The organism is Tissierella praeacuta (assembly GCF_040396155.1).
Taxonomy (GTDB): domain Bacteria; phylum Bacillota; class Clostridia; order Tissierellales; family Tissierellaceae; genus Tissierella; species Tissierella praeacuta_A.
Genome location: NZ_JBEBOY010000003.1, coordinates 1 through 57,671, shown reverse-complemented (window position 1 = coordinate 57,671; position 57,671 = coordinate 1). Strand labels below are relative to the sequence as shown.

The 57,671-nt window shown below is 28.9% G+C and carries 62 protein-coding genes, 1 riboswitch and 2 other annotated features (1 of these 65 running past the window's edge); of the genes, 14 read left to right on the top strand and 48 right to left on the bottom strand.

Going from position 1 to position 57,671, the window contains the following annotated elements:
- From pyrF to ABWP20_RS02395, 6 genes are all read right to left on the bottom strand, one after another.
- Positions 1 to 71, bottom strand: the start of a protein-coding gene (gene pyrF, locus ABWP20_RS02420; RefSeq protein WP_353093374.1) for an orotidine-5'-phosphate decarboxylase. The gene continues 787 nt to the left of window position 1, outside the view; 71 of the gene's 858 nt are visible here — the first part of the coding sequence; the start codon lies at positions 69 to 71; its stop codon lies beyond the left edge, outside the window.
- Between the two features lie 16 nt (positions 72 to 87).
- Positions 88 to 1,284, bottom strand: a complete 1,197-nt coding sequence (locus tag ABWP20_RS02415) for a dihydroorotase (RefSeq protein ID WP_353093372.1) — start codon at positions 1,282 to 1,284, stop codon at positions 88 to 90.
- A 1-nt stretch (position 1,285) separates the two neighbouring features.
- Positions 1,286 to 1,714, bottom strand: a complete 429-nt coding sequence (locus ABWP20_RS02410; RefSeq protein ID WP_353093370.1) for an aspartate carbamoyltransferase regulatory subunit — start codon at positions 1,712 to 1,714, stop codon at positions 1,286 to 1,288.
- Positions 1,714 to 2,637, bottom strand: coding sequence for an aspartate carbamoyltransferase (gene pyrB / locus ABWP20_RS02405; protein ID WP_353093368.1), 924 nt, complete (start codon positions 2,635 to 2,637; stop codon positions 1,714 to 1,716). Before pyrB ends, ABWP20_RS02410 begins: the two co-directional genes overlap by 1 nt.
- Positions 2,638 to 2,882: 245 nt before the next feature.
- Positions 2,883 to 3,182 carry a spore coat protein gene (locus tag ABWP20_RS02400; protein ID WP_353093366.1) on the bottom strand — a complete coding sequence of 100 codons (300 nt, stop codon included), beginning with the start codon at positions 3,180 to 3,182 and terminating at the stop codon, positions 2,883 to 2,885.
- Between the two features lie 15 nt (positions 3,183 to 3,197).
- Positions 3,198 to 3,404: a hypothetical protein gene (locus tag ABWP20_RS02395; protein ID WP_353093364.1), complete on the bottom strand. Its 207-nt coding sequence runs from the start codon at positions 3,402 to 3,404 to the stop codon at positions 3,198 to 3,200.
- A 126-nt stretch (positions 3,405 to 3,530) separates the two neighbouring features.
- On the opposite strand from ABWP20_RS02395, the gene ABWP20_RS02390 reads away from it, so the two are divergent.
- The 4 genes from ABWP20_RS02390 (at position 3,531) to ABWP20_RS02375 (ending at position 6,467) form a co-directional block, all read left to right on the top strand.
- The gene (locus ABWP20_RS02390) at positions 3,531 to 3,737 is read left to right on the top strand and encodes a hypothetical protein (RefSeq protein WP_353093362.1); all 207 of its coding nucleotides are present in this window, start codon (positions 3,531 to 3,533) and stop codon (positions 3,735 to 3,737) included.
- 71 nt (positions 3,738 to 3,808) lie between these two features.
- A riboswitch (SAM riboswitch) is annotated at positions 3,809 to 3,908 on the top strand.
- A 95-nt stretch (positions 3,909 to 4,003) separates the two neighbouring features.
- Positions 4,004 to 5,008, top strand: coding sequence for a methionine ABC transporter ATP-binding protein (locus tag ABWP20_RS02385; protein ID WP_353093360.1), 1,005 nt, complete (start codon positions 4,004 to 4,006; stop codon positions 5,006 to 5,008).
- The gene (locus ABWP20_RS02380) at positions 5,008 to 5,649 is read left to right on the top strand and encodes a methionine ABC transporter permease (RefSeq protein WP_353093358.1); all 642 of its coding nucleotides are present in this window, start codon (positions 5,008 to 5,010) and stop codon (positions 5,647 to 5,649) included. Before ABWP20_RS02385 ends, ABWP20_RS02380 begins: the two co-directional genes overlap by 1 nt.
- A gap of 14 nt (positions 5,650 to 5,663) precedes the next feature.
- Positions 5,664 to 6,467 (top strand): MetQ/NlpA family ABC transporter substrate-binding protein, encoded by an 804-nt coding sequence (locus tag ABWP20_RS02375; RefSeq protein WP_353093356.1) that lies wholly within the window; start codon positions 5,664 to 5,666, stop codon positions 6,465 to 6,467.
- 59 nt (positions 6,468 to 6,526) lie between these two features.
- On the opposite strand, the gene ABWP20_RS02370 is transcribed toward ABWP20_RS02375, so the two are convergent.
- The 12 genes from ABWP20_RS02370 to ABWP20_RS02315 all read right to left on the bottom strand — a co-directional run bounded on the left by ABWP20_RS02370 (position 6,527) and on the right by ABWP20_RS02315 (position 17,068).
- Entirely contained in the window at positions 6,527 to 7,036 is a 510-nt protein-coding gene (locus tag ABWP20_RS02370) for a GNAT family N-acetyltransferase (RefSeq protein ID WP_353093354.1), read from the bottom strand.
- A 135-nt stretch (positions 7,037 to 7,171) separates the two neighbouring features.
- The gene (locus tag ABWP20_RS02365) at positions 7,172 to 8,089 is read right to left on the bottom strand and encodes a hypothetical protein (RefSeq protein WP_353093352.1); all 918 of its coding nucleotides are present in this window, start codon (positions 8,087 to 8,089) and stop codon (positions 7,172 to 7,174) included.
- Positions 8,090 to 8,261: 172 nt separating this feature from the next.
- Entirely contained in the window at positions 8,262 to 8,594 is a 333-nt protein-coding gene (gene cutA / locus ABWP20_RS02360) for a divalent cation tolerance protein CutA (protein WP_353093350.1), read from the bottom strand.
- A 262-nt stretch (positions 8,595 to 8,856) separates the two neighbouring features.
- The gene (locus ABWP20_RS02355; protein WP_353093349.1) at positions 8,857 to 9,780 is read right to left on the bottom strand and encodes a radical SAM protein; all 924 of its coding nucleotides are present in this window, start codon (positions 9,778 to 9,780) and stop codon (positions 8,857 to 8,859) included.
- A 124-nt stretch (positions 9,781 to 9,904) separates the two neighbouring features.
- A complete protein-coding gene (locus tag ABWP20_RS02350; RefSeq protein WP_353093347.1) occupies positions 9,905 to 10,174 on the bottom strand; it encodes a putative signal transducing protein in 270 nt (89 codons plus the stop codon).
- A gap of 73 nt (positions 10,175 to 10,247) precedes the next feature.
- The gene (locus ABWP20_RS02345; RefSeq protein WP_353093345.1) at positions 10,248 to 10,439 is read right to left on the bottom strand and encodes a hypothetical protein; all 192 of its coding nucleotides are present in this window, start codon (positions 10,437 to 10,439) and stop codon (positions 10,248 to 10,250) included.
- A 488-nt stretch (positions 10,440 to 10,927) separates the two neighbouring features.
- Entirely contained in the window at positions 10,928 to 11,425 is a 498-nt protein-coding gene (queF, locus tag ABWP20_RS02340) for a preQ(1) synthase (protein ID WP_353093343.1), read from the bottom strand.
- Between the two features lie 25 nt (positions 11,426 to 11,450).
- The gene (locus ABWP20_RS02335) at positions 11,451 to 11,942 is read right to left on the bottom strand and encodes a QueT transporter family protein (RefSeq protein WP_353093341.1); all 492 of its coding nucleotides are present in this window, start codon (positions 11,940 to 11,942) and stop codon (positions 11,451 to 11,453) included.
- Positions 11,943 to 12,636: 694 nt separating this feature from the next.
- On the bottom strand, positions 12,637 to 14,292 hold the full coding sequence (locus ABWP20_RS02330; protein ID WP_353093339.1) for a putative manganese-dependent inorganic diphosphatase: 1,656 nt from the start codon (positions 14,290 to 14,292) through the stop codon (positions 12,637 to 12,639).
- A gap of 74 nt (positions 14,293 to 14,366) precedes the next feature.
- Positions 14,367 to 14,624: a glutaredoxin domain-containing protein gene (locus ABWP20_RS02325; protein ID WP_353093337.1), complete on the bottom strand. Its 258-nt coding sequence runs from the start codon at positions 14,622 to 14,624 to the stop codon at positions 14,367 to 14,369.
- Positions 14,625 to 14,965: 341 nt separating this feature from the next.
- On the bottom strand, positions 14,966 to 15,151 hold the full coding sequence (locus ABWP20_RS02320) for a hypothetical protein (RefSeq protein ID WP_353093336.1): 186 nt from the start codon (positions 15,149 to 15,151) through the stop codon (positions 14,966 to 14,968).
- Positions 15,152 to 15,283: 132 nt separating this feature from the next.
- Positions 15,284 to 17,068 carry a flavocytochrome c gene (locus tag ABWP20_RS02315; protein ID WP_353093334.1) on the bottom strand — a complete coding sequence of 595 codons (1,785 nt, stop codon included), beginning with the start codon at positions 17,066 to 17,068 and terminating at the stop codon, positions 15,284 to 15,286.
- Positions 17,069 to 17,354: 286 nt separating this feature from the next.
- Here ABWP20_RS02315 and ABWP20_RS02310 point away from each other — a divergent pair, with 286 nt between their 5' ends.
- Both ABWP20_RS02310 and ABWP20_RS02305 read left to right on the top strand, forming a co-directional pair.
- Positions 17,355 to 18,977: a sensor histidine kinase gene (locus tag ABWP20_RS02310; RefSeq protein WP_353093332.1), complete on the top strand. Its 1,623-nt coding sequence runs from the start codon at positions 17,355 to 17,357 to the stop codon at positions 18,975 to 18,977.
- Positions 18,965 to 19,723: a response regulator transcription factor gene (locus ABWP20_RS02305; protein WP_353093330.1), complete on the top strand. Its 759-nt coding sequence runs from the start codon at positions 18,965 to 18,967 to the stop codon at positions 19,721 to 19,723. Before ABWP20_RS02310 ends, ABWP20_RS02305 begins: the two co-directional genes overlap by 13 nt.
- Positions 19,724 to 19,792: 69 nt before the next feature.
- Here ABWP20_RS02305 and ABWP20_RS02300 read toward each other — a convergent pair whose 3' ends face one another.
- Positions 19,793 to 20,332 (bottom strand): DUF5698 domain-containing protein, encoded by a 540-nt coding sequence (locus tag ABWP20_RS02300; RefSeq protein ID WP_353093328.1) that lies wholly within the window; start codon positions 20,330 to 20,332, stop codon positions 19,793 to 19,795.
- A gap of 407 nt (positions 20,333 to 20,739) precedes the next feature.
- Positions 20,740 to 20,978 (top strand) — a binding site (T-box leader).
- A 126-nt stretch (positions 20,979 to 21,104) separates the two neighbouring features.
- Between ABWP20_RS02300 and ABWP20_RS02295 the strand changes: the two genes are divergently transcribed.
- The 4 genes from ABWP20_RS02295 (at position 21,105) to ABWP20_RS02280 (ending at position 25,437) form a co-directional block, all read left to right on the top strand.
- Positions 21,105 to 22,097, top strand: coding sequence for an ABC transporter substrate-binding protein (locus ABWP20_RS02295; protein ID WP_353093326.1), 993 nt, complete (start codon positions 21,105 to 21,107; stop codon positions 22,095 to 22,097).
- Between the two features lie 154 nt (positions 22,098 to 22,251).
- Positions 22,252 to 22,489 (top strand) — a binding site (T-box leader).
- A gap of 310 nt (positions 22,490 to 22,799) precedes the next feature.
- The gene (locus ABWP20_RS02290; protein WP_353093324.1) at positions 22,800 to 23,789 is read left to right on the top strand and encodes an ABC transporter substrate-binding protein; all 990 of its coding nucleotides are present in this window, start codon (positions 22,800 to 22,802) and stop codon (positions 23,787 to 23,789) included.
- Between the two features lie 18 nt (positions 23,790 to 23,807).
- Complete coding sequence (locus ABWP20_RS02285) at positions 23,808 to 24,707, top strand: ABC transporter permease (protein ID WP_353093322.1); 900 nt, start codon at positions 23,808 to 23,810, stop codon at positions 24,705 to 24,707.
- Positions 24,673 to 25,437, top strand: coding sequence for an ABC transporter ATP-binding protein (locus ABWP20_RS02280; protein WP_353093320.1), 765 nt, complete (start codon positions 24,673 to 24,675; stop codon positions 25,435 to 25,437). Before ABWP20_RS02285 ends, ABWP20_RS02280 begins: the two co-directional genes overlap by 35 nt.
- A 171-nt stretch (positions 25,438 to 25,608) precedes the next feature.
- Here ABWP20_RS02280 and ABWP20_RS02275 read toward each other — a convergent pair whose 3' ends face one another.
- The 18 genes from ABWP20_RS02275 to ABWP20_RS02190 form a co-directional block, all read right to left on the bottom strand.
- Positions 25,609 to 25,983 (bottom strand): hypothetical protein, encoded by a 375-nt coding sequence (locus tag ABWP20_RS02275; RefSeq protein WP_353093318.1) that lies wholly within the window; start codon positions 25,981 to 25,983, stop codon positions 25,609 to 25,611.
- A gap of 775 nt (positions 25,984 to 26,758) precedes the next feature.
- Positions 26,759 to 27,280: a GNAT family N-acetyltransferase gene (locus ABWP20_RS02270; protein WP_353093316.1), complete on the bottom strand. Its 522-nt coding sequence runs from the start codon at positions 27,278 to 27,280 to the stop codon at positions 26,759 to 26,761.
- A gap of 73 nt (positions 27,281 to 27,353) precedes the next feature.
- On the bottom strand, positions 27,354 to 27,965 hold the full coding sequence (locus tag ABWP20_RS02265) for an AAA family ATPase (RefSeq protein WP_353093314.1): 612 nt from the start codon (positions 27,963 to 27,965) through the stop codon (positions 27,354 to 27,356).
- Between the two features lie 306 nt (positions 27,966 to 28,271).
- Positions 28,272 to 29,882 (bottom strand): ABC transporter substrate-binding protein, encoded by a 1,611-nt coding sequence (locus ABWP20_RS02260; protein WP_353093312.1) that lies wholly within the window; start codon positions 29,880 to 29,882, stop codon positions 28,272 to 28,274.
- 18 nt (positions 29,883 to 29,900) lie between these two features.
- A complete protein-coding gene (locus tag ABWP20_RS02255) occupies positions 29,901 to 30,716 on the bottom strand; it encodes an ABC transporter ATP-binding protein (protein ID WP_353093310.1) in 816 nt (271 codons plus the stop codon).
- Positions 30,709 to 31,680: an ABC transporter ATP-binding protein gene (locus tag ABWP20_RS02250; RefSeq protein ID WP_353093308.1), complete on the bottom strand. Its 972-nt coding sequence runs from the start codon at positions 31,678 to 31,680 to the stop codon at positions 30,709 to 30,711. Before ABWP20_RS02250 ends, ABWP20_RS02255 begins: the two co-directional genes overlap by 8 nt.
- A gap of 8 nt (positions 31,681 to 31,688) precedes the next feature.
- The gene (locus ABWP20_RS02245; RefSeq protein WP_353093306.1) at positions 31,689 to 32,531 is read right to left on the bottom strand and encodes an ABC transporter permease; all 843 of its coding nucleotides are present in this window, start codon (positions 32,529 to 32,531) and stop codon (positions 31,689 to 31,691) included.
- A 14-nt stretch (positions 32,532 to 32,545) separates the two neighbouring features.
- A complete protein-coding gene (locus tag ABWP20_RS02240; RefSeq protein WP_353093304.1) occupies positions 32,546 to 33,511 on the bottom strand; it encodes an ABC transporter permease in 966 nt (321 codons plus the stop codon).
- Between the two features lie 300 nt (positions 33,512 to 33,811).
- Positions 33,812 to 34,864: a hypothetical protein gene (locus ABWP20_RS02235; protein WP_353093302.1), complete on the bottom strand. Its 1,053-nt coding sequence runs from the start codon at positions 34,862 to 34,864 to the stop codon at positions 33,812 to 33,814.
- On the bottom strand, positions 34,861 to 35,295 hold the full coding sequence (locus ABWP20_RS02230) for an N-acetyltransferase (RefSeq protein ID WP_353093300.1): 435 nt from the start codon (positions 35,293 to 35,295) through the stop codon (positions 34,861 to 34,863). The genes ABWP20_RS02235 and ABWP20_RS02230 overlap by 4 nt, the downstream gene beginning before the upstream one ends.
- A gap of 76 nt (positions 35,296 to 35,371) precedes the next feature.
- Positions 35,372 to 35,608, bottom strand: a complete 237-nt coding sequence (locus tag ABWP20_RS02225) for a DUF2164 domain-containing protein (protein ID WP_353093298.1) — start codon at positions 35,606 to 35,608, stop codon at positions 35,372 to 35,374.
- Between the two features lie 175 nt (positions 35,609 to 35,783).
- Positions 35,784 to 35,888, bottom strand: a complete 105-nt coding sequence (locus tag ABWP20_RS02220; protein ID WP_353093296.1) for a hypothetical protein — start codon at positions 35,886 to 35,888, stop codon at positions 35,784 to 35,786.
- Positions 35,889 to 35,892: 4 nt separating this feature from the next.
- Positions 35,893 to 36,471: a GNAT family N-acetyltransferase gene (locus ABWP20_RS02215; RefSeq protein WP_353093294.1), complete on the bottom strand. Its 579-nt coding sequence runs from the start codon at positions 36,469 to 36,471 to the stop codon at positions 35,893 to 35,895.
- 258 nt (positions 36,472 to 36,729) lie between these two features.
- The gene (locus ABWP20_RS02210; RefSeq protein ID WP_353093292.1) at positions 36,730 to 37,347 is read right to left on the bottom strand and encodes a non-canonical purine NTP pyrophosphatase; all 618 of its coding nucleotides are present in this window, start codon (positions 37,345 to 37,347) and stop codon (positions 36,730 to 36,732) included.
- Positions 37,348 to 37,398: 51 nt separating this feature from the next.
- Positions 37,399 to 38,187 carry a glutamate racemase gene (gene murI / locus ABWP20_RS02205; protein WP_353093290.1) on the bottom strand — a complete coding sequence of 263 codons (789 nt, stop codon included), beginning with the start codon at positions 38,185 to 38,187 and terminating at the stop codon, positions 37,399 to 37,401.
- Positions 38,188 to 38,511: 324 nt separating this feature from the next.
- On the bottom strand, positions 38,512 to 39,426 hold the full coding sequence (locus ABWP20_RS02200; RefSeq protein ID WP_353093288.1) for a diguanylate cyclase: 915 nt from the start codon (positions 39,424 to 39,426) through the stop codon (positions 38,512 to 38,514).
- A 79-nt stretch (positions 39,427 to 39,505) separates the two neighbouring features.
- Positions 39,506 to 40,099 (bottom strand): HD domain-containing protein, encoded by a 594-nt coding sequence (locus ABWP20_RS02195; protein WP_353093286.1) that lies wholly within the window; start codon positions 40,097 to 40,099, stop codon positions 39,506 to 39,508.
- Between the two features lie 4 nt (positions 40,100 to 40,103).
- Entirely contained in the window at positions 40,104 to 40,586 is a 483-nt protein-coding gene (locus ABWP20_RS02190; RefSeq protein ID WP_353093284.1) for an AI-2E family transporter, read from the bottom strand.
- A gap of 474 nt (positions 40,587 to 41,060) precedes the next feature.
- Between ABWP20_RS02190 and ABWP20_RS02185 the strand changes: the two genes are divergently transcribed.
- The 3 genes from ABWP20_RS02185 to ABWP20_RS02175 all read left to right on the top strand — a co-directional run bounded on the left by ABWP20_RS02185 (position 41,061) and on the right by ABWP20_RS02175 (position 42,537).
- Entirely contained in the window at positions 41,061 to 41,993 is a 933-nt protein-coding gene (locus ABWP20_RS02185; protein WP_353093283.1) for a VanW family protein, read from the top strand.
- 18 nt (positions 41,994 to 42,011) lie between these two features.
- The gene (locus tag ABWP20_RS02180; protein ID WP_353093281.1) at positions 42,012 to 42,224 is read left to right on the top strand and encodes a CDIF630_02480 family spore surface protein; all 213 of its coding nucleotides are present in this window, start codon (positions 42,012 to 42,014) and stop codon (positions 42,222 to 42,224) included.
- 76 nt (positions 42,225 to 42,300) lie between these two features.
- Positions 42,301 to 42,537: a hypothetical protein gene (locus ABWP20_RS02175; protein ID WP_353093279.1), complete on the top strand. Its 237-nt coding sequence runs from the start codon at positions 42,301 to 42,303 to the stop codon at positions 42,535 to 42,537.
- Between the two features lie 31 nt (positions 42,538 to 42,568).
- Here ABWP20_RS02175 and ABWP20_RS02170 read toward each other — a convergent pair whose 3' ends face one another.
- Positions 42,569 to 43,795, bottom strand: coding sequence for a M48 family metallopeptidase (locus tag ABWP20_RS02170; RefSeq protein WP_353093277.1), 1,227 nt, complete (start codon positions 43,793 to 43,795; stop codon positions 42,569 to 42,571).
- A 547-nt stretch (positions 43,796 to 44,342) separates the two neighbouring features.
- Between ABWP20_RS02170 and ABWP20_RS02165 the strand changes: the two genes are divergently transcribed.
- Positions 44,343 to 46,523, top strand: coding sequence for a hypothetical protein (locus tag ABWP20_RS02165; protein WP_353093275.1), 2,181 nt, complete (start codon positions 44,343 to 44,345; stop codon positions 46,521 to 46,523).
- Positions 46,524 to 46,554: 31 nt separating this feature from the next.
- On the opposite strand, the gene ABWP20_RS02160 is transcribed toward ABWP20_RS02165, so the two are convergent.
- The 10 genes from ABWP20_RS02160 to ABWP20_RS02115 all read right to left on the bottom strand — a co-directional run bounded on the left by ABWP20_RS02160 (position 46,555) and on the right by ABWP20_RS02115 (position 57,013).
- Positions 46,555 to 47,385, bottom strand: a complete 831-nt coding sequence (locus ABWP20_RS02160; protein WP_353093274.1) for a hypothetical protein — start codon at positions 47,383 to 47,385, stop codon at positions 46,555 to 46,557.
- Between the two features lie 10 nt (positions 47,386 to 47,395).
- Positions 47,396 to 48,094, bottom strand: a complete 699-nt coding sequence (locus tag ABWP20_RS02155) for an ABC transporter ATP-binding protein (RefSeq protein WP_353093272.1) — start codon at positions 48,092 to 48,094, stop codon at positions 47,396 to 47,398.
- Positions 48,094 to 48,417, bottom strand: coding sequence for a GntR family transcriptional regulator (locus tag ABWP20_RS02150; protein WP_353093601.1), 324 nt, complete (start codon positions 48,415 to 48,417; stop codon positions 48,094 to 48,096). The genes ABWP20_RS02155 and ABWP20_RS02150 overlap by 1 nt, the downstream gene beginning before the upstream one ends.
- A 147-nt stretch (positions 48,418 to 48,564) precedes the next feature.
- The gene (locus tag ABWP20_RS02145; protein ID WP_353093270.1) at positions 48,565 to 49,269 is read right to left on the bottom strand and encodes a PrsW family intramembrane metalloprotease; all 705 of its coding nucleotides are present in this window, start codon (positions 49,267 to 49,269) and stop codon (positions 48,565 to 48,567) included.
- A 66-nt stretch (positions 49,270 to 49,335) separates the two neighbouring features.
- Positions 49,336 to 49,932: a DUF5317 domain-containing protein gene (locus tag ABWP20_RS02140; protein ID WP_353093268.1), complete on the bottom strand. Its 597-nt coding sequence runs from the start codon at positions 49,930 to 49,932 to the stop codon at positions 49,336 to 49,338.
- Between the two features lie 175 nt (positions 49,933 to 50,107).
- On the bottom strand, positions 50,108 to 50,653 hold the full coding sequence (locus tag ABWP20_RS02135; protein WP_353093266.1) for a rubrerythrin family protein: 546 nt from the start codon (positions 50,651 to 50,653) through the stop codon (positions 50,108 to 50,110).
- Positions 50,654 to 50,787: 134 nt separating this feature from the next.
- On the bottom strand, positions 50,788 to 52,812 hold the full coding sequence (locus ABWP20_RS02130; protein ID WP_353093264.1) for a M28 family metallopeptidase: 2,025 nt from the start codon (positions 52,810 to 52,812) through the stop codon (positions 50,788 to 50,790).
- A 345-nt stretch (positions 52,813 to 53,157) separates the two neighbouring features.
- On the bottom strand, positions 53,158 to 54,519 hold the full coding sequence (locus tag ABWP20_RS02125; RefSeq protein WP_353093262.1) for a copper amine oxidase N-terminal domain-containing protein: 1,362 nt from the start codon (positions 54,517 to 54,519) through the stop codon (positions 53,158 to 53,160).
- A 97-nt stretch (positions 54,520 to 54,616) separates the two neighbouring features.
- Positions 54,617 to 55,774 carry a DUF819 family protein gene (locus ABWP20_RS02120; RefSeq protein WP_353093260.1) on the bottom strand — a complete coding sequence of 386 codons (1,158 nt, stop codon included), beginning with the start codon at positions 55,772 to 55,774 and terminating at the stop codon, positions 54,617 to 54,619.
- 147 nt (positions 55,775 to 55,921) lie between these two features.
- On the bottom strand, positions 55,922 to 57,013 hold the full coding sequence (locus ABWP20_RS02115; RefSeq protein ID WP_353093258.1) for a dipeptide epimerase: 1,092 nt from the start codon (positions 57,011 to 57,013) through the stop codon (positions 55,922 to 55,924).
- Positions 57,014 to 57,671: the final 658 nt, after the last annotated feature.

The following is a 57,671-nucleotide window of genomic DNA, read 5'->3' as shown; positions in this document are numbered from 1 at the left end:
AAATGAGTGTCTAGTCCGACACATACATTACCTTTTTTCTCCACCTCATCATATAATCTATCAATTATCACGTATTCGCCCCCTAACTTATATTAAAAAATCCTCATTTATATATTTAATATCTCCATTCTTAAATGTTATAACTACTTCTCCATAAAATTTCATTCCATTAAATGGAGTATTCTTTCCCTTAGATATAAATTTATCTCCATCTATTATGACCTCCTTATTTAAATCCAATAAGACCATATCTCCATCATATCCTTTTTCTATTTTACCTTTTCTTACTCCAATTATTCTGCCTGGATTTGCTGACATGATTTTAGATAGTTTCATTAAATCTATTCTATCAGACTTAACTAAGGTAGTATAAGAAACGGAAAAAGCTGTTTCTATACCTGATAGTCCTGGAGCTCCCTTTTCTTTATCTTCTTTACTATGCGGCGCATGATCTGTAGATATGGTATCTACGGTGCCAGCTATTATTCCTTGAATAATTGCCTCCACATCAAGTTTTGTTCTTATGGGAGGATTGACTTTAAAACTATTATCCCAAAGAGATATATGATGGGGTGTTACTTCACAGGTTACATTTACCCCATCAGATTTAGCCCTTCTTATTTCTTCTATGGCTTCCATTGTACTTACATGACATAAATGAAGTCTTGCTCCTGTTACCTTTGATAAATAAATATCCCTAATTGTAATAATATTTTCTGAAATTCTATAGTTAATTGGAGTTAAATCATCATCTTCTGCATGGGTCATTATAGTCAATTTTCTTTCTTTAGCCTTCACCATAGCATTATACATAACTATATTTGATTTTATTCCCTTACCATCATCAGATATAAATTTTACTCTATTATCCAATGTATCTAAATGCTCAAGGGTATGTCCATCGAAGTCTTTTGTAATGGAAACTGTTTGATGAACATCTACTAAGTCCAATTCTTTAGCTCTATTTAACACATACTCTACTATCTCCATGGAGGAACAAACTGGATTAGTATTTCCCATTAAATTGACTAATGTATATCCCCCTTTTAATGCTGCTAATCCTCCAGTCAATAAATCTTCTTTATAAGTAAATCCTGGCTCTCTAAAATGAACATGTAAATCGATGAAGGAAGGCATAAGAACTAAGCCTTCTCCATCTATTTTTTTACAATTATAATTTAAATTTGTTCCAAAATTCTCTATTCTTCCATCTTTAATATATAAATCTCCGAAGAAATCCTTGGACTCATCTACTATTCTTGCTCCTTTTATAAGAATATCCATTTTATCCCTCCCAAGAATATATTTGGTCACAATATTCACATTTGTATCTTCCTTTATTCTCATCTATTAATACAAACTTATGAACTATTCCCCTTTCATTTGAGGTTATACACCTTGGATTTTTACATTCAATAATCCCCTCTATTTTATCTGGCAATGATAAAGTGATTTTTTCTGTAATTCGTTCACTCTCAATAATATTTACTGTAATATTAGGATCTATAAATCCTAACATTGTTAAATCTATATCTATGACATTTTCAATCTTAATCATATCTTTACATCCATGCTTTTTACTGGTAGCATTCATTATAAGAGCCACAGTGAAATCAGCCTCATCTAGTTTTAAATGTTTAAATATAAAAAATCCATATCCTGGTTTAATATGATCTATTACAATGCCTTTTGTAATACTATTGATATTTAACATTATTTCACCCCCAATAATTTTGCGATTAATGCCATTCTAACAAACATACCGTATTTAGCCTGCCTAAAATACCAAGCTCTAGAGTCATTATCAACTTCCATACTTATTTCGTTTACTCTTGGAAGTGGATGAAGAATAGTTAAATCTGACTTAGCAAATTTTAATTTCTCGTTATCTAAAATATAACTGTCTTTTAATCTTATATAGTCTGCCTCGTTGAAGAAACGTTCTTTTTGTACTCTAGTCATATATAGTATATCTAGTTTATCTATAACTTCTTCTAGTCTTTCCACTTCTATATAATCAATAGCTTTCTTATCTAAGATTTCAGTTTTAATATATTCAGGTACTTTTAATTCATTAGGGGATATAAGTATAAATCTAATATTTATATATCTTGACATTGCCTTTATTAAAGAATGGACTGTACGACCAAATTTTAAGTCGCCACATAATCCTATGGTCAAATTTGAAAAGCTGCCTTTTGCAATTCTAATAGTCAAAAGGTCTGTAAGTGTTTGAGTTGGATGCTGATGACCACCATCACCTGCATTAATTAAAGGAATACTAGAAAACTGCGAACCATATTTTGGTGCACCTTCTTTAGGATGACGCATAGCAATAATATCTGTATATGCTGCAACTGTTCTTATTGTATCAGCCAAATTTTCTCCTTTAGTTACGGAACTTGAACCTGGCTCTGAGAATCCTACTACCTGGCCTCCTAGTCTAAGCATTGCTGATTCAAAACTCAGTCTAGTTCTAGTACTAGGTTCGAAAAATAAAGTTCCCAATAGCTTTCCTTCACATAGATGAGTGAAATCCCCTGGGCTTTTAACAATTTCTTCTGCCAATTGGAATATTTCCTCTAGTTCCTCCACTGTAAAATCCTGTGGATCAATTAAATGTCTTCCTTTTAACATTTTAAAACCTCCTTTAGTCATGTAGACCTTTAAAGGATTAGCGCTCGAAAAATGCCTTCCCAACAGGAAGGCATAAGTATACTGCAAATATTTATCTACGCTCTCCTTCCTAACCTCACGGGATTAGATTAAAGGTATTTATATTTATAATAGGATACCACATTATAAATATAATGTCTATAATTTTTTTATAATAAATATTAAAAATAAATAACAAAAACGGTGAAGAACACCGTTTTTGTTATTTATTGCATCTGTTGGTTTTGATTGTTACTTGCTGTAGTTGTACTATTTACTGCTGATGTTAAAGTCGTTTTTATTTGATTTATATCATTTTGATTAGCCGCTGGTGCTGCAGTATAGTATCCTTTTTGCTCAGCCATTTGGTATAGTTGATATTGCATTTGTTCTGCTTCATTTCTTAATGTCTGTAAAGTTGTTCTTAATTGTTGATTCGAACATTCCATTATAGCTGTTGTATAACTGTTTATACTAGCTTTAGTTCCTGCTAAAATATCGTTTACTATATCTCTTTCTTGCATCATTTACTTTACCTCCTCCTATAATGAATTAATTAAATTAGTCGCAGTAGTTTTTGCGTCTGTACTTGCTTGTTGAAGCATTTGTTTTAATTGTGGGTCTTGAACTTGATTTGCATAATCTCCAAATTTTGTACTCATAGTTAAATGTCCACCTGCTATTTCTTTTACACAGTTGAGTTCTTGTTGAGTTACATTATTTAAATTTACAGTATTTTTAAGTGCCATAAATACACTCCTTTCAGTTTTTTTATTACTCTTTTATTATTTGTTAAAAGGATTTTTTTATTCTGCCAAAAGATTCTTAAATATAATTAAACAGATAGGAAAAACTAAGTTCAGGAGGTGTACAAAATGAAAAAAATTCCTAATATAAAAAATAATTCAGAATTCAATATATACTATCAAAGTGAAAATCTCCAAAACACAGATTTCATAAATTATGACGATTCAAATGCTAGAAGACCAGATGCTTATATAGGTCTATTTAGTGATATATTTTTATATCCACAATCTTTTTTTGTGAATTCTGATGATTCAGCATGGTTTGACGAATTATAAAAATATAAGTTATAGTTGACAAAGGGAAAAAAAACCATTATAATAGATTTTAAAATTAACTGAATATAAAACTCTTATCGAGAGAGGCGGAGGGAATGGCCCTATGAAGCCCGGCAACCTGTATTATTACAAGGTGCTAAATCCAACGGTATTTATACCGGGAGATGAGAGAGGAACTTAAACCTCTTTCTTCTAAAGAGGTTTTTTATTTGAACCTCTTTTAAAAGAGGTTTTTGTTTTAAGAATTTAAGGGGTGAATGTATTAAATGATTAAAATCCATAATTTATCTAAGGTCTTTACCGTTGATAAAGAAAATTTTACAGCAGTAGAAAATGTAAGTCTAAGTATAAATAAAGGAGAAATCTTTGGAATTATTGGATTAAGTGGTGCCGGAAAATCTACTTTAATTAGATGTCTAAACAGACTTGAAGAGCCGACAGAAGGAAAAATATTTATAGATGGTGTAGATTTAACAAGTCTTGATAAAGAAAGTCTAAGAAAAGAAAGAAAAGAAATAGGAATGATATTTCAACATTTTAACCTATTATCTCAAAAAACTGTTTATGAAAATATTGCCTTTCCTTTGCGTTTAGATAATATGTCTTCTAAGGAAATCCACAATAAAGTTAATAAACTTTTAGAATATGTGGATTTGGTAGATAAGAAAGATAGTTATCCTAGTCAACTAAGCGGAGGGCAAAAACAAAGGGTAGCCATAGCCAGAGCTATTGCAAACAATCCTAAAATACTTCTCAGTGATGAGGGTACCTCAGCATTAGATCCCAAAACTACAAAATCCATATTGGAATTATTGAAAAAAATTAGGGATGAAATGGATATAACCATAGTTATGATAACTCATCAAATGGAAGTAGTAAAGGAAATATGCGATAGGGTAGCTATTATGGCAAATGGGCAAGTTGTAGAAGAAAATACTGTAGAAAATCTATTTAGGGAACCTAAGACAAAAATTGCACAAACCTTTATTAATTCATTACAAGGAAATATAGAAGAGGAAATCATAAATCCAAATGATTTTAAAGGAAAACTCATTAGATTAAGCTTTTTAGGAGATAGTGCAAAAAAACCAATTGTATCTAAAATTATCAGAAAATTTAATATTGATGTAAACATATTGTCTGGAAATATTAACAAATTGCAATCAACAAGTGTTGGCCATCTAATATTAGAATTAATTGGTGAAAATGAAGAAGTAAATCAGGCTCTTTCATTTTTAAAAAGTGAAGATGTCTATGTGGAGGTGATATAATGGCTGAATTAATTATACCTTCTTTATTTGAAACTATATACATGGTAGCTATCTCAACATTATTCTCTTTATTAATAGGATTTCCTCTGGGAATCTTATTGGTAATTACAGAAAAAGGCAACATATGGGAAAAACCTTTATTTAATAAAATTTTAGGAAGTGTCATCAATATACTAAGGTCTTTACCATTTATTATTCTAATGATTTTAGTCTTTCCAATTTCAGAATTCATAGTAGGTACACAAATAGGTACAACAGCAACTATAGTACCATTGTCCATAGCAGCTGCTCCTTTTGTAGCTAGAGTTATGGAAGGAAGTTTAAAGGAAATTGATAAGGGTGTAATTGAATCTAGCCTTGCTATGGGAGCTACAGTTCCACAAATTATTAAAAAAGTTCTTATTCCAGAATCACTTCCTTCAATAGTCTCTGGAGTAACCTTAACCATAATAAATTTAATCGGATATTCAGCAATGGCTGGTGCCATAGGAGGCGGTGGACTAGGTAATCTAGCTATTCGTTTTGGACTATATAAGTTTCAAACAGATGTAATGATTGGAGCCCTTATAGTTATCATAGCTTTAGTTCAAGGAGTTCAATTTTTAGGTAATTATATTTCTTTAAAAATAAATAAAAAATAAATGGGGGAATTAAATTGAAAAAATTATTATCGATTGTACTAATTGTCGTATTATCATTATCAGTATTAGCAGGCTGCAGTAAAAAATCTTCAGAATCTAATAAGATTAAAATAGGCGTATCATCAGATCCACATGCACCATTAGTTGCTTTAGTAGTAGATGATTTGAAAAAAGAGGGAGTCGAAGTTGAAATAATTGAATTCACAGATTATGTAACTCCTAACCTATCTCTTAATAATGGAGATATAGATGCTAACTTCTTCCAACACGAGCCATATTTAAATGATTTTAATGAAAAAGAAAAACTAGATTTAGTCTCTTTAGGAAAGGTTCATATAGAACCAATGGCTTTATATTCATATAAATATAAAACTGTAGAAGAAATACCAGACGGTGCTGTAATAGCTATACCAAATGACACAGTAAATGGCGGCAGAGCCTTACTTTTACTAGAAGCTAATGGATTATTGAAACTAAAAGATGGAGTTGGATATGAAGCTAATGAGAAAACTGACATAGTGGATAACCCTAAAAACATTAAATTTGAGGCTCTTGAAGCTGCTTTTCTACCAAAGGCTTTAAGTGGTATTGATGCTGCAATAATCAATGGTAACTATGCCCTTGAAGGAGGACTTAATCCAGTAAAAGACGGACTTTTAATTGAAGGTGAAGAATCACCTTATGCTAATATTATAGCAGTAAGATCTGGAGAGGAAACTCAAGATAGATTTGTTAAGTTATTAAAAGCATTGCAATCTGAAAAGATTAAGAAATATATAGAAGAAAATTATGATGGAGCTGTAGTTCCAGCATTTTAGTAAAAACAGAGGCAAGGAAACTTGCCTCTGTTTATTAATTTATGTTAAGGTCACAAAATTTACTTAGCATATTCCTTTGAAAAATCATTAAGGGTTTTTTCATCCATACGATAGACTTTAATATCCTTTACAACATTTGCTCCCCAATTAATATATCTCTCAATTGCTATTGCATTCCAATCATGGCACCACCACTCTAAACGATGGCACTCTCTATTTTTAGCAACATATGCTAAATACGAAAGTATTGCTTTCCCAAAACCATTGCCTCTCATCTTAGGCTCTATGTACAAATCTACTAAGGCAATACCTGGTTTACCTAAAAAGGTGGAGAAACTATTATGAAAAAATGCAAACCCTATAGGCTCTCCTCTATATTCACCAATAAGTGCTTCTGCTCCATGTTGGTCAAACATATACTTCTCTAATGATTCTGGTGTTGCAGTAACTTGGTCTAATTCATCTTCATAAGAAGCTAAATCACGAATATACTTTACAATCAGTTCTGAGTCCTTTTTCTCTGCAAATCGAATCTCAAAATCAGGTATTTTGGTTTCAGCTCTTTGCATATTTTCCACCTCAATTCTAATTTATAAAATCTTCATAAAGATAATTCATAATAGTAAATAATACTCAATTTGTCTTAATTTATCTTTCCGATTCTTATTACCAAATTTCATAAAATTCTTCATTGGGAATATTTACTATAACCTATTGAATTTCTTCAAAGATAATAGAGCTTTCAGGGTTAAATTTCCTGTCCATTCAGTCTTAGCAATCTCCCATTCATCTAAATAATCATTCCATTCCCATGTCGGCAGTATTTTTTTATTTTCCTCAAGATTGGCTATTACATAGTCTAAGTTTTTATTTATAAATTCAATATCAATTCCAAAAAAATTATCAGAATCAAACTCTATAAACTTTAATGGCATTGGAACATATTCTGTCCATTCATCTTCATTAACATTGATTAATTGAGATATGGCTATCTTTAAAGTATCTTCTATCTGAGTAGAAAATTCGTCACTTAAGTTATTATACATCCTTATATAACAAAATATTTCATGTTCAGAATTAAATTCCCTACGTTTATTTAAATTATCTATTGCATAATTAATCAATGAAAATATATCCAATTTAGTAAGGTATTTTCTATATTTATAAAGATATCCTATTAGTTCAGCTGTAGGATTTCCCCATGAATAATCAATAACAGTCATTCCTATATCATCTCTATAATCCCACCATGGTGCATGAGGATAATCATTAACAATATTAGGAACGCTATACCAACCCTTTCTTTCCCTATCAAAGGCTAACTCCAGATATTCAATAGCCTTACCTATCATTCTCTGTGCTCTATCACTATTACTCAATATATTTAAATACCTTAATCCAATTGATGTTGCCATAGGGGATGAATCTACTAATTTAAAATCAGGCTCTATTCCCTTACCAAATCCACCATCTGGATTTTGAAATTCTTCTAGCATGTCCAATATGTCTTCACCATTTGAATCATTAAAATAATAATTAAATATAGCCTTTTCCAATGGTCTAATTCCTGCATTCATGTAGGCTTTTATTTCATTAAAAGCTTCCTTGGATAATTTTTGCATAGTATGTCCCCCTATTTTTATATTTTATCCTTATGATTTTATAGATCATAAAATAACCAAATTATATAATAATCTAAATGAGATCTATATGTTTATCTTCATAATTACATGTTCAAATGAATATGTCTGTAGGACCATTTCAATATTAAAGCAAGAAAATATATACTTAATATTACTCAAATAAACTATTCATAATTGGAATTATATTAAATAATGGCTCTTCATATGGATGAATCTTTCTAATGGCTTCAATTGCATTTTTTACATATTCTTTCTTGCATCTTACTTCAACTTTACATTCTTCACCTTCACAGATTTCTCCTACTTGTCCATTATAAGGATTAGCCCCTTCTAATGGTCGCCAATATCCTCTTACATTTGTTATAGACATACAATTGTCATAATCTCCTACTCTACCAGCATTTATTTTATTAAGCTCATCTCTTAATTCTAGTATATATTCTTCTGGAATATATATTTCAATCTTTACTTCTTTAATTTCCATAATTTATTTACTCCTTTTATATAGTTTTATATTAATGGTGTAATTGTTATTTAATTACAATTTTACCATTAATATAATATCATGATTGAAATATTAAAACTATCTTCTATATAAATAATTTTAGATCAATTGTCAAAACTAACTATATTCAAAAACTGTTATCCACCCATTTCTTAGGAGTGATTGTACATTATCAATTTCAATATACTCCATCTACTCACCTTATTATAATTATATATCTATAACTATAAATATTTCACTTCTATTCAACAGACCATCTTCTCCATTTAGAGATCTCTTTGTTTTTAATATCCTTACTATTATAATTTCCTAAGGCATCATCAATTTTATTTAACAATATATCCTTTTGCTGTGGTAATTTACCTTTTAATATCAATGCATTTGTCTTATGAGTTCCATTAAATATTGTATTTTTTAAATTTAAATTTTCTATTAAAAGTCTCTCTTCTTTCAAGGATTCCAAAGGTCTTAATCGAATAAATTCTTTGTTTTTAATCTTTTCAATCAGTTTTGCATTTTTAAATAATACTAAGGTAACTACAATTACTACATCTGGATTAAAATTAGATAAAAACTCAGCTGTATCTATGGCATTTTCTTTGCTTAATTTCCTTCCTCCTAATCCTAACATAATATATGTGGAATAACTTATATTACATTCTTCTAATCTAGTTAATGCTAAAAAATTATCATTTCTTGTAATTCCCTTATTATGAAATGCTAAAATCTCATCATTGCCTGATTCTATTCCAATAGATAATTCCCCCATACCTAATTTTTCAAGCTGAATTAATTCATCTTTACTTTTTCTTAATATATCATCAGCTCTTGCAAAGCTACTAATATTTTTTACATCGGGAAAATAATACTTTATTAATTTAATTATCTCTATTAATATGTTGGTATCTAAACAGAAAGGATTCCCTCCTGCCATTACCACTTTCTTAACTGGACTCCGTCTATTTGAATAATGAGATTTAAGCATTTTTAATCTTCTATCTATTTCTTCTAAACCTAAAAATCTATATTTATTTCCTTGATTTAAATCACAGTACAAACATTTATTCCAACTGCAACCAACACTAACAGGAACGGCTATACTATATCCTTGAGTCATTGGAACATAAAAATATTCTCCATATTCTTTATATATTTCATTAAGCATTTCTTTTCTCCTACTTCTTTTGACAGTTTTTATACTTTAATATTTATTTAAACTTTTGGATTTTAAAATAGTTTTTTAATGCCTAAAGCTTTGGCAACTTCTACTATTTTTTCCCTTACCTATTTTATTCAAATGTAATTTGTTCTAAAATTTCTTTTGCTTGATTATAAGTAGATTTTTCGACTAATATATCTGTTCTATAGGGTGATGAATCTCCACTAATTATTCTCATATATCCGCCAATGCCTTGATCCTTTAAAATATATGGAATATTATTATCATCTAATATACTTTTAATTATCTCTAGTTCAAAATTATTGCTAGTGGTTCTTAAAAGAATTAAGTCAATTTCATTTGATTTGTTATTCTTTTTAGCTTTTTTCCTCTTAAACATAATTTCTCCCTCCTAATAATTATTGACTTAAGCAAACTGCTTTATATTATCAGTGTTATAGTATGAAATGTTACTAACTAGCATATGCTTCAAAGGCTTGAAGAACTATCAGCAGAATTTGGCAAGTAATCTTCCAAATTAAAATTAGTATAATTAGAACATCTGCTCCAACTAAAATACCAAGTATTATATTAGGTCCAGATGTATAAGTGACCCATCCAGGTTTCTCAGCTGGAATTGAATAATCTGGCTGAATCTTTCTCAAAAGAAAAAAGTCTATTAGACATAATATCCTCCTTAACTAAGATATAATAAAATCTAAAATATCCACCACTTTCTATAACTATTCTATATTGTTTTTCAGATTCCTTCTTTTCCCAAAATATTCTATGTTATTTTAAATAATACGTGATATAAAGGACTACAGCAATCTTCTGATTTTCATATGATTTAATTAAATATTTTAAAATCTTAACTAAGTAAATCCTTAAACAATAAAATATCATATATTATAGTTTCCGAAAGCATTCCTATAATTCTAAAATATACCCAAAATATAGAAATATACACTAAATATGAGGTTTTTCTATAGATCATAAAAAAGTATCTGATTTTAGTTAAATTTAACCAAAATCAGATACTCCACATATTAATCATTGACATTTTCTATATCAACCTTTAATTAAATATATTCTAAACTATTTAATCTATTGATAACAGCTTAGGATTTTCCTGTTATCTTTAATAATTAATTTACCTATTATCGATATTTTCCGGGTTCATATCATGATAAAATAATCTCTTTTCAGCTACACCTTTCCATTTTGTTCCTTCCTTACCATAATTGCAATATGGGTCAATGGAAATTCCACCTCTTGGAGTAAACTTTCCCCATACTTCAATATACTTTGGATCTAAAAGCCTTATTAAATCTTTCATTATTATATTCATACAGTCTTCATGAAAGTCTCCATGATTTCTAAAACTAAATAGATAAAGTTTCAAGGACTTACTTTCTACCATTAAACTTTCTGGAACATAGGATATATATAGAGATGCAAAGTCAGGTTGTCCTGTTTTAGGGCAAAGACTTGTAAATTCTGGACAATTAAATTTTACAAAGTAATCATTTTCTTTGTGCTTGTTCTCAAATGTTTCTAGAACAGATGGATCATAATTATAACTATATTTAGTTCCTTGATTTCCTAATAATGTTACTCCCTCTAATTCCCCTTCTTTTCTTCCAACCATGTTTGTATCTTCCTTTCTCTTAAGCTTATATTCTGTTTTTTAATTGTTTAAAAAGAATAACTCCAACTATTCCTGGAATGATTTGTCCAATACATAAACTAGCTGCCAATATTTTATAAGGTATATTTAATATAACCGAAAGCCATATCGGAACTATTAATCCTGGTCCAAAAATTATTGGAATAACTATAAACCAATCATTTAATTTAAAACCTTTAATTAAAGCAACTATCCCTGCAGTAACAAGTCCTACTATAAATCCTCCTAATATATCAAAAATTCCTAGCCCTCCCATGAATATATTGCTTATCATATTTCCTACTGCCAATGGAAGTATTAAAAATGGATAAATACCACTTAAACAATAAAATGATGTTGCTATTCTTATCTGATATTGTCCAAAGGCAAATCCTTGAGTTAAATACATTAATATAACATAAATCCCTACCGTAACTCCTGATATAGCTATTTTTTTAGTAATAGTTTCTTTACCTATTGCTGATGGTTTAATATTCATCTTTCCCTCTCCTTAATTTTAATAAATTCTAAATAAGAAAAGTTCTTTATATGCCATAAACAATAGACTAAGAAATACTATTGTATTTTACATAATAAAAAAAGGCACAAAGTGCCTTATAAAAACAAAGTATTTTTATCCATAGACCCTTAGTTTTATTTATAGACAGGATGGTTTCGAACTGTCTTATTTAGTTATGCTTTTTCTTAATATAGTATAATACTTGTTGATAAATACGTCAATAAATTTAAAAATTTGTCAAAATGATGTTTCTCATAAACTAATAAAGAAATCTCCATTACTCTTTTATACTTTCAATATCTTCTCCGTTGAAATATAGTGAGTGACCTTCTTGAAGTCGTTTTATTTCTCCTTCCCCTAATTATAAATTCTACATTACTCCCATCTACATATGTCAATTTTATTATCATGCATCTTAAATAGATATGTAAGATTCATATTATTATTAAATCAAATATTCCTTACTAACAATCAATTTCCATCACCACATCTTATTTTTAATTACTATACAACATAGAAATCAACTTCTATGTTTTCATTTATTAAAGCAACTTGATCAAACTTGTCATAATTGAATTAATTTATTACTTAGCTATGACAAATTCATCTATATACAAAAAACTGCCCCAAATTTTTATTTTGAGACAGCTCCATTATTATTCTTTATATAATTCTATAACTCTTTCATATCCGTTAATGTATTTGTAATTGGTGGAACTACTTGTTTCTTTCTTGAAAGTACTCCCTGAGCATAAAATGAATTGTTTACAAGTGGCTTTCCAAATGCTTTTGCTACTAATTCCTTATTATGTCCTACTACTACCATTTCAGACGCTTCATTAAATATATCCGTTAGCATTAATATAAATATGGAATATCCTCTTTCCTTTGCTCTTTCTTCCATTAATGATATTAAATCAGATTTCATATCCTTTAGACTATCTGGATCCATTGTATATACTTGAGCTATTCCTATTTTATCCTCATCTATAGTAAATGTTTTAAAATCCTGATTAAGTAACTCTTGTGGTGTTTTACCCACTAAGGAAGTGCCCGCCTTAAACATATCCATAGCAAACTTTTCTACATCTAAATCTGCAATTCTCACCAATCTTTCCAATATCATTCTATCTACATTAGTTGATGTAGGAGATCTAAATAATAAAGTATCGGAGATTATAGCTGCTGCAAGTATTCCTGCCATTTTCTTTGAAGGTCTTCTGCCATTTTCAAATAATATAGAGGCTATTATAGTAGATGTGCTTCCTACAGGTTCATTTCTAAAATATATTGGGTTTCCTGTAAATACATCTGCTACTCTGTGATGGTCTATAATCTCTAATATCTCACATTCCTCTAATCCATCAACTGATTGACTTCTTTCATTATGGTCAACTAAAATTATTTTCTTCTTCATACTAGCTATTAGATGATATCTTGATATTAAACCAACTACTTTATTATTGTTATCATCATCTATTACTGGATATGATCTATATCTTGTTTGAGACATTTTTTCCTTTACATTGTCTACTAAATCATCAAGAGTAAATACTACTAAATCATCCTCAGTCATAACATGACTAATAGGAATAGATTGAGTTATTAATCTAGAAGTTGTAAATGTATCATGAGGTGTGGATATTATTGTTACACCCTTTTCTTTCCCTAAATTTATAATCTCTTCATCTACGTTAATATTTCCAGTTACAATCATTAAAGAAATATTACTATTAATCGCAAGTTTTTGGGCGTCCTTCCTATTACCACATATGACTATATCATTTTCCTCTATATATTCTCCTGCTGATTTAGGTTCCATAGCTAAAACTAAAATTTTTCCCTTAAATGGTTTCACTTCTTCTGGTATTATAATAGTTTTAGCAGAAAGAGTGTCTATGATATTGTCTATAGAAGTACCTGATTTCCCTAAAATACCATTATCCCACACGTCAATATATGACCCTATTATATCTGATATAGTTACAATTCCTGCTAATTGCTCATTACTATCTATTACGGGAAGACTATTTAAATTATTTCTCTTCATCAATTCTAAAGCCATACGTAAAGATATATCAGGACTAACTGGAGCTATTTTATCAAAATCTAAATCTTCAACACTTAGTCTAACAGTTTCTAAAAAAGTAGGAGCAGGTACTCCAAAATATTCTAGAATAAATTGTGTCTCCCTATTTATCTCTCCCAATCTTACAGGGATAGCATTAATATCTCCATTAGCGTTTTTATACTCCGCATATGCTAAAGCTGCACATATTGAATCCGAATCAGGATTTTTATGTCCTGTTATATATATTGTTTCCTTCATATTTTCCTCCACTATATTTTATCTTTGGTTTATATTATATCACTAAAGATTAATGAATTTATAATATCTATCTTTTATATTTCTAGTTCATTATAATCAAAGATAATTTGTTCCCCATCATTTATAACTATGCAAGGTATTCCTATGTTTCCTGCTGCTTTGATTTCTTTAAATTCTTCATAGTTATCCCTATATTTTAAAAATCTTTTTAGATTCAACATCCCTTCTGAAATATCTAAATATAAAAACTTAATATTCTGGCTTGAAAGATGTTCTTTCGCTGGTCCACAATCTGGACAATGTTTACTTCCAAATACAACTATTTTTTTCATATATATCTCTCCTCATTTGAATTATTAATTTATTATACCTTATAGCTCTATATTTTTGAACCCTAATATATAGACACCTTTATATAATCAAGTCAAATAATACTATTTTATGACATATATATTAGCATACAATGACTCTTTATTATTTGCAAATTCATCACAATCTTTATACTCAACAATTTTTCTGTCTTCAAAGACTACAATCTAATATAATTTTCTCTATTCCATTTTATTAGTATCCACTTATATTCTTCATAGTTTTTAATATCTTTCAAGATTCAAGGTAGATTGTTCCCTTATAAATATTGCATTATAACTTCAAATATATATTATTCTCACTACTATGCATACATTAACATCATATACATAGGAATTACTATTAGCATTAAACTAATGCAACATGCAATTGTATATTTTTCAACCTGTCTCCCTTCTTTAATAGCTTTTATAGCCCCTATCAAATTGATAACAAATATAGCCGGAGTAAACCAAATCGTATAATATCCAACAATTCCAAAAAATTGCATTTTATCATCCTCCTACCTAATTTTATAAGTATATACTATTACTTATTCTACATCTTTATGGAAATCCCTTCTCAAAACACAAAAGACTCTTCCAATCACTTGAAAGAGCCTTTAAATCTTTATCTTTAAACCTTATTTAGCTGCGTTTTGTCCAGCAATTCTACCGAATACTGTAATATCAGCAAGCGCATTACTTCCTAATCTATTTGCCCCTTGGATTCCTCCAGTTACTTCACCTGCTGCATATAAACCTTCTATTACATTTCCTTCTGTATTTATTACTTGAGCGTTTGTATTTATTTTTATACCACCCATTGTATGGTGAACAGCTGGGGTAGCTTTTAAAATATAGAATGGTCCAACTTCTATAGTTGAAGGTAAACTTCTTTTGTTGAATTCTGGATCTTTTCCATCTGCTACATATCCATTATATTTATCAACAGTTTTTTGTAATTCTTCTGCATCAATTCCGAAGAAATCAGCAGCTTCTTTTATAGTATCTGCCTTTACTAATAAATCATTTTTATATAAGTAATCAAGTTCTGGTCCATGATTTTCTTGTAAACTACTTGCTACAAATCCTTTTTGGTCAATTAGTTCATAACATACATGTCCTGTCTGAGCCTTAATAGCCATAGACATTACGTCACGTCTACCTAATTCTTCTACAAATCTTTTACCTTCTTTATTTACAATAACAGTATGACCATATAATCTTGCATCATCAAAATAAAGTAATGTACCTGTTAGTGGGTCACATATTGGATATGTTTGAATATATTCCATACCTACTAAATCTGCACCGATTTTTTCAGCCATTGTAATACCGTCTCCTGTACTACCTGTTGAATTAGTAGATAAAATTGCTTCATCTATATCAGGATTATATTTCTTTCTCATTTCAATATTAGATCCAAATCCTCCTGATGCTATGATTACTGCTTTATTAGTATTAAAAGTATAATTTGCTTTTTCACCTTCTGCTTTTACTCCAACAACTTTTCCTTTGTCATCTGTAATTAAATCAGTTGCCTTAGTATTTAAAAGAACAGTAATTCCCATACTCTCAGCTTTAGCCAATTGTTTAGATATTATTTCCCTACCGCTAGCACCTGCTGGTACTAAACTTCTCTTGACTGAATGTCCACCAAAGAACATTAACTCATCTTCCCAAACAACTCCAACTTCATCTCTTAACCACTCAGCACCAGCTAAAGCATTTTCTGCCAAAACTCTAACTAATTCTTCATTTCCCTTATTGTCTCCACCTTTTAAGGTATCTTCTATATGAAGTTCTACACTATCTTCAATGCCTTCTTTTTTCTGTAACCAGTTATTTGAACAGGCATATTCAGCACCTGATATCAAAGTATTTCCACCAGCCATAGGCATCTTTTCTAAAACTATTACATCAGCTCCTGCTGCTTTAGCTTCTATAGCAGCAGAAAGTCCTGCCCCACCAGCACCAATTACTACAACATCATGGATTTCTGTGACTTCTTCTTTATTTTCATTTAAAGCTTCAGCATTTACCTTTTTCAACATTTCTGGAGTTGCTCCTGCTGAAGTTAATGCTGCATTTACTGCTTCCAAAAATCCATTAGAAGTAAATGTACATCCTGAAACACCATCTACTTCAAGACTATTTTGGGATATAATACTTTCTGTTAATGTTTCCATTGCAGTATCAAATCCTGGTGTTTCATTATGGCTTACTACTTTTATAGCAGTAATAGTGTCATCTGCAATTGTTACTTCAACTTTTATTTCTCCACCTTTACCTGTACCAACACCTTCATATACACCATCTTTTATAGATGTTGCAGTGTTTTCATTATTTGCCTTTTCAGTTTTATTGCAGCCTACTAAGCTTAATATCATAACAGCTACTAATAAAAATGCTAAAATTTTTTTCAATTTCTGTCCCCCCTAAATTTTTGTTAATTTATTATTTATGTTGTTATTAGTTTAACATAGATATTGTTTTTCGTATTTACACTGATATGTCTATTTTTGCACTTTTAAATACAATGTTTAAAAATATGACAAAATCTTATATAATAATTATTAAGTTTAAAAGTCAAATTTAAAGGTGAAAGACATGTCATTGCGATTAAAAATTATCACAGTTTTCGTTTTATGTATAGTACTTACCTTTACTCCCTTATTATTTGTATTGGACACGAAGGTTAAAACCCTAAATATGGAACAACTTGAACATCAAACATTACAGTTAATTGACTCAAAATCAAATGAAATTGGCTCTTGGTTAAATCAGCGTATAAGTGAAATAAGGATTATTCATGAATATGCCTCCACTAAGGAGTTTAATTTATTATCTCTAAGACCTTATTTAACTAGATTAAATAAAGTATTGAGTACACAATATGGAAACTTAAATGAAACCTTTGCAATAGGAGGTACTGATGGGTATGGATGGATAAATGACAATATTACTATTCACGTATTTAATCGTGATTATTTCCACAATTTAATGTCCTCAGATAAAGAATATATTATATCTAAACCAGTTATTTCTAAATCTGATAATACACCTATTTTTATTATTTGTTATCCTATTATGAATGATAAAAAGGAAAAAATAGGGTTTATTAATGGTGCAGTTAATTTAGAAAAAATTTCTGAAATAGCAAATGGTATTGACGTTTATAATGGATTTTCTTGGATTATGAATAAGAATATGGACATATACTCTATTTCAAAAGATGATTTAACAAATAAATATATTTCAATAGAAGAATTAGATAAAATAATTAAAAAATCTAAGAAAGTAAATTCTGGAACAATAAGTCTAAAAAACATATCTAATAAAGATGCTACTTTGTTCTTCTCTTCTATTCCCTATACCGAAGACTGGCTCTTATGTACTATGGTAGAAAATAGCTGTATTCATAATCAAACAAATAATATCATTAATTTAGTTGTCGTTTTAGGAATAATTCTACTATTAATTGCAATTTTACTTGCTATTATTGTATCAGGAAATATAGTTAAACCAATTCACAAACTAAAAAATCATATGTTAGAAGTGTCTAATGGAAATTTAGATTCTTATTATGAAACTAAAAATAATGATGAAATATCTGTTCTAGGCAAGGTTTTTAATCAGATGCTTATGGATATAAAAAAATTAATTAACCAAGTATATCAAGTACAAACTCAGAAGAGAAATGCAGAATTAAGGGTACTACAATCACAAATAAACCCTCATTTTTTATATAATACATTAGATACAATACAGTGGAAAGCATTAGAATATAATGCTTTTGATGTGGCGGATATGATTAATTCATTATCTGTATTCTTTAGAATATCATTAAGTGATGGAAAAGAATTTATTACAATTGATGATGAAATTAAACATGTACGCAATTATTTGGAAATCCAAGAAACACGCTATAAAGATAAAATCAGTTATAGCATTGATTTAGATGAGCAAATTTCCCAGTACCTAGTTCCTAAAATGATAATACAACCTTTAGTAGAAAATTCTATTTATCATGGATTAAAGTTAAAAAGGCAAAAGGGATTTATTCATATAAATATATTATCTGAAAATGATTATATATTTGTTGAAGTTATAGATAACGGACTAGGTATGGACCAGAAAAAACTTGATGAAACCAGAAAAAATCTTTATCAATCCATTGAATCTGAACACTATGGATTATATAATATTAACGAACGTTTAAAGCTTACTTTTAAAGATAACTACAGTATTAATATTGACAGTGAATTTGAAAAAGGAACTAAAGTATTTCTAAAAATACCAAAGATAAGTGAGGGATTTCAATGTTTAGAATAGTCATAGCAGATGATGAGGAAATAATACGTAATGGTTTAAAAAATTTAATTGAATCCTATGATTTAGATTTATCTGTTGTGGGAACAGCACAAGATGGTGAAGAAGCCTTACAATTAATTAATATATACCAACCTGAAATTATTTTAATGGATATTAATATGCCTTTTATGAATGGTCTTGAAGTAATAGAGAAAACTAGAGAAATTGACCCTAATGCTAAGATAATCATTATATCAGGATATGATCAATTTGAATATGCACAAAAAGCATTGGACCTTGGAGTATTTAGTTATTTGCTCAAACCTATACAATATAGGGATTTTAAGAATATTATCATTAAAGCAATGGATTCATACCGTGAAAGAATGTGGGAAATAAACAAATTAAAAGAAATAGATACTGATAATATAAGCCATAAATGTATTGGAAATCAAGCAATTAACTATATAAAGGAAAACTTTACTCAAAATAATTTAACTCTAAATCTTATAGCTGAGCAACTTCATATAAGTCAATCATACCTTACTAGAATAATTAAACAAAAAACAGGCATTAGCTTTACTGATTATCTTAATAAATTGAGAATCAACATGGCAATAAAGCTTCTATTGGATAAAAATAATGATTATACCATAAATGATATTGCAAATATGGTAGGATATAGTAGTCAACATTATTTCAGCAGAGCATTTAAAAATTATATGGGACTTTCCCCTAATCAATATAAAAACTCTGTTAACTGTTAGGCTCTTAGAAGTAATTCAGCTATTATCACTTCTTTAACTATAGCTGGGTTATTTCCCATCTATATGATTTTATGCCTCTTTAAATCTTGTAGTTGTAATTTTTCCATCTACTCTATTTAAAGTCTTAACTTTTAAAGTTGGATTAACTATATCAAATTCTGCTATAATATCTTCAAATATTTTAAACTCTTTTCTTTTTATTATAACTTCAATTTGATATCTTTTTTTCTCATCATTTCCTCCAACAAGAAAATTATTAACTGTATATCCAGTTTTTCTAAGTTTATTTGATATTTCCATAACCTTATTTTTGTCACTTAGAAATAAATCTACTTCTAAAATACCAAGTGCTAATCTATCTTCAATTTTACTGCCTATAAAAACTCCTGCGGTTCTTCCTAAAGCATATGCCATAGTAAATTGAACCCCATCTGAGCTGGTGACTTTACTAACAATACTTGCAAAAATCATGGCATCTGCAAAAACTAACAAATAAACTGGATTCATAATTTTTTTAGACATCAATATTGTCTTTAGTGTTGCTAGAATATTTGTAAAAGCAGTTACTAAAAACAATCCTACAAGTGCAAACATAACATTTTCTGTCATTTAAACACCTCCTTTTTAAATTTTACATCACAAAAACTAACATACAATCATATATTAGTTATCAATTAATTAGTCATATTCATGTTTAAAATTTCATATGGAAAATTCACGATTGAATAAATATGATACCCTTTCGAGTAATATAGATATAAAGTAAATGGTTTATCTAAATTGTCACCATTATAACTTTAAAATAAAGATAAGGTTACTTCAAAGATTATTTTAAATACTTTAATTACATTCCAATTATTAATCTAACTATACTAGTATACTACATATCATTATTATTTGCAAATAATAAGGTTTTATTTATGTGTAATCGAATATATATTATAGCATTCTAATAAACTTTTTTTAAAAAGCTATTGACATTATCAAATTAAAGTATTATTATAATTTGTAATATTAAAAATGCTCTGATGGAGAGAAAGATATCCTGTCTTAATTACAGAGAGTTGGAAAAGGTGAAAGCCAACATTAAGAAGATATGTAATATTCACTCCTAAGCAGATTCGTTAAACGTATTATACAAGTAGACGAATCCGAATGCCCATCGTTATAGGGGATAGGACTGTTAGGTCTGATTGAGTGATGACTTTGTCATAATTAGGGTGGTACCGCGGAAATATAATCTTTCGTCCCTGTAAGTATAGCTAAAAGCTATATTTACAAGGATTGAAAGATTTTTTTATTGCCCAATTATTCCATGGCATTCAATCTATGCTAATTATCCTATAAAATTTATTGTTTACATTTTAAGGAGGATAATAAAATGAGGAAAAAGAAGATTAGTAAATTAATATCTTTAGCAGCAGTAAGTATCATGGTTTTATCAGGTTGTAGTTCAAATAGTAAAAATGTTAGTAATGCTTCTAATGGAAAAACATTTAAGATTGGAATTAGTCAACTATCAGACCATCCAGCATTAGATGATGCTAGACGTGGTTTTGAAGATGGATTAAAAGAGCTTGGTGTAGATGCTGAAATTGATTATCAAAATGCACAAGGAGATATTCCTACTACAGTTAATATATCTCAAAAATTCCTTAAGGATGAAGTTGATTTAATATATGCAATAGCAACACCAGCAGTACAATCTGCTAAGCAAGCTACAAAAGATATTCCTATACTATTTAGTGCAGTAACTGATCCTGTAAAGTCAGAAATAGTTGAAGATTGGAACAATGTTGGCGGAAATATAACTGGAACATCTGATATGGCGCCTACTGCTTCTCAGTTAAAAATGTTTAAAGAAATCAACCCTAATATAAAAACCATAGGTATATTATATAATACCAATGAAGCAAACTCTGAAATTCAAATAGAAGAAGTAAAAAATCTAGCTCCAACTGAAGGCTTAGAGGTAGTTACAATCGGAGTAAATAATATAAATGAACTTCCACAAGCAGTAGATTCTCTACTAAATAAAGTAGATGCTGTTTATGCCCTTAGTGATAATCTAATTGCATCATCTGTAGAATTGTTATCAAGAAAACTTATAGATAAAAAAATTATATCTGTTTGTGCAGAAGAAACACAAGTAAAGGGTGGAATATTAATAACTAATGGACTTAGTTATTATGAACTAGGTAAGCAAACTGCTAAAATGGCTAAAGAAATACTTGTAGATAAAAAAGATATTTCTACTATACCTGTAGGAGTAGCAGACAAAACCATAACAACTGTAAATATAAAAACCTTAGAATCTTTAGAATTAGATAAAAATCTTCCAATATTTAAAGATGCTTTAGAAGTGGGAAATTAATATATCAAAATAAAACTAAATATTTTTAGCTATACTTATAATACCACTAGGCTCTGTCAGGATTTACATCAAACCATCAGAAATTCAAAAAATATTTTTTCATAAAAACTATTGACATTATCAGATTAAAGTATTATCATAATCTGTAATATTAAAAAATGCTCTGATGGAGAGAAAGATATCGTTGATTATTTAAAGAGAGTTGGGAAGGGTGAAAACCAACAATAACAAGATATGTAATATACACTCCTGAGCCGATTTGCTAAAAGATTATCCGAGTAGGCAAATCCGAATGCCCATCGTTATAGGGGATAGGACTGTTAGGTCTGATTGAGTGATGACTTTGTCATAATTAGGGTGGTACCACGGAAATATAATCTTTCGTCCCTATAAGTATAGCTAAAAGCTAAACTTATAGAGATCGAAGGATTTTTTTTATGACCTAACACAACGAACGCCAGGTCCTAACGGACACCACTGAATTATACCCTACGGGGTAGATAGAGGTTGTGAGTTGATATAGGTCAAACGCAATGAGCACCAACCTTAATGTAGCATTTATCATTAGGAGTGTCCATTAGGACCAAATCTATATGAGTGTAACGAGTAAATAGATTTGAGTTGCAAAACTGCGGGAGGTTACTTAACCAAATTTAAATTGTCAATTCTCAATCATCAATTCAAATTGAGGAGGATAAAAAAATGAAAAAAAGTAAAATTAGTAAATTAGTGTCTTTAGCAGCAGCAAGTATTATGGTTTTAACAGGTTGTAATCCAAATGTAAATCAGTCAAATGATAAATCTAATGAAAAAACATTTAAGATTGGAATTAGTCAACTATCAGACCATTCAGCATTAGATGATGCTAGACGTGGTTTTGAAGATGGATTAAAGGAGCTTGGTGTAGATGCTGAAATTGATTACCAAAATGCGCAAGGAGATATTCCAACTACAGTTACTATATCTCAAAAATTCCTTAAGGATAAAGTTGATTTAATATATGCAATAGCAACACCAGCAGTACAATCTGCTAAGCAGGCTACAAAAGATATTCCTATACTATTTAGTGCAGTAACTGATCCTGTAAGTGCTGAGTTAATAAATACAATGGAAAGTCCTGGTGGAAATATAACTGGAACATCAGATGCTACTCAAATGGATAAACAGTTACAGTTGTTTAAGGACTTAGATAATAATATTAAAAAAGTTGGAATTATTTTTAATACTAATGAGGCAAATTCACAAATCCAAGTTGAAATGGCAAAAGAATTAGCACCTTCAATGGGTCTTGAAATAGTAGATGTTGGTATCTCTACAATATCAGATATACCACAGGCTGTAGATTCCATAGTCAAAAAAGCAGATGGAATATATACAATAACAGATAATATGGTGGCATCTGCAATAAATATAGTTTCTGAGAAAGCCATATCTAATAAGTTAATTACTGTAGCTGCGGAAGATTCTCATGTAAAAGGCGGTATTCTCATTACTGATGGAATTAGTTACTATGAGTTAGGTAAGCAAACTGCACAAATGGCTAAGGAAATTTTAATTGATAAAAAAATGCCTTCTGATATTCCATCACAGACTGCTGCCAATACTAAAAAAGTTATTAATGAAACAACATTAAAAGCTTTAGAAATTAATGAGAATAATGAAGTATTTAAAAATGCAACAAAAATTGATTAGAAATTTGAGGTGATATATATGAATTCATTAATTATTACATCCTTGGAACAAGGACTTATATTTGCAGTCTTAGCCATGGGTGTGTTCCTTACCTATAAAATATTAGACATAGCAGATCTTTCAGTAGAGGGAACCTTCCCCTTTGGAGCTTTTATATTTGCTAAATTTATATCTATGGGAATTAATCCTATAATAAGTACTTCAATGGCCTTTTTATTTGGTACTTTGGCTGGTTTACTTACAGCAACTTTTTTTACCAAATTAAAAATAAAACCTTTACTATCTGGAATCTTAACTATGACTATATTATATTCTGTGAATTTAAAAATAAATGGAAAATCCAATATACCATTATTTAGTTATAGCTCAGTTTTCGATTTAGGTTCATCCTTAGTAGTATTAGGTGTAATAGTGCTATTGATAAAAATAGTACTTGACCTATTTTTAAAAACTGAAACTGGATATTTACTAATTGCAACAGGAGATAATGAATCTTTAGTAAAATCACTGGGAGAAAGTAGTGATAAATATAAAATAATAGGATTAATGTTATCTAATGGATTAATAGCTTTAAGTGGTGCCCTAATGGCCCAAATACAAGGATTCTCAGATATAACTATGGGTAATTCTATTATAGTTATAGCTCTTGCTTCAATTATAATAGGCGATACTATAATGAAAAACTCTAACATAATAAAAAATACAACACGAGCAATATTGGGGGCAGTAATCTATAAAATTATCGGTGGAATTGCCATAGATTTAGGATTAAATCCTAATGACCTTAAAGCTATAAATGCAATAATTGTAATAGCATTTCTATCTTACAATAACTTCGCAGTTGGTTTATTTAGATCTATGAAAGAATCTGGAGGGAGAAAAAATGTTGAAAATAGTAAACCTATCAAAGAGTTTTAATAAAAATACAGATAATGAAATAAATATTTTTAATAATTTTAATTTGGAAATAGAAAAAAATAAATGTACGGCAATTATCGGTTCCAATGGCTGTGGAAAATCTACTCTCCTCAATATCATAGGTGGCAGCATATTAGCAGATACTGGACAGATTCTATTAAATGGAAAAAACATAGGAAATTTAAAAGAAGAACAACGGGCAAGTTATATAGGAAGAGTATATCAAAGTCCTTCCATGGGAGTATCTCCTTCCCTTACTATACTTGAGAATATGTCCTTAGCAAATAAAAAAGGAGAAAAATTTACTTTAAGAAAACTTATAAAAAAGAATAATATAGATAATTATATAGAATTATTAAAGGATTTAGATTTAGGTCTTGAAAACAAATTAAATACTAAAGTAAAATTTCTATCTGGTGGTCAAAGGCAATCTCTATCTCTTATAATGGCAGCCATGAAACACCCAGACCTGCTTTTACTTGATGAACACACAGCTGCTTTAGACCCTAAAACTTCAAGTGTAGTAATGCAAAAAACTAAGGAATTAATAAAAAAATATTCCATGACAACTATAATGATTTCTCATAATATGAAAGACGCTATAGAATATTCAGATAGAATAATTATGTTAGATAAGGGTCAAGTAGTATTGAATAAACTAAGTACGGACGTGACTGAAAAAGAATTAATGGATATTTATAGAGAAAAACTTATACAAAATGTGGCTTAAATAAGAAACCCACTCCTATATATTAATGTAGGGGTGGGTTAAGTTATCATAATGTTAGCTAATTCATAGGCAATGAAGCCGTAAATAAAAATAAGTTGATTAAGTTTCATAAATATTGAAACTTTGTAAAACACCCCTAAAATTTCTTTTGGATTCAAGATTCTAAAAATTCTATTCATGATATTTGAATAAATGTAAAGTAAAATTATCTTTATCATAAATAATGAAAAGTTTAGTAGTCAAAGTTTCTCCTCCAAATATAATAGGATCTTTCATTTGAGTTATATCTTTTGATAATTTCTTTACAATTTGTAGTTCTTCATCTGTTAAATTTAGCATAGATAATTTTTTTATTATATCTTCAATGCTTATTTCTTTAATAGTCTTTTCATATTCTAAAGGAATATTACTACTGGTATTATTAGAAATTCCATTTAATTTATCTTTTGAAATATCTTCTCTAATATCTCTTTCATATTTTAATATATCATAGTAAATACCATCTCTACCTTCAAAATTACTTATATTTTCCTGTGTATAGGACATAGGAAAATTCTTACTCCAATATACTTGTGTCAAGTCATAATATAAAATATATTTTTTTGAGAAAATAACAATTATAATAAGAACAGTCACAATAAAAATATTTCTAATATTCTTTTTAATTTTCATTAATAAGATCCTTTCTAACAAAATATTCAATTATATTATTAACTCATACTATTAATATTTACATCTAATGGTGTAAACCTTTGTTTATAACTTCTTTACTTCAATTTTAAATCTATAGTGTAATTTTAAATTATAATTAGCAACCTCTTATTTCTTATTCTATAAAAAATTATATTAAAATATAAACAAATCTTAAAGAAGGTTCAATTATAGTTATTAGTAAAGTCAATAATCAAAATACGAAATTTACTCATTTAATAAAAACCTCACAAATCATATAATTTATTTTCATAGTTCAAACCCAACACACCAAATAAATATATATTTTCAGATACATATATTCCTATATTTTTATATTATTACTTTATCTTAAACCTATCTAAATAAATTAACTTTGTCAACAGATTAATTATGACAGCATCCGACAGCCTCTGTGATTCATACTCTATTTAACATGAATCTTAATCAATCATGACTCCTTCAATAATTCAGCGAATTCCTATTTTAAAAACTTTGCTATACACTAGCAACTATCATTTGGCTTAAATAAAAAACCCACTCCTATATATTGATGTAGGGGTGGATTTATAAACAAGTAATAATATGGAAAAAATTAAATCCCAATATTAGAGAATCAAACTAAATCAATTTAATCAAGTATCCTCTCGAAATTTATACTATCATGCCATTGTCCATTATGATAAATATATTTATTATAACGTCCAGAAAATTGAAATCCATTTTTAATTAAAACTATTTGTGAGCCTATATTATTTGATGATGTTCCTGCCTCTATTCTATGAAGCTTATGTTTATTAGCTGCTTCATCTAAAATAAGTTTTACAGCTTTTGTTGCATAGCCTTTGCCCTGATGTTTCTCAGCTATTCTATAACCCAATTCAGCTTTATTAAAATCTCCCCTTATTATTGATACTAGATTTACTCTGCCAATAATTTCTCCACTCTCATCTAATATCAAATACATATATACTTGTCCTTTTTCTTGTTCCTCTACTAACTCCTTGACTATTGTTTTGAAATTATTAAAATCATAATAGCTGTCTCCCCTTGATGAAACCATACTTTCGAAAAAGTCTCTATTTTCAATTTCAAATCTAAAAAGCTTTTCTTCATCTGATTGCTCAAGTAATTTTATAATAATATCCGCCATAAAAAACGCTCCTTTATTTTATATTATTATATTTTAATAAATCCTTCTTTTAAATTGCTTTAATCTTCTATTATTAAATATTATCTAACACAAAATCTGCATTTTCAATAGGACAATATTCTTTAATATATTTATTTTCTGCTGGAAAATATCGTCTTTCATACTTTAGTTTTATATCCTTGGCTTCTCCTATGTAAGTATCTCTATTTATTACGCGAGTAAACCTTGTCTCCTTAGGTACTTCAACATAAATCATATAATCAAAGTATCTTTCTAACTCTTTCCTTTGTAAAAATATCCCTTCTATTAGCAAGATTGACCCATGTGGTATTCTTATTTGTTCTAATATATATAAATCATTTTCTTTATTATATAATTCTATTTCTTTATAAATCTCAATACCTTGTTTTATTGGCAGCAAAACTTCTTTAATTAAATAATCATACCTCCATTGAATATTATAATAGCAATACCATTCTTCTTTAGATTCATCATACCTAATATGTTTTGGATGTATAAAATCATCAATATGTAAAACAACAGGATAATAGTTAATATTCTGCAATTGTGTTTTTAGCAATTCTGTTATTGTACTCTTACCTGCCCCTCCTAGACCATCAATTCCAATAATTATAGTTTCCTTAGAATCGTATTCGCTCATTATTTTATTCAACAATGCTTCCATAAAAATTTTTCTCCTCTTATATAAAGTTTTTGTTTTCCATGAAAACTTATAATTTAGCATATTATATCATAGATATATCAATAATTCCTTTTAATTATTAAATAAATTTCTTATAAATATCAATTCAATAAATTAAAACTTATATATTATTTTTTATTCTATGGAAATTCAAAACAATCTTGTCATAATCAGTCTTGCTGAAGTATTTTATGAATATATCTAAATACCATTAGTTGATGTATATCCCATTTATTTATAAAAAAAGACTGCCTCAAATTTCATATTGAAACAGTCCTATTCTTTAAATTATTTATCTAACCAAATATAAGTATATTCTGATTCCGATGCCTTTTCTACAGCTTCTCCTGCTGGATGACCTTTTACATAAGATTTAACAACTATTTTTGCTCCCTTTTCATATAAGAATATTGCTGGAAGATCTTCAGCTAATAATGTTTGCATTTCTTTATATATAGGTGCTCTTTCTTCTTTTTTTGACGGAATTACTCCTTGTTCTAAAAGCTCATCCATTCTAGGATTATTATATTCTCCTAGATTCATTACACTGCCCGTTCCAAAACGGTTCCCAATGGCAGATATATCAGGTCCTTGATACCCACCAAGCATAGTCAATTCAAAGTCATGTCCGAACCAAACTTTTTCGTCATAGGATGAATCATCCATAGCATTAACTTTTAAATCTATACCGAATTCTTTAAAGTTTGATTTAAGAACTTCTACTACATCTTCAAACCCTGGATAAATATCTACTGTTGTAGTAAAATATATTCCATTTGAATCTGCTTTATATCCAGCTTCTTCTAATAATGATTTAGCCTTTTCTATATCTCTTTCTGGAAGTTTTGCATCTTTATTTAAAGCCCAATCATAAAGCGGTGATATGAAATATTCGGATTTTTCCCCTATCTCTTTTAATGCTTTTGTGAATATCTCATCTCTATCAATACCATAAGCTACTGCTTGTCTAACTTTTAAATCAGCAAATTTACCTTTATTCATATTGAAATGTATATATCCCTTATTTGGCCAAAGTTTATCATAAATTACATAATTTTCATCATTTTCAAATCTACTAATTTCATTGGCTGGTACCCCATTTTTATTTTCATCAGTTTCTCCATTTAACCATGCTTGATAAGCTGTACTCTGTTCTGGAATTATGGAGAATATGACTTTATCTAAATATGGTTTATCACCCCAGTAATCATTGTTTCTTTCAATAGTCACGCTTTCACCTTTTTTATGCTCTACAAATTTAAATGGGCCAGTACCTATAGGATTTTGATTAGCTGGATTTTCAAGCCAATCAGTGCCTTCATATATATGTTTTGGCATTATATATGTTCCAAACCATGCAATATATCCAAGAATTCCTGAATTAGGTCCCTCTAATTTGATTACTACTGTGTTTTTATCAGGACATGTGACTTCTTTTATATCTGAGAGAGAGTTTGCAGCAAAGCCTTCTTCTTTTATAATCTGGTCAAAAGTCCATTTTACATCTTCTGAACTAAAATCTTTACCATCATGCCATTTTACATTTTCTTGAAGATAAAATGTTATGGCAGTTTCATCTTCTGAGAATTCCCATTTCTTTGCAAGATCTGGAATTATTTCATCATATCCATTAATCTTTACAAGCTTATTAAAAACATTTTGAATTATTGGATATGCACCATCATCAGAAAATCCATCAGGATTATAAGTTCTAGGTTCTCCGCCCATACTTGCAATAAATACTCCACCTTCTTTAGGCTCCTTTGAAACTTCTAAAGCAGATTCAACATGTTCTGCATTTTCCCCTTTACCAGCCTCCATTGATTCATTTTTCTTAGCACATCCTGTAAATAGTCCAAGACATAGGATTATAGCAAGAAATAAAGATAATTTTTTCATCTCTTTCCCTCCATTTATTTATATATTATTTTTATTTATACAACTTGATATTAAAAGTTTGGTGTATGGATTCTTTGGATTTTGTATTATATCTTCTGTATTCCCTATTTCAACGATTTTACCTAGATACATCACTGCAATTTTATCAGATATATATCTTGTTGTTGCAATATCATGGCTTATAAAAATCAAGCCTACATCTCTTATCTTTGTTAACTCCAATAGAAGGTTTATTATATCTGCACGAACAGATACATCAAGCATAGAAACAGGCTCATCAGCAATAATAAGTTTAGGACTTAAAAGCATGGATCTAATTATTGATATTCTCTGTAATTGTCCACCAGAAAGCTCATGGGGATATCTATTAATATAATCCTTTGCTGGAACTATACCTGCACTTTCCATAGACTTTATACATATATTTAATCTTTCTTCTTCTGAATCCCCTATTCCATGTATTTCTAAAGGAGTAGTTAGAATCCTTTTCACACTATTTCTTGGATCAAAAGTATCAAATGGATTTTGAAAAATCATTTGACAATCCTGCCTAAATTTTAAACGTTCTTTCTTTAATATATTTTCAATAGATTTACCTTGAAATTCAATACTCCCTTCTGTTGGGTTTTCAAGAGCAACTAATAATCTAGCTAAAGTTGATTTTCCACATCCAGACTGACCTATTATACCTAAAATCTCTCCTTTTTCAATGGAGAAACTAACACCATCAACAGCCTTAGTAATTTGTTTCCTATTTTTTACTCCATCTACCTTAATACTTTTTTTCTGAACATACCATTTAGTTAAATTATTTACCTTCAATAAACTACCCACCATGTGCACCTCCTACCAAATGACAAGCTACATTCCAATCATTTGGAAAACTTATCATTTTTGGTATATCAGTGAAACATTTATCTATGGAATTTTTACATCTACTAGCAAATATACATCCCTTATGTGACACACTAAGATCTGGAAGGTATCCCGGAATCCCCCTTAGTTCATCTTTTTCTCCCATGAGAGATGGGTAAGAATTTAAAAGGCCTTTAGTATAAGGATGTCTAGGAAAGTGAAGAACATCTGATACATATCCACTTTCAAGGATATATCCTGCATACATTACAGCAACTTTTTCACATGTGGATGCTACTATAGATACATCATGGGTTATCATTACCCTAGTTAAATTCAATTGCTTTTCGAGTTTTATAATTTCATTAAGTATTTGTTTTTGTGTTACAACATCAAGGGCTGTTGTAGCTTCATCTAATATTAATACTCTTGGATAATTAATTAAACTAAGGGCTATACTAACTCTTTGCATCATGCCCCCTGATAACTCATGGGGATAAAAATTATATATATTATCTGAAAGGTTTACCAAGCTAAATAACTCAAATATCCTTTCTCTTATTTCCCTCTTTTTTGCATTTGGTCTATGTACTTTATATATATCAGACAATTGACATCCTATTGTATGTACTGGGCTTAAAGAATTCATTGATTTTTGAAAAACAAAAGCAATTTCCTTCCACCTTATTTGTCTCAACTCTTCTGGGCTAATTTTTAATAAATCAACTCCATCAAATATAATTTCACCTATGATTTTAGATGTTTTACTAGGAAGTAATTGTAATATAGCCATAGCAAGAGTTGACTTTCCAGATCCAGATTCACCAACTATCCCAATGGAATCCCTCGGCTCTATATTTAAAGATAAATCATTTACTGCTTTAATTTCTTTTTCTTTAGTCTTGTATGTAATATTCAAATTTTTTATATGAAGTAATGACATATATCTCCTTAGCCTTTCTCATTTAATTTCGGACTTAGCACCTGACGCACTCCCTCTCCAATTAGATAAAAAGAAAGTACAGTAAATACAATTGCAATACCGGGAAATGTACATATCCACCAACTTCGTGGAAGATATACCTTCCCATGTGATATTATCTTGCCCCAGCTTATGACATTTGGATCCCCTAAGCCTAGGAAAGATAATCCTGCTTCTGATAATATAGCTGATGATACAGCCATAGTAGAATCTGTTATAATTGGAAAAATCCCATTTGGTATAATATGTCTAAATAATATCCTTATATCAGATTCTCCAATAATTTTCGCACTTTTAATAAAGGTCCTTTCTCTAAATGATATCGCTTGAGAACGCATTAACCTTGCTGTGCTCGTCCAGCTGGTAAGAGCCATAACAATGATTATATTTGTTAAACTGCTACCATAAATAGCGACAACTATTAATATGATAAAGAAACTAGGCAGCATTAAAAATATATTTATTATCTCTGAAATTATTCTATCTACCTTTCCACCTACATAGCCTGCTATAGCTCCTATTAAAATTCCTATAACAGAAGATATAAGAGAAACAGCTATACCTATTTTTAAAGATGTTCTAGAACCATAAATCACCATACTAAATACATCTCTACCTAAACCATCAGTACCAAATATATATTCAGATGATGGTTTTACAATCAAATCATCATTTAGAAAATTCGGATCTTTAGTTGCAATAAATGGAGCTAATATTGCTATAGAAATCAATATTATAAAAATTATTATTCCCACTTTCAGTTCCTTAATAGAGTTTACATTTCTAAGTATATCTCGAAATTTTTTATTCATATATAAGCACACCCTTATTCAAGTCTAATTCTTGGATCTATTAAGGCATAAATAATATCTGTTATAATCATAAACACACAGATTGATATGGAAATCATTAAATATATACCTGTTAGTAATGGATAATCTCTTTTTATTATTGCATCTAAAATAAGCCTCCCCATACCAGGCCATGCAAAAACAATCTCAGTAAGTGTTACTCCACTAACTGTAAATGCTAAAGATAAACTAAACATCGTAATAGTTGGTATTATAGCATTTCTCAATATGTATTTATTAAATATTTTACTTTCTCTCATTCCTGTAGCCCTTAGTGTTAATATGAAATCTTCTGACATGGTCTGTAAAATAGAAGATCTTGTAATTCTAAAATACATTGGCACTTGAATTATAAAAAGTGTACTAATAGGTAAAATCATATGTTTAGCTATATCTAAAACACGAGCTAGTCCCTCATATCCTGCCCTTAGATCATACATACCAGAAGTTGGCAATATCCCTAACTTAGATGCAAATATTAAAATAAGAATCAATCCTAACCAAAATCCAGGAAGAGCATCAAAAATATATGAAATACTGCACATAACCTTATCCAAAATGGAATTTACTCTTCTAGCTGCATATATTCCTAGATAAGTTCCTGCTATAACTGATAATATAGAAGCTGTAAGTGTAAGTAAAATTGTAGCAAATATTTTTTCGCCAATTAATTTAGATACAGGTTCATTACTCATATAAGAATATCCCAGATCACCCTTTAGAATATTCTTTACATAATTAATGAATTGAACTGGTATAGGTTTGTCCAATCCATATCTAATAGTAATATGCTCTATAAGCTCAAGATTAGGATTATCTGTGCCTGCAAGAACTTTTATCGGATTCCCTGGAGCAAATCTAATCAAGAAAAAAGTTAAACAAAAGGAAAATACTATGGTCAAAATTCCAGTACTAATACGTTTTCTTATATAATGTCCCATGATATCCCTCCTGCTATCTAAATCAAATCTTTTTAATTTATTTAAAAACTTCTGACAATACCCTTTCCTCCAAGGAGGATAACACTTTACTTATATTATGTCAAATTAAGAATATCTATAATTACAGCTATTCCATAAATCCTATGGATATTCTGTGTTTAGTTGAAGTATTAAAGTTCTTAAAATAAAAGAACATTTTACATAGTCACAATCTTCTATGTAAAATGTCCTTAAAACTCCACTGACATTCTTAATTAAATAATATTAAAATTGACAATAAAATCTCTCTAATATTTAAATCTATTTACATTCTAAACCTCTAACTTGTTCATCTGGTATTTTGAGATATCGTGAAAACAATTCAATTTCCAATTCATCGTTAAAGTCTTTGTCTATAGGTTGAAGCACACATTCTCGTAGTTTATAGCCATTGATTCCTATTTCTTCATCAGATTTATAAATAATCCCAATTGATGACGCACCTCCAATTGATGATTCATCATTATAGCTTATTGGTTTTGCTTCAAGATAATCTTTCATGTAAAAACATAGTTGAGTATTATCCTCTATTTCATATTTTATAACAGCTAAATTCTTACCCCTTGGACATATTCTTTCTAGTCCGTCCATAAAATTATTAAACATTCTTTCTCGAGTTTCCTTATCTTCAATTTTTTCAAATTGCTTTTGAACATCTTCATAAATATCATAGGAATAAATCTCATTTATAAAAAAGTAGTTCTCCTTACTAAGTTCTTTATCATAATAGACAATTTTGGTTCCTATATCCTGTTTGCCAAACTCTACTTTAAAAGAACGTTGTATCGGTATTTCTATCGTACTACTATCAATATGTAATACAACTGACATTTCTTGATTTTTATCTATATTAGGAGCAACTTCATCTTCCATTTGTTTACACTCCATAATAATAAGATTTTCTAATTCTATATCATCCCATTCTTTTGAAATCAAGCCCTGCTCAATAAAATGCTGTAATCTCATTATCCCTTCTGAATTCATATTATAAATGGAACTACTGCTGGAACTGCCAAAATTTACAATATTACCTTGTATTTCCATTTCCCCTATATGAAAATGTTTATCTCTATTACTAGTCTCAATATTATTCAACATTTCTTCCCTATTGGTTCTAAGCTCTTCTCTATCTTCACAATCAGATTCATCCCTAAAGTATTTCCCATTCTCATATATCATCCACAAACAATTTTTATCTTTTTCTATTGTAAAACTCAATAACAAAACATCTATTCCCTTAATATTTACACGCTGGTTAATAATATATTCTTCTATAGGAAGTAACATTTGTTGCCTTAGATATTTTAATATCATCTTATCTTCCGCCTCCATATCATTGAATACTCAATTTCTTTAGTATCTTGATTTTCTTTTTCTTGTTCTATTTTAAATCCATGCTTCTTATAAAAGTTTATTGCTCTCACATTTCTAGCATAAACATCTAATTTCAGAATCGGATAATATTCCTTGGATCTTTCAATCAGTTGGCTTCCTATTCCTTCTGACTGATATTCTTCTGAAACAAATAGTCCTGCAATATAAGATTTATCCATAATACCTATAAATCCTTTTACGTCACCCTCTTCTTCATAAATAAGAACATTAGATTCTGGTAGAATATTCTTTACAAAATTGTAATTTTCCTTCCAGTAATTTTGGGAAACAAAATCATGAGTTTTCATATTCTCTTCAAGCCAAATCCTCATTACCTTGTCTATTTTAGATATTTCTAATTCTTTTATCATTATTCTCACCCCTTATTTTAAATGCTTGCAATTCAATTACATTAATACTCATTTCATTTATTAAGATTTGTATTAGCTATCTTTTTATAACCTGCAATGTAAATAAATCATCTGCTTTATCTTTCATATATACATAAGCATCTTCTATACCTTGATTATATACATATGGCGCTAACTCTTCTATGAAAAAGTCTAGTAACAATTGAGATGCTAACTCCCCTAAATCCTCATCTCTTTCTTGGGAAAAATAATTTACTATATGATTTCTCATTTCTTCTTTATTTTCCTTACTAATTTTAATTCTAGTATTCAAATTATCAGCTCCTATGTAATAATATATTTAAAAACATATCATAATCTACTAATTTTCACATTTACCCTAATCATACGTCCCATGATTAACATAAATACAATATATATTAACTACTGTATAATATCAAGAAATATATAACAATCCTCCTTTTTAAGGAGGATTAAATTTATTTATTTTAATCTACAAATCTTTTTAGTTGGTTTACTTCAAACTTCCATTCAGGGGTTATTAATTTTTCCTCATCTTTTATAGAATACCATGGACTTATACTTTTATCCATAGGATTAATGAGTATTTGAGTCTGCTGTGCTGGCATCTATAGTTAAATATCTTGTTTCTATTGATAAACTCCGCACCATCAATAAACATGGATTTTGTTCTCCCCAAATCTCTTTGATTTCTTCTATAGGATAAAATCCTACTTTATTATAGAACTCTCTAGTCTTTTTATAATTCTTATCTGGATGAGTTTCTCCAAGGGTTTTTACCATTAAAAACTTATAATCATTTATCTGAGAGTAATCTACTGCTTTCTCAACTAAATATCTTCCTATTCCTCTATTATGATTTTCTTTTAAAATTCCCATAACGTATATTTCTGAGGTATATTTATTATTAATTTTCAAACTTAAAAATCCTATTGGTTTATCCTCATTAAAAACTGCATAAAAAATAGTGTCTTTTACTTTATCAACATATTCTCTTATGGACTCTTCTATCCCAAACCAATCTGGTAGTTGTCTAAGGACCGAATCAGTAATATTAGATTTTAAATCTGGTATATCTATTAATTTAATGAAATAATCTTTGTTATTATCTACCCCTTTAAAAAAATTATCTTTATCTTTTAAAACTTTGGTCATTGCTCTTCCCCCTGAAAATATTTCTCTTCACTCCACTTATCAAACTCACATCTTATAATCAATCATAATCCACCTCCAACTTAAATGCTTTTCTTGAAGAATATATTATTTAATATGAAAATCAAATCTATTAATACCTAAATTCTATATATTCTATGGAAATCCTTCTGTAATTTAAAAATTTTTATCTATTTTAATTCTGATGCCCTTATAACTAAAACAAGGCAGTATTTGTACTGCCTTGTTAATTAAAAAAGCTTAGTAATTATTATATTCTAGTAAATATCTTTTAAAAAAGGCTCTAAAGCCTTCTTCAATTTTTTGTTCTCTTTCACTTCTTTCTATATCAAAATAATATTTGCTGCTATTTTTCTCTACCGAAAGGGAGTCAAGGGGAAATCCCTGGTTTCTTCTTGGATGGGGTTTATCTATAATTATGAACTCATCAGATGATATCTCATTACCTTGGTATTCATATATATGTTCTTCATCTAATATAAGGCAGATTGCATTTTCATATCTGGCAAATACTTGTCCACCATTTTCCCTTGCAATACCCCCATAATATTTTATCATTTCCTCATCTGTTAACTCTTTCCCATTTACTCTTCTTACATATACTCCTGGCTGCTGCTCTTTATTCAATCCCTTTATATATAAACCAGAATCACAGGAAAAAACTGGCATCTTTGTTTTCTTATAATATTCCAATGCCTTTATTCTAGCATTTTCCAATGGGTTATTTCCTGTTTCATCTATATAATTATTTTCAGTATTAATTGAATCCAATCCTATTATTTCTATATCTAAAGCTTTCAGTGTTTTCCTCATACTTTCAAGCTTTGCCAAATTAGTTGTTCCATATAATATTTTCATTACACACCTCTTATATTTAATTCCCTAATTCTTTCTTCTCATCTCATAAAATTAATATACTTTATTAATTTCATCTAATCTTCTAAACAATTCTCTATATTTATCTAATCTTTCCTTGTCCTCCACCTTTACTCCTGAATTATAAAAATTAATATTTCCATTACCCTCATTTAAAGCACTCATATTTTCTAAAATTCTTTTTAAATTTTTTACTGTACCAAAGTTCCCATCAATTATATCTGTATCTGCTGGAAGTATTTTTCTAAATATATCCTTATAAAAAGAAAAATGAGTACAGCCTAAAACAATAGTTTCGTATTTATCTAAATCATATTTAAATAATTCTTTTTCAAGATAAGGTCGTACTTCTTCTTCCTTAAACTCAAAGCTTTCTGCAAATTCAACTAATCCTGGAAGTGGCAATAAATCAACTATATGATCATTATCTAATCTAGTAATAAGATTTTGAAGTTTCTCTTCCCTTAAAGTCAAAGCTGTTGCTGTTACTAAAACTCGTTTATCTAAATTTTGTTTTTTTTCAACAGCAGGTTTTACAGCAGGTTCCATGCCAATAATTGGAATACTATATTTAGCTCTCAATTCCTCAATTGCTACACTTGTCGCAGTATTACAAGCAATAACTACTGCCTTGACTCCTTGTTTGATTATAAACTCTATAGCATTGAATATATATCTTTTTACTTCTTCCTTTGGTTTTGGTCCATAAGGAACATTTAGTGTATCTGCATAATATATATAATCCTCATTAGGTAATATTTTTAATGTATCATATAATACAGTAACTCCTCCGATACCCGAATCAAAAAAACCTATTTGCATCTTATCCCTCCACTAATAAATTTACTTATATGCAAGTCTTACATATCATTATTTCATTATACTACAAAATAATTAACTTATGATAAAAATCCCCTAAGAAGCTTTCTTATAATATTGTTTCTAAAATATTCCATTACTAAGGATATATATCATTATGGCGATAATCTTTGTTTCTTATGCAAATCTATTATCAAATCTTCATTAATAAACGTTCACTATATTAAGTTAAATTTCTTTTACAAATAAATATTATTATTTTAATTCTCTTAAAAATAGAGTAATGAGAAGTGAAACTACCCTCATTACTCTATATCATTAATTGATTTAGTCCATTATTATCCGATTTCTTCCTGTATTCTTTGCATCATACAGTCTCTTATCTGCTTTATAAATTAAACTCTCTATTGATAAACTATCTTTATCAATTTCCGATATATCACATATTCCACAACTAAATGTAATTTTTATTTCGTTATCTTCATAGTCAAAAGTAGAGTTTCTCATTTTTTCTAGTATTCTTTTAATTATTTTTGCTGAGGTTCTCTTTCTAACACCCTGTAAAATTATAATAAATTCTTCCCCTCCATATCTTCCTGCTATATCATAAACTCTAATACTGGAGGTAATGATTTCCGAAAATTCCTTTAATATAAAATCTCCAGCTTGATGCCCATAGGTATCATTTATATCCTTGAAGAAATCCATATCAATTATTGCCAGGGAAAATTCTTCTCCATTCCTTTTAAATATTTCTATACATTGTCTCAATCGTTCAAATACATATCCTCTATTATATAAATTGGTTAAATTATCTCTTATTGAAGTTTGTTTTAACTTTTCTTCTAAATATTTTCTACGAGAAATATCCTGTCTAACTCCTAAAAAATTTACTATTTCCCCTTTCTCATCAGTTATAGGTGTAATCCTAACTTCCTCATAATAAATAGTACCATCTTTCTTTTTATTAATGAGATCTCCTTTCCAATCCTGTCCCCTAGTTATAGTTTCCCACATATCCTTAAATATTTCATCTGGTACTAATCCACTTTTAAGAATTCTTGGGTTTTCTCCCATAATTTCTTCTAAAGAGTAACCTGTTACTTGTTCAAATGCTGGATTGCAATATTGAATATTACCATATATATCTGTCATTATAATGGATACAGCTGATTGATCAATAGCTACAATGAGCCTTGATTTTTCCTCATCTTTTAAAAAATCAATATTACCTTTTTCCACCACACTATCTCCCCTAAATAAATGGTATTCCAACTATTCTAAATATAACCAATTTTCCAATTTATAATAAGTCAATTTTCTATTCTGCCAATATTAATCCTCTATTATAGGCATCTTCAATCATATTTTGAACAAAATCCCATAATTCATCTGAGGACTCCTTAACTGGTGCTATTCTCTTGTAAATATCTTCTTTAGCCACATTAAACTTTCTCCAAGTCCCCCCATTATTATGGTAATTATTCAACATTGGTTGAAGTCTATCCATAGATGCTGCGAATAATGCTTCGGGAGTTTTCATTTCTTCAAACTCATCCCATAGTTCCCTTAGTTCTCTGCCCTTGTCTTCATCTAACATGCCAAATATCTTCTCTGCTGCCAGTTCTTCTCTTTCTTTTTTATCTTCATTTCCCACCTTATCATAGCAAAATGTATCTCCAGCAAATATTTCTACTAAATCATGAGTAAGCAGCATCTTAATTACTTTACATATATCTATTTTCTCATTACAATACTCGCCTAAAACCATTGCCATCACAGATATATGCCAAGAATGTTCAGCATCATCTTCCCTTTTTTCCTCACCAATTATACTTGTCTGCCTTAAAATGGACTTCATCTTATCTAACTCTACAATAAATTTTATATCTTTTAATAATCTTTCATTTTTCATATTCTTATCTCCTATTATTTAGTTCATTTTTTATCTTCATGATTGAATTAATTATCACAGCTATTATAGGCCCTAGCATAATACCTATGGGTCCAAGTATCATAGCCCCTAATATAGTCGCAATAAATGTATAAAGCGGTCTAACTCCAATTTCTTTTCCTACTATTTTAGGTTCTATAAATTGTCTTAAAATAACTAAGATAACATAAAGAATTGCTAGATTTAATCCTAAATCTTTATTTCCCATAATAAAGCTAATTATAGACCAAGGTATCATTACAATACCTGCCCCCAATACAGGAATAACATCTAATATAGATATTCCCCCTGATATTAATATAGGATGGGGAACATTTATAAGTGCTAGGCCAATATTAAGAATTATAAAGGTTATAAACATTAATGTAATTTGAGCTTTTATATATCCTTTGATACCTTTGCCAGTATCATCAATTACTCGTTTTAAAAAATCTTTTTTATCATTCATATTTCTTCTCCTTAATTTACCAACCTCATAATTCCATTATATGAAATTATATCATAGTCATTCAGTTAGTAAATAAAAAATATCTAAAATATATATTGAATTTTATTATTTCTCACATTCCTATTTAATATGAATAAAATATAATGCAAATAAATTCTTCAATAAATAATCTATTATTACTTTTATCATGTTATTGTATTACAGATCTATTGAAACAAATATAGGTTAACTTGCTTTTAGAAAATTATAACTTTCCATCTCAGATTGATTTATTAGAGATACATTCAAATAAAATTATATTCAGTACTATATATTAATCTTTAAATAAAAAAGAATCTACGTATTTTTAATTTCCTTCACTTTTAAAAATAATTCAATAACATATAATGGCAACTTATATAAGAATATTTTAACCTTAAAATTAAGAAACTATATTACTGAGATATAAATTTTATTTTGCATGTGGAGGTTTCTATGGATAAATTTAAGTTAACTATTCTACCTATTAGTTTAGCAATATTATTATCAACAACAGCTTATTCCGCTGATAATAGCTTTAACTATGTAAGTTCTAGTAAAAGCATTCTCAATACTAATAAAAGTCCTGAACTTATGATTAATAAAAGAGACAATCGATATGATATTCCAGAAATTTCGGGACAAGTAAATAATATGCCTTGGAGAAATGATGCTGATTTTTTAAAGGCAAAGGAAAAATATAATACTCCTATTCTTATAGCTGGATTTTGTGCTGTATTAAATAATCCCCTACCAGGTGAAGGATATAATGTTAATCTAGCCAGCCAAAAAGTCAGAGGTCAAGTAATTAAGCCTTTAAAAACATTTTCTCAGAATTCTGCCATAGGTCCTTATACTAAATCTAAAGGTTTTAAAGAAGGTGCTTCATATATAGGCGGTAATATTATAATGACTGAAGGTGGAGGAGTGTGTAAAGTTGCCACAACTCTCTATAATCTAGCAGCGTTGTCTAATTTTGAAATAATAGAAAGGCATAATCATTCAATGCCAGTTAATTATGTACCTTATGGTCAAGATGCAACTGTTGCTTATGGTGTAAAAGATTTGATATTTAAAAATACCACTGAAGATTCAATATTGATTTGGGCAGAAATGATTGACAATAGATTGTATATGGGGTTTTATGGTGTTGAGAAGCCTCTTAAAATAGAATGGAATCATGAAATAAAAAATATTACTAAACCATCTACAAAATATATTAAAAATGAAAATCTAAATCCTGGAGAAACAAAAATTGTACTGAATGGAATGGATGGGGCAACAGTTAAATCCACCATTACAATATTTTATGATGATGACCATTATATAATAAAAAACATGGGAATTAGTAATTATCAACCTTTACCAAAAGTAATAGAAACCAATTAACTTTAAGGAGGATTTTACATGAAAGAAGATAAGAGAAGTTTAAATACTAAAACTGAATCTAAATCAAAAACAGGTTCATATAAAAATCATAAAGATCCTGATTTTGGATATTCACCTACAGATATATACTACAATACAGAAAAAAAGATGTCTGATTCAGGAGTTTCAATACCAACATATGATGCTGTAATAAAAGCAAAAGAATGGGTAGATGATATAAATAAAAAATAATATACCTCTTATTTTTTATGATAATTTCTATATATTATGACATACTAATTCTATAGATATATGAAAGGATGATTGTATGGAAAATCCAAGAGCTATGGATGAAATACTCAATCAAGCTAAGAAAATAGAAGAAAATAATTTTTCTAATATGGAACATTTCACAAGTATTAGTATGCTGCTTAATTCTAATGATTTAGGCAATACGAAGGACAAAGAACTATCTAAAAAATTTGACAGACTAAATAAACAAATGGAAGATATAAACAAACTCACTTCTGATTTATTAAATGATTTAGCAAGTAGACATAACTAAAGTGATGGAAAACCATCACTTTAATTTTTTATTAAGAATTATAGTTTTTATAGAAATCTATTCTCTCTTCTAATGTAGGATGGGTATGATACCATATCTTAAAAATCTCACTTGGTCTAGGTAACCCTAAGCTTTCCTTATATAATTTTTCCATACCAGATATAGCTGATTCTCTATCTTCAGTAAGAATTATTTCATAAGCATCTGCTTCAATTTCCATTTTCCTTGAAGAATAGTTTGCAATTGGTGAACCTATAAATGAATAAAAATTGAGTACCAAAATTAACAATGGCACTGCAGCTATATCATAAAGTTTTCTGATTCCAAATACTCCATTAGATAAATTAAGTATCCATGTAGATGTAATATAAACTAAAAACAATAATAAAATTGTACCTATACTACTAAAAATAATGTTTTTCCAAATATGTCCCTTTACATAATGACCTATTTCATGAGCAGTTATACTAAGAACCTCTTTTTCCTCTAGATTATTAATAGTTGTGTCCCAAAGAACTATTCTCTTTGAATGAAATATACCAGTCATATATGCATTCATAGTTTTAGTATCCTTACTCTTATCAACCTTATATATCTTTGCATTTTGTATATCTGCCTTATCAAGAAGTTTTGTTATTTCCTTTCCTAGCCTTTCATTTTCTATGGATGTATATTTATTAAATATAGGGTCTATAACGAAAGGAGAAATAAATACCATAAATATAATAAATGGTATAATTAAAAATGATAATTGAAGCCACCAGATCTTAGGATTTCTATAGATAATGTAAAAAGGAATGAATATAAAAAATGAAATAATTAAATCATTTATTATAAAGCTCTTTAATGTGACTTCAATCCATCTTATAAATGTCTGGTTAGATAATCCATATTTATGTTTTAAATAGAAGGAGCTATAATAATCCAAAGGAAGATTTACTAAAAATATTATTGTAAAAAAAACAATGCCATATAATAATCCCGTAAGAAACAATGATTTATTACTCTCTACTAAATATCTTATTCTATAAGATAACCTAGATGTAAGAAATAATAAAGGTATAATAAATTGAAGGAACAATCTAATAGCCCATACCTTTAGACTATCCTTCCTAAAATTATAGACATCTTCATGTAAGTCTGGATATTCAGATCTTATTTTATTCATATTCATATATTCACTAACCACAACTACTGTAACAAAAACCAATAGAAACACAAAAAATAAAATAATCGCCAACTTTAGTTTGCCATTCACAATATCACCCCTATTTATAACTTTCTCTCTAATATTATTATTCTAACTAATACTAGTTTATGATTTCTTAATTATTAACCTCATTATTACACTGAAACCATCTACCCTCAAATCGCCATCCCCCTTATTTACTATTAAATTAGATTTTTTAATAAACAAGATCCCTCTATACCTTTTTTCACTAGGTTAAAACTTTAATAAATATAGATTCATAATACCATCATTTCATAGTATGACCAGTTCTGTAACTTATATATATTTTTTTTACTGCCTTTAACTATATAAATTTATTGCTATATCCTTTAATTCCATTAGTTTATTCTACTCTAGCATAAGATATATGAACTAAATACTCTATGTCTTTCAGTCCAAAAATACTTTTCTTCTATATTGAATTTTAAAATTCATAATATTCATTCCTTTATATGGTATAATATTAGGTAAAATATAACTAATTATATATTCTCTTTAATAATATTTCAAAATCAAATAATTATCAAGCTTATGGAAGGGTATATATTAGAAAATTAATAGGAGGGAATACTTCATGAAGAAAAAGTCTATTCTTTTTATTAGTGTATTGATTTTACTATTTATTTTTTCTTTTAGTTATTTTAAAAAACAGCCAGTTGAAGTATATTTAAATAATGAAATTAATTTCTCTAGTAAAATAAATGGAAATAGATTTCAAGTACTAAAAGATGGACAGTGGCAAGATATAATTATTAAAGGTGTAAATATCGGAATTACAATACCAGGTAAATGGCCTGAGGAAGCTGGAATATCTAAAGAAGAATATTCTAGATGGTTTAATTATATTGGTGAAATGAATGCTAATGCTGTTCGTACATATACTATTCATCCCCCAGAATTTTATACAGAATTAAAAAAGTATAATGATAAACACGAAAATAAAATTTATTTATTTCAAGGAGTTTGGATGGATGAAGAACCGCTAAAAGAATCTTTAGATGCATTTAAGTTAGATAATATCCTCCCTTTTAAAGAAGAGATAAGTCAAGTCATAGATGTAATTCATGGAAATGCTACTTTAACAGAAAGATTTGGGCATTCAACTGTAGATTATACTGCAGATGTATCTCCTTATGTAATTGGATGGATTCTTGGAATAGAATGGTATCCATATATGGTAAATAATATGAATACTACTAGATTAGATAAAGGAGATTATGATGGAGATTTTGTATATACAGAAGATGCAAATCCCTTTGAAATTTGGTTAGCTGATATAATGGATTATACTCTCTCCTATGAAATGGAAAAATATAAATGGCAAAGACCTATTAGCTTTACAAATTGGACAAGTACAGATATATTGAAACAGCCATATGAGCCTATTGAACAAGAAAACATAGCAAATATTAATCCAAATGTAATAAAACTTAGAAATATAGAAACTGGATATTTTGCTTCTTATCATACATATCCTTATTATCCGGATTTCTTAAACTTTGATCCAAAGTATACTAAACATATAGATTATAGGGGTAAGGCAAATAATTATAATGGATATTTACAAGACCTTATTAAGGCTCATGAAATACCTGTTTTAATTGCAGAGTTTGGCATTCCTAGTTCTAGAGGGATGTCCCATGTAAATATCCATGGCTGGAATCAAGGTTTTATATCAGAGGAAGAGCAAGGAAATATAGCAGCGAATCTGTTTGAAGATATTGTCCATGAAGGTTACTTAGGTGGAATTGTTTTTTCTTGGCAGGATGAATGGTTTAAAGAATCTTGGAATACAATGGATTTTGATAATCTTCATAGAAGGTCATATTGGTCAAATGCACAAAGCTGTGAACAACAATTTGGTCTTTTAAGTTTTGATAGATATAAGGTTAAAATTGATGGAGATAAGAAAGATTGGAAAAACAATAAGACCAAACCTATATACACTTCTGATAAAAAAAATACTGATAAAATTAAAAATGTCTATATGGATCACGATGAAAAATATATTTATTTTGCCATAGAATACAAGGATTTAAGAAATACTTCCCTAGATACACTGATTTTCTTAGATACAAATCCTGAACAGGGTAATACGACAAATCCTTATAATGAAAATATATTAACAGAAAATGGCATAGATTTTATAATTAATATTAATGATAGTGGTGATTCAAGAGTTGTAGTAGATAGCTATTACGATTCCCATTATTATCAATACGGAAAAGTATTGAAGATGTTACCAGACACCCCTTCCTTTGAAAATAAGAATAGTGGCTTATATAATCCTATAAAATTAGCTTTAAATAAGGAAATAACTATACCAAAGGCAAAACAAAAAATACCATTTAATGATTATGAAACTGGTTTATTAAAACATGGTAATGGAAATCCAGAATCAGAAAACTATGACTCTCTTGCAGATTATTATATAAATAAAAAAGATAATTTTATTGAAATAAAAATTCCTTGGCTTCTTTTAGGATTTACAGACCCTAGTACTAAAGAGATTCTAGGAGATATGTATATAGACGGACTAAACTCAAGAAAAAATGTTGAGGGCGTTAAAGTATCTATAGTTGCATTTGACCCTAACAGACCTGAAAGTTTCGATTCTTTCCCTAGAATAAATGAAGGAAAGATATTGAATAACGATACTTATCTATATACATGGGATGAATGGAATGAACCTATTATAGAGGAAAGACTTAAAAAGTCATATTATATATTAAAAAATAAATTTAGTGAATATTAAAAAGGTGGACAACTCCACCTTTTTAGTATATTTAAATGTCTATTTTCTTTTCTATTAAATATCCTGTGGCTAAAAATGCACCTAACCCCATTATTATCATTGATAAAACACCAAATATATTTATATATGCATCAAAATTATTGCCAAATAATATTAGTTGTTGCTTAGTAATACCAGTTAGAGTCGGAAAGAAATTTAACTCATAAGAATGTAATATCTTAAAGTTTTCCAAACTCATATAGTATGGAAATACGTTAATTACTTTAAAAGTAAAATATCCTGCTAAAGAATTTAATATTAAAAATATAATAAACCATAATCCGCCAATTTTTTTATTTTTTATGCTTACACGACTTAATGTCATTGAAAAATATATTAAAATTAAAGTTAATATAGCCGATACTAATGACACTATTCCTATGGAGAATACCCCTAAATTTACAGTGTTTATTATTTGTTTAATAATGTTTATCCAATCAGAACCATATAATATCATAGCGAGCAATAAATTATATAATACTATTGAAATTCCCAAAGCTAAAAACCAGATTACAGCCACTATTAATTTCGCTCCAAGGATTTTATTACCTGTAAGAGGAAGAGTAAAAGTTAAATATCCCCTATCTTCATATAATTCTTTTCTAAAAGAGCCTATAATTTGGAAAAATGCTGTTAAAAATGCTCCAAATATAACCAATATAGATACAAGTAGCATAAGTGTAGCAAAACCATTAATACTATTTGATGCATCATATCTTGATATATTAATTTGGATAATAGTTGATGCAATTAATACTATAGCTATTATACCTAATATAAATTTATAGCTTCCCTTTATTTCATACTTCATATATTTTCTCATTGTATCCCTCCTATTCTCCAAATATTTCTTTGTAGAGGTCATCTATTTGCATACCTCTTTCTTCTCTTAAAGTTTCTGCATTACCAGTTAAATAAATTTCTCCTTCTCTTATGAAAACTACATCATCAAAGATATTTTCCATATCCCTTACTAGATGGGTAGTAATAAGCATTGTACTATTCTCATTATAATTTTTTATTATTGCATCAAGGATTTGGTCCCTAGCCACTGGATCTACTCCTGCAATTGGTTCATCTAATATATATACCTTAGCATTTCTTGATAAAACTAATGTAAGATTTAATTTTTCTGTCATTCCTTTAGACAGAGAATTAATTTTCATCTTTCTATCTAATTTCATAAAATCTAATAATTCATAGGCTTTATTTTCATCAAAGTCTTTATAAAAGTCTTTATAAAAATTTACTGCATCTTGTATATCCATCCAATTATATAAGAAATTTCTATCTGGCAAATACGATACTATAGATTTTGTAATTGCCCCTGGTTTATTTCCATCTATTAATATCTCTCCATTTGATTCTCTAAGTATACCAGTAATAATCTTTATCATAGTAGTCTTTCCACTTCCATTAGGTCCAAGTATTCCAATTACCTTTCCCTTTTCTATGTCTAAGGATATATTATTTAATGCTCTTTTATTACGATAAGATTTAGTAAGTCCTTTAATTTCTATAATATTCTCCATTACTTTACCTCCTTTGCATTCTCGTTAATCAATTCTATAATCTCTTCCGAAGTGAACCCCAAAGATTTCATGTCTATGATAAAAGATTTAACTACATTTGATGCCATATTTTTCTTTAAATCCTTTATTATCTCCTTATCCTCTACAACAAATGTACCCGTGCCTCTTTGTGTAAATACTAAATCTTCTCTTTCAAGCTCTTGATATGACCTTTGTATAGTATTTGGATTAACCTTAAGTTCTGTAGACAGTTCTCTTACTGATGGCAATTTTTCTCCCTCCTTTAATTCCCCTATAACAATCCTCTTCTTTATTAAATTCATAATCTGAATATAAATTGGCAGATTATCATGGAATATCATTTACCTCACCTCGCTTATTACTAGTGTATTAACTATATAGTACACCAGTGTTCTATATCTGTCAAGATAACATTTAATAATTTTCAAAAAAAGAATAAGCCAACTGGCTTATTCTTTTCTTTTTAGACCTATTACTCTAGATTTTGAGTCATACATGAAATTTGCTAACTTCCTTTGATTTAATATCCATAAGAATATTACATATGGAACAAAAATCATAGTAAGCTGTGGTATTTGAGCCATCAGTATAAAATCAAATATTCCATGCATAATAAGTGGCATATACAATGATTTTCTCATATTCATTCTTCTTCTATCTAAATTTGTATCAAATTTGGCTAAAGATAGATAATATCCCATGGTTATACCAAAAACAGCATGGGCGGGAACTGAAAATACTCCTCTATATAATCCAATGAAAGGATTGTTAGTATATCTGTATGCTACGTAGATTACATTTTCTACAGTTGCAAAACCCATTGTGGCAAATACTGAATACACTATACCATCTAGTTTTTCGTTGAAAAATTTTGTTTTATAAGGGTATTTTAGTACAACTAACCTTTTAAAAAATTCTTCTGTAAATCCTGCAACAAAAAATGCATTATAAAAAGCACCTAATACACCAGGAAATATATTAAATCTAATTAAAAATTCTTCAACTATAACTGAAGGAATCACAGTTAATGCTCCTAAAATATAGGTAAATAACAAAACCTTTAGAGGTTCTCTATCATGTCTATCAGATAAATATATACCTGTGATTATGATTGCCGCAGGTATTATAGCTATAATGAAAAGTCTAAGTTCCAAAAAACTACCTCCTTATGTCTTTTCTTATAGTTTCCCAAAAATATAAAAAAATAAACCCTAATGACATTAGGGTCTATAAAACTCTATGGTTTTTCCTTCTGATTCATATCTTTTTTTCATATAAGATTGAATCAATATTAAAAGTCCTAATGATATAAAAATATCTCCTATACTTATTACTTTGGGAAAAGGATATGGTTTTGGAATTGGTATTATATCCCCTAAAAAAACCAATTTTGTAAATTCATCAGCTAAAGTATGAGTCATTATTCTTCCTTCATCTAGTAATGCTAACTGAGTATATAAATTGGAATGTTTAAGTGCATCTATTGCAACTGGCATTCTTCCGTTATTTAAAGAAAGAGGCAAAAAATTTAAAATAGCTCCAAATAAAGTGACTCTAAATCCTCTTTCATAAAAGTTCATACTTAAACCAATGATTAATAATAAATAAATGAATATATGTATATATAAAAAATTATTTTCTATAATATCATTTAAACCTCCACTGGTTCTGGAAACTATTAACAAAGATATAATTTCTACTGAGAAAGCTGCAACAAATAAATACCATCCATTTATATATAAGTTACCAATATTTTTTATCTTTCCACCTATTAATTTCCCTAGCAGTAAAGATAAAAGCATAGTTTCAATTACCATAATAAAACACTCCCTTTATCAATTGATAGCCATAGTCCACTTACGTAATTAACAATTGATAATTAATAACAAAACGCTGCTTATTTAATTATACTAATTTTTGAATAGATTTCAAGTTTATTAAATTAAAAACAGAAAGCTAGACACCCTTGGCATCTAGCATTTATTTTAAATATTAATATTCTATGAATATCTCTTTCTTAGCACCACAAAGTGGACATTTGTCTTCTTCTCCTGTTAATGTTATATATCCGCAAATTGGACATAGTTCTATAACATTTGCTTCTAAGTCTTTACCTGCATCTACTGCTTCCTTAGCTTTAGTAAAAAGCTCTGCATGAACCTTCTCTGCTTCAATAGCAAATTTCATAGCTGATAAAGCTGTTTTTTCTCTTTGCATCTCTGCTACTGCTATATAAGCTGGATACATTTGGTTTACCTCATGTAATTCCCCATTGATTGCTCCTTGAAGATTCTCTGAAGTAGTACTAAGTCCAAATCCTGCTCCAGATGCTACTAGGAAATCTCCTGAAACATCTTTTAATGCTTTAAAATGTAAAGTAGCATGAACTTCTTCTGCATCTGATGTAGCTCTAAATAATCTAGCTACTGTTGGAAATCCATCCTTTTTTGCCTTATCTCCCCATATTCTATATCTCATATGGGCTTGAGATTCACCACCAAATGCCGATCTTAAATTTTCTGCAGTCATTGCGTTCATCAAAATTCCCCCTTTATATTTTTCATTATACATACTCCAAACAATATATAGAATATGCATCTTTCTTCATATATATATCCATTTTTTATGAGATTAACCATAAAAATATATGAAAACTAGTATCTCCTTTATATTTAATCATTATCTTTCAATGTGTTCAATACATCTTCTAAAAAATCCTTTATATTTAATTTATTATAAGCCTCTATTGTCTTATCTATTGTTTCATAGGGCCAATCGTCATTTGCTATATAAGGAACAGTAAGAATTATATGATAAACTTTCCCATTTCCCTTTACATTTTTATATAAGCCATTTAATTTATTATCTGAATTCCTATATATAGGATAATATATCTCATCACCAATGGCAACTTCCTTAGAATCTATATCATTATCTTGATAATACGAATAATGAGTTATATTACTTTCGCTTTGATTCTCTTCTTCCATTATTAGAACAATACCAATACCTTCAGAAAACCATTTATCCATTCTATCTTTAGGATCAAGACCATATATTAAATTTAACATTTCAATATTTTCTATTTTACTTTCTATTCTATAAACTTCATCTAATTTTGGATTAGATACATAATCCTCTGAATTATCAGATGCACTCAATAAAATTAGTTTATGTTCTCCTAACTTTTCAGGAAATAAAAAACTAGGATATAAACTATAAAAATCTTCAATCCTTCTACCTTTATAAATGCTTATATCTGGAAATACTGAACCATAAAAAAAATCTGTATCCTTTCTAATTAATTTTTCTTTTCCGTCTATTTCTATATATTTATATTCGTTAAGATTTAATTTGTTCCGTTCCTCTGATATTCTATCAGATTCCCATTCATACATAGCAGATGTATTATCTCCTATAGGCAAAAAAGTTTCCTCAGAATTATTTATTATAAATTCAGCTACACTATGAGCTAACTTCTCTAAATATTCTATATCTACTTTGTCCACATCGTCCTCTAAAGTATGAATTATATCCTCACATCCCTCTTGAGACAACCCTATTGCAGATATTCCATTATTTATAAACTCCATATGGTCACTACTTCCTTTTATTAATTCTTTGTCTGTAGATATATCAGAATCATATTCCCTTAGATGTGCAGAAATTCTTTTTATAAGTGGGCTATCATCTTCTCCGTCTATTAGTAATTTCCCTCCGCCTTTAACTCCTACACTGTCTATATTTATATTATATATATTTTCATACATCATTTTTATATCTTTTACAAATGGAATACTTCCTTGAAAACCAGAGTCTTCTCCATTAAATGCACAAAATACTATATCCTGTTCAAACTTTTCTTTTTCAGAATGTTTCTTTAATCTTTCTGCCGCATTTAACAATACGGATACCCCTGTGCCATTATCTATGGCACCTTTCCATATCATATCTCCATTATTCCCGACGTGATCAAAATGTGCTGTTATTACTATGGCATTTTTTCTATTATTACCTGGTATTATTCCCACTATATTGTTTTGAGGAAATTCTTCTTCTACTACTTCTACTTCAAATTTAATCTCTATTTCCTCTACTCCCTTGTCCTTTATCTTATTATAAACTTGAGGACTTATTTGCACCATAGACATCCCACCAGTATAAAGTCTTGGTGCTCCCCTTCTAAAACTTTCCATAGGAAATATTGCCCCTTTAGGTTCTTTCTCCAATTCTAATATATCACTTCTTTCTTCTAATAATATAAATTTGTTTTCTATATCCTTATCTTTATAATCTAATGTTAGCTTCCCTTTAAAATCAATATTGATCAAATCATTTTCTAAAAAATCTTCCCCATATTTACATTGTAATATTTCTCCATCTGTGAGTTTAATAATCATTTTATAATCTTCTTTTTTAGTTTTCCATCCTATATGATTATATTGAAAAAAATAGCTATCTTTATAATGCTCTAATCCTAAATTTTGAAAAATATCTTTTATATATTCCTCTGCTTTTCTATTTCCTTCTGTACCAGGCAGTCGTCCACTACATTCTTCTGATGTTAAAAACTCTAAAATATCCTTTATGAATATCTGCTGAGATGACTGTAAAGTTTGTGTAGTAGTACATCCAGTTAAAAATAACCCTACCAGTATAAAAAATGAAATCAACTTCTTAATTTTTTTATTAAACATCTTTTCTCCCCCTGTTCATATAAATGTTCTTAATAAAAACTAATGATTGGATATTGATATCCAATCATTAGTTTTGTATTATCTTCTTTCATGTACATCTATTTCTTTATAAATAATTTGAGGATGTAAGTAAATATATTTTAAAATACATTTACTTACATTATAATGTACCAACTTGTGGAATTATTGTCAACTATCTTTCCGACTTATTAGAATATTTTATTTATTATATACAATTTATAGTTTTTATTAATATTCTATATAAATAAACTATATTAGAATCATCTGCTGAATTAAGCATTGTTGCCACTCCTCTAGTTTCTACACCATCTAGAAGTTCTTCCTTTATTTATTTCCAATTTCTTCACCAGTATTTTCACCAAATAAATCTTTTAAAATCTCTCCTGCTGATTTATCTTTATATCCATCTGGATCTAATAAACCCGTTTCATTGAGATTCCAGGAGAATTTACCTGCATTAGCATTTGAAAGAGAGGTGTAGCTGCTATAGGTTTTAAAAACTGCTGGATATCTATGGCTCCATGCTGGATAATAGCATTCCATATATTTTTTAGCAAGTTTATAAGCGTGACAGTCTTCATTTTCTCCTATACCACTGAGCTGTACACCACCTCCAGGATTACCACTCCTACTATCAGATGGTGTAGAATGCAGAATAACCAAACTTCCATCATCACATACTCCTAGGCAAATGCATACATGCCCATTTATACTAAATATATCTCCTGCTTTAAAGCTTGAACTATTAAATTCACGAGTCCAAGTACCATATCCATAGTCTTCAGCAAAAGTCCTTGCCATCTTTGTTGAACTCATAACATAACCATCTTTACTGTTTTGTGTATTCATTACATTGTATAATGCCCAACCCACATATCCTGAGCAGTCCATACCTGCATAGTAATATTCGTTATATCCCTTATGCGGATAATAACTTTCAGCAAAATTATCGTTATTTCTATAGGTATAAGTATGGTCCTTTGATTGGAAGAAATCCATCCATGTATGAAATAGTCCAATACTTGTTGCTTGGTTACTTGAGCCTAAGTCTTGCCAATCCCAACTGCCGCCGTAAATATATAGAACTGTCCCAACAGGTTCCATAGCAGTAGCAAGAAAATTTTTAAGTGTCCGCTGACCAGGTACTCCACTAATTGGTGCTTCATATGGATCTGATATGAATGTAATATAAATAGCATCGGCTGGATTACCATATACCTTTACTGACCTACCAGTTTCTAAAGATACGGTTTTAACTTCTGCTCCTCCTGCCTTAGTAAGGATCTCATAAACTTTTGTATCCTCAGTAATATTAACATCGTTTCCGCTCACTGTTATGGAACTTAATCCTATAGATTGAACAGTTCCTATTACATCAGGTTCAGCAGCATTAATACCTATGATTGTATTACTTTCAACAGTTAAATCAAATATATATCCTTCAGCTAAAACATTATTAATTGCGTAGCCATTTACATTAGATACTCTATAAATAACTTCTTCTCCATCTACACTAAATCGATACTGGAAATTATCCTTATTGCCAGCTTCAGCAATACCATATCCAACAACTCCAAGATAGACTGCATTGGAAATTTGTATAGCTGTTTTTGATGCAAAACTAGGCATAACTAGCGACATAAATATAGATAACATTAAGAAAATGGATATCAATCCCTTTTTCATTTCTATTCCCCCTCATTAGTATTGTTTGTGTTTTTATAAAAAGTCCCTTATCTGCTTTCAGGTAAGGGACTTATATTTATTTATAAAATTACAATCATCAAGCCAACAATTTCATTATATATCCACATAGCAGCCCTAAAATATTTCCAGCCGCTGCTCCTAAAACTCCCATCAAAACACCTATGCCAGCATAACTTCCATCATATGCAGCAGCTACTATAGGTGCAGAAGCTGCTCCACCAATATTTGCAAGGGAAGCAGTGGATACCATACAAAGGTCAAAATGAAATGCTTTTGAAATAATAACCATCAAAACGATATGAACAATAAGTACAACTAAACCAGCCAATAGCCAAAGTGGTGCACTCATTAGATCGTTCAGGCCTGCACGAGATGCAAGTAATGAAATAACTACGTAAAGATACATAGTTGATAATTCCTCTGCACCTCCAATTTTCCCAAGGGGAGATAAAGCTGCAATAAGCCCGACAAATGTAACTATAAGTACAGTCCATGTTGAAGCACTAATTCCTGTAATTTCATTGAGCCAACCTCCAGCATTCTGGCTTAATGCAGAGACCATAAAAGACAGACCTAAAAGAATTGTAAGACTAGCACCGTCAACCTTATGTTTCTCAGATTCATCATCACTTGACATTACTGAAACCTTCTCCAAGCTTGATATGTTGGCTTTACAGAATTTGTTCCATCTTTCTGCATAAGGAACAGCAATAAGTAAAACAGCAATCCAGACTGAATAAAAAATCGTATCAACAATAAGTGCACAAGCATAATCACCTTCTGGAACTTCAAATGCCAGCTGCATAGCAGCCATATTACCTGATCCGCCAATCCATGATGCACAAAGGGCGCCAAATGCTCTCCATGATTCTGCACCAAGGGCACCTTTAAATATTATAAAAGTAACAATAAATCCTAACACAATAGTTAATGCACAACTAAAGAAAATGGTAAGAATCCTTGGTCCCAGTTTAACCATTCTACGTACATCACAACGTAATAACATAACAAAGATCATACCATATAACATATTGTTCTTTACAGCAGAGTATGCAGCTGAAGTAGCTGATATATCCCATAGATTAAAAGTACAGAAAAGCATGTTGAACAAATACACCATTACAATGGGAGGAACATAATCAAAGATTTTCCAGTTGGTAATCTTTTTTATTCCTACAAGAATAGCTGCAAAGAAAACTAAAAATGCAATATAAGTAAAGCCATTGGTAATCATTGTATCTCTCCTTTTCATAATTTTTATTTTATAAATTAACCTACTGCGTTAATTTATAATTAATCAATATAGGAATACTTTCTCTGTAAGAAAGTATTCACTACTCCTATAAATTTAATTAACACAATAAATTATTTTATTAAAATTTTAATCTAAATATCTTATGCCATTAATCTTCTTAATTCCAAGACCAGGATCATCATTTAAAGTAATTTTATATTCATCAAAAATTGCTCCTCCCTCTACAGGATCTTCACTGCAAAGTACAGGACCATCTAAATCTATTTTTGTTATTATACTTTTTGCCGCTGCTAAATGTACTGCTGCATTTACACTAACTTTCGCTTCTAACATACAGCCTATCATACATTCTACTCCATATATTTCTGCTATAGAACATATTTTAAGAGCATTATGGATGCCACCTGTTTTCATTAGCTTAATATTTACAAAATCAGCTGCTCTTTTTTGAAGTATGGTTAATGCATTTTGAGGAGAAAATACGCTTTCATCTGCTAAAACAGGTATAGATACATTGTCAGTTACGAATTTCAAACCATCAATATCACTTGCTTCTACAGGTTGTTCAACAAATTCAATATCTAACCCTGCATCTTCCATCTTTCTAAGAGCTTGAACAGCCTCTTTTGGCTTCCATCCTTGATTTGCATCTATTCTAAGTTTTACATCATATCCTACAGCCTTTCTTATGGCCTTCATTCTTTCCAAATCCATTAAAGAATCTTTTCCAACTTTAATTTTCAATGTTGTGAATCCTCTTTTAATAGCATCTATACTATCACTTGCCATTTCCTCTGGAGAATTAACACTTATAGTAATATCAGTTATTATTTCTTTTCTATAACCTCCTAGAATTTTATAAAGAGGAGCATTATATAATTGACCGTATAAATCATAAAGTGCTATATCTATTGCCGCTTTAGCACTTGTATTATTCAAAACACATTTATTTAATTTCAGCATTATATCTTCAAAGTTTTCCAAATCCATACCAACTATGCTTTTCTTTATATGGTCTTGGATTGCTCCAACTATTGCTCCTTTAGTGTCTCCAGTTATAACACCCGTTGGAGGAGCTTCTCCAAATCCAATATTACCTGTATCCGTATGAATTTCAACCATTATATCTTCAACACTGTTTACAGTTCTCAATGCTGTTTTAAAAGGTGTTTTAAGCGGTACTGAAATCTCTCCTATTCTAATATCTGTAATTTTCATTTTCATTCCTCCATTAAATTAATATTTAATAAGATTTATATGCAATATCCTTATGTTCTTGAATTTTTTCAAATATAGTACGTATAAATAGTAAAAATCATTATTTATACGTTTTTTATTAAATCACTAATTCTTCCTTTAGTTATCTAAAAATCAAGTCTAGCCCTAATAGTAGATCCCTCCTTTCAATTAATATATTATCTCTTCTTTCTCTAGTAAGCTTTCATGCTTTATAATTAGTTAGTTAATAGCAGATTTTGATTATTCTTGGAATTAAATTATCACCTTTATAAATTTAAGTACAAAAAAACCCGCAAAAAACACATATTATATCTTGTTTTTGCTGGCTATCGTTTATTCTGATATAGTTTTTCATATGTTTTGTAATAACACTTATTAGTTTCTTCAATATACTTGTTATATTTACTTATATACATGATCTTACTCAAGATGCTCCTAATTAACCTAATTTTATATTACCGAATTAAAGCACGAAAACTTTTCATATACATTATATATCAAATAAAAAATTGTTTCAATGATTTTAAATACTATTTGTAAAATAAAAATACTCATATCTAAAGTAAATATGAGTATTCTTATATTTAACCTGAATTATTCATGGTGATATAAAAATGAAATTTCTATCACCAAAACC

What these genes read in the sequence shown, in the direction of transcription:
- ABWP20_RS02275 (WP_353093318.1), bottom strand. Translation starts at nt 25,983, where the DNA reads ATGTCCTATACACAGGAAAATATAAGTAATTTTGAAGGTAGAGATGGT.
- ABWP20_RS02160 (WP_353093274.1), bottom strand. Translation starts at nt 47,385, where the DNA reads ATGAGAAAATATATGAAGTATGAAATAAAGGGAAGCTATAAATTTATA.
- ABWP20_RS02195 (WP_353093286.1), bottom strand. Translation starts at nt 40,099, where the DNA reads ATGAAAAATGAAAGATTATTAAAAGATATAAAATTTATTGTAGAGTTA.
- ABWP20_RS02125 (WP_353093262.1), bottom strand. Translation starts at nt 54,519, where the DNA reads ATGAAAAAGGGATTGATATCCATTTTCTTAATGTTATCTATATTTATG.
- ABWP20_RS02400 (WP_353093366.1), bottom strand. Translation starts at nt 3,182, where the DNA reads ATGATGCAAGAAAGAGATATAGTAAACGATATTTTAGCAGGAACTAAA.
- ABWP20_RS02260 (WP_353093312.1), bottom strand. Translation starts at nt 29,882, where the DNA reads ATGAAAAAATTATCTTTATTTCTTGCTATAATCCTATGTCTTGGACTA.
- queF (WP_353093343.1), bottom strand. Translation starts at nt 11,425, where the DNA reads ATGGTTGGAAGAAAAGAAGGGGAATTAGAGGGAGTAACATTATTAGGA.
- ABWP20_RS02270 (WP_353093316.1), bottom strand. Translation starts at nt 27,280, where the DNA reads ATGGCGGATATTATTATAAAATTACTTGAGCAATCAGATGAAGAAAAG.
- ABWP20_RS02350 (WP_353093347.1), bottom strand. Translation starts at nt 10,174, where the DNA reads ATGTTTAAGAGGAAAAAAGCTAAAAAGAATAACAAATCAAATGAAATT.
- ABWP20_RS02215 (WP_353093294.1), bottom strand. Translation starts at nt 36,471, where the DNA reads ATGACCAAAGTTTTAAAAGATAAAGATAATTTTTTTAAAGGGGTAGAT.
- ABWP20_RS02155 (WP_353093272.1), bottom strand. Translation starts at nt 48,094, where the DNA reads ATGGAGAATATTATAGAAATTAAAGGACTTACTAAATCTTATCGTAAT.
- ABWP20_RS02370 (WP_353093354.1), bottom strand. Translation starts at nt 7,036, where the DNA reads ATGCAAAGAGCTGAAACCAAAATACCTGATTTTGAGATTCGATTTGCA.
- ABWP20_RS02280 (WP_353093320.1), top strand. Translation starts at nt 24,673, where the DNA reads ATGTTGAAAATAGTAAACCTATCAAAGAGTTTTAATAAAAATACAGAT.
- ABWP20_RS02130 (WP_353093264.1), bottom strand. Translation starts at nt 52,812, where the DNA reads ATGTTTAATAAAAAAATTAAGAAGTTGATTTCATTTTTTATACTGGTA.
- murI (WP_353093290.1), bottom strand. Translation starts at nt 38,187, where the DNA reads ATGCAAATAGGTTTTTTTGATTCGGGTATCGGAGGAGTTACTGTATTA.
- ABWP20_RS02210 (WP_353093292.1), bottom strand. Translation starts at nt 37,347, where the DNA reads ATGAAAATATTATATGGAACAACTAATTTGGCAAAGCTTGAAAGTATG.
- ABWP20_RS02305 (WP_353093330.1), top strand. Translation starts at nt 18,965, where the DNA reads ATGTTTAGAATAGTCATAGCAGATGATGAGGAAATAATACGTAATGGT.
- ABWP20_RS02140 (WP_353093268.1), bottom strand. Translation starts at nt 49,932, where the DNA reads ATGGTAATTGAAACTATGCTTTTATCTTTACTGCTAGGGAAATTAATA.
- ABWP20_RS02335 (WP_353093341.1), bottom strand. Translation starts at nt 11,942, where the DNA reads ATGAATATTAAACCATCAGCAATAGGTAAAGAAACTATTACTAAAAAA.
- ABWP20_RS02240 (WP_353093304.1), bottom strand. Translation starts at nt 33,511, where the DNA reads ATGGGACATTATATAAGAAAACGTATTAGTACTGGAATTTTGACCATA.
- ABWP20_RS02365 (WP_353093352.1), bottom strand. Translation starts at nt 8,089, where the DNA reads ATGCAAAAATTATCCAAGGAAGCTTTTAATGAAATAAAAGCCTACATG.
- ABWP20_RS02295 (WP_353093326.1), top strand. Translation starts at nt 21,105, where the DNA reads ATGAGGAAAAAGAAGATTAGTAAATTAATATCTTTAGCAGCAGTAAGT.
- ABWP20_RS02250 (WP_353093308.1), bottom strand. Translation starts at nt 31,680, where the DNA reads ATGTCATTACTTCATATAAAAAATTTGAATATTACATACAAGACTAAA.
- ABWP20_RS02355 (WP_353093349.1), bottom strand. Translation starts at nt 9,780, where the DNA reads ATGCTTAATGAAATATATAAAGAATATGGAGAATATTTTTATGTTCCA.
- ABWP20_RS02300 (WP_353093328.1), bottom strand. Translation starts at nt 20,332, where the DNA reads ATGACAGAAAATGTTATGTTTGCACTTGTAGGATTGTTTTTAGTAACT.
- ABWP20_RS02415 (WP_353093372.1), bottom strand. Translation starts at nt 1,284, where the DNA reads ATGGATATTCTTATAAAAGGAGCAAGAATAGTAGATGAGTCCAAGGAT.
- ABWP20_RS02165 (WP_353093275.1), top strand. Translation starts at nt 44,343, where the DNA reads ATGAAGAAAAAGTCTATTCTTTTTATTAGTGTATTGATTTTACTATTT.
- ABWP20_RS02265 (WP_353093314.1), bottom strand. Translation starts at nt 27,965, where the DNA reads ATGGAAGCATTGTTGAATAAAATAATGAGCGAATACGATTCTAAGGAA.
- ABWP20_RS02390 (WP_353093362.1), top strand. Translation starts at nt 3,531, where the DNA reads ATGAAAAAAATTCCTAATATAAAAAATAATTCAGAATTCAATATATAC.
- ABWP20_RS02330 (WP_353093339.1), bottom strand. Translation starts at nt 14,292, where the DNA reads ATGAAGGAAACAATATATATAACAGGACATAAAAATCCTGATTCGGAT.
- ABWP20_RS02135 (WP_353093266.1), bottom strand. Translation starts at nt 50,653, where the DNA reads ATGAACGCAATGACTGCAGAAAATTTAAGATCGGCATTTGGTGGTGAA.
- ABWP20_RS02310 (WP_353093332.1), top strand. Translation starts at nt 17,355, where the DNA reads ATGGAACAACTTGAACATCAAACATTACAGTTAATTGACTCAAAATCA.
- cutA (WP_353093350.1), bottom strand. Translation starts at nt 8,594, where the DNA reads ATGGAAATTAAAGAAGTAAAGATTGAAATATATATTCCAGAAGAATAT.
- ABWP20_RS02120 (WP_353093260.1), bottom strand. Translation starts at nt 55,774, where the DNA reads ATGATTACCAATGGCTTTACTTATATTGCATTTTTAGTTTTCTTTGCA.
- ABWP20_RS02395 (WP_353093364.1), bottom strand. Translation starts at nt 3,404, where the DNA reads ATGGCACTTAAAAATACTGTAAATTTAAATAATGTAACTCAACAAGAA.
- ABWP20_RS02180 (WP_353093281.1), top strand. Translation starts at nt 42,012, where the DNA reads ATGAAAGAAGATAAGAGAAGTTTAAATACTAAAACTGAATCTAAATCA.
- ABWP20_RS02175 (WP_353093279.1), top strand. Translation starts at nt 42,301, where the DNA reads ATGGAAAATCCAAGAGCTATGGATGAAATACTCAATCAAGCTAAGAAA.
- ABWP20_RS02190 (WP_353093284.1), bottom strand. Translation starts at nt 40,586, where the DNA reads ATGAATGATAAAAAAGATTTTTTAAAACGAGTAATTGATGATACTGGC.
- ABWP20_RS02325 (WP_353093337.1), bottom strand. Translation starts at nt 14,624, where the DNA reads ATGAAAAAAATAGTTGTATTTGGAAGTAAACATTGTCCAGATTGTGGA.
- ABWP20_RS02380 (WP_353093358.1), top strand. Translation starts at nt 5,008, where the DNA reads ATGGCTGAATTAATTATACCTTCTTTATTTGAAACTATATACATGGTA.
- ABWP20_RS02320 (WP_353093336.1), bottom strand. Translation starts at nt 15,151, where the DNA reads ATGCAATTTTTTGGAATTGTTGGATATTATACGATTTGGTTTACTCCG.
- ABWP20_RS02285 (WP_353093322.1), top strand. Translation starts at nt 23,808, where the DNA reads ATGAATTCATTAATTATTACATCCTTGGAACAAGGACTTATATTTGCA.
- pyrB (WP_353093368.1), bottom strand. Translation starts at nt 2,637, where the DNA reads ATGTTAAAAGGAAGACATTTAATTGATCCACAGGATTTTACAGTGGAG.
- ABWP20_RS02385 (WP_353093360.1), top strand. Translation starts at nt 4,004, where the DNA reads ATGATTAAAATCCATAATTTATCTAAGGTCTTTACCGTTGATAAAGAA.
- ABWP20_RS02410 (WP_353093370.1), bottom strand. Translation starts at nt 1,714, where the DNA reads ATGTTAAATATCAATAGTATTACAAAAGGCATTGTAATAGATCATATT.
- ABWP20_RS02235 (WP_353093302.1), bottom strand. Translation starts at nt 34,864, where the DNA reads ATGATATTAAAATATCTAAGGCAACAAATGTTACTTCCTATAGAAGAA.
- ABWP20_RS02220 (WP_353093296.1), bottom strand. Translation starts at nt 35,888, where the DNA reads ATGGATAAAAGTATAAGTCCATGGTATTCTATAAAAGATGAGGAAAAA.
- ABWP20_RS02185 (WP_353093283.1), top strand. Translation starts at nt 41,061, where the DNA reads ATGGATAAATTTAAGTTAACTATTCTACCTATTAGTTTAGCAATATTA.
- ABWP20_RS02290 (WP_353093324.1), top strand. Translation starts at nt 22,800, where the DNA reads ATGAAAAAAAGTAAAATTAGTAAATTAGTGTCTTTAGCAGCAGCAAGT.
- ABWP20_RS02245 (WP_353093306.1), bottom strand. Translation starts at nt 32,531, where the DNA reads ATGAATAAAAAATTTCGAGATATACTTAGAAATGTAAACTCTATTAAG.
- ABWP20_RS02150 (WP_353093601.1), bottom strand. Translation starts at nt 48,417, where the DNA reads ATGAATTTAATAAAGAAGAGGATTGTTATAGGGGAATTAAAGGAGGGA.
- ABWP20_RS02115 (WP_353093258.1), bottom strand. Translation starts at nt 57,013, where the DNA reads ATGAAAATTACAGATATTAGAATAGGAGAGATTTCAGTACCGCTTAAA.
- ABWP20_RS02230 (WP_353093300.1), bottom strand. Translation starts at nt 35,295, where the DNA reads ATGATAAAAGAATTAGAAATATCTAAAATAGACAAGGTAATGAGGATT.